Source organism: Metasolibacillus meyeri, assembly GCF_003049505.1.
GTDB lineage: Bacteria > Bacillota > Bacilli > Bacillales_A > Planococcaceae > Metasolibacillus > Metasolibacillus meyeri.
This window is the reverse complement of sequence record NZ_PYWN01000077.1, coordinates 1-42,184: the sequence shown is the minus strand read 5'-3', so window position 1 is coordinate 42,184 and position 42,184 is coordinate 1. Positions and strand designations below refer to the sequence as shown.

Here is a 42,184-nt window from a genome sequence, read left to right as displayed (position 1 = left end):
AGATGTGTATAAGAGACAGATCTATAATAGCATGCTTGCTTAACTTAACCTGTCACTTCAGTATATAGTAAGTAATAGAAATATTAAAAGCAATTATATCTTACCTAGATTATATTTACTTTCTACAAACTGTCGATCAACTACATAATTACGATGGAATACTGATTCACTTTTTGCTAAAGTAGGCTCTACTAAAATATATTCCTTCTCTACTAAATATTCTACAAACACTTCTAACTCCGTAGAGTACAGGGATAGTTCTTCCTGTTCATGCAATTGTTGAATCGTCCATGATGGCTGTGTCAGCATGATTTCTAAAATATGTTGGGCTGCATCTTGTGTTCGTGAATTAATTAAAAATTCAATTGCTAAAAATAGCAACTCTAGACGCTTCTCTAAACTTTCATCACTCATCACTAGCTCTTCATATAGTTTATAAATAGCTGGCTCAATTTTTTTCACTTGTGACCAAACTGTTACCTCTGGATATAAACCATTGTCAATAATCGATAATCGACCTAAATGATGCAGTGACTCGACAACATGGCTATAGGAATCTAAATAATTCCCACTTTCAAAAAACTCTTTTCCCTCTAAATAGCGGCGGATTAGTTTACTAAATTGAATACCCGTTTTAATTTTACGGCCAAAAAACGGAAATTCTTGCAATTCTGAACGAAGCTTATATAAAAATTCATTACGGTCAAAAATGATTTTCCCGAAGAACAGCCAATCCACTAATCGCTTATGTGAGCCTACAAACAACCATTTTTTCAAACGCTTCTCCGTTAATATATGCATGACCATTTTCTTATCACCGTACATATAATGCTTTGTGAAGATTGAACATTCTTGATCCTTCACAATAATAAGAAGTACGGAATCAAATGCATTCGTAAGATTTAGTGCATCTTCTTTTCTATTTATTAAAATAATACCTAGCGTGTCTGGGTGACTTGCACGCTCCTGATAAATTGGACGTAAAATTTGCTCCATATATACTTCCCTCCAAACAATAATTTACACTCTATTATAGTGTTCTTTCGACAGCAATTGTAAGAAACCCTCTCAATTTTATATATTCTCACTCTAAAATAATTTCATTGTATGTTATAGTGATTAGGGAGGCAAATTACTATGAAAAAATATCAAAATAAAATAAATAAAATTCGCTCATTTGCATTAGCACTCATCTTTATTGGGTTTGTTGTAATGTATGGAGCTATTTTCTTTAGAGAAAATCCAATTTTAGTTATCATTTTTATGACGCTAGGATTAATATGTATGCTCGGTAGCGTTGTCGTTTACGGCTGGATTGGTTTATTATCAACCCGTGCAGTACAAGTTGTTTGTCCAGGCTGTGGTAAATATACGAAAGTATTAGGTCGTGTAGATATGTGTATGTACTGTAATGAGCCGTTAACTTTAGACCCTGCGCTAGAAGGTAAAGAATTTGATCAAACATACAATAAGAAGAAATAAAACTAAAAGCCAGTGAGAAAAATTCCCGCTGGCTTTTTAATGATAGATTAATTTGCTACAGGTATAAATTTTGAGACGATAATGCTGTTGATTGCATTAATATAAGCGAGTGCACTTGCTTTTAAAATATCTGTATCAGCAGCCTTCGCAATGAATTTTTCCCCTGCATGCTCTACTGTAATCTTTACTTTCCCTAACGCTTCTTGACCACGTGATACGCTATTAATATTGTACTCAATAAGCTTCACATCGATATTAGTAATGCTTGCAATGGCAGAGTAAAGCGCATCAATTGGACCTGAGCCAACCGCACTCGATTTAAACACTGCCTCACCTTTATGCACCTTTACACTTGCTGATGGGAAGCTTGCATTGCTGACGACTTGCAAATCATCAAAGCTGAAAAATTGCTCACTATAATGTGTTGCATTCGCATGATTTGCATTATGCTTTTCATAATAATCTTCAACAATGACATATAAATCATGGTCATATACTTCCTTTTTCGCATCTGCTAGCTTTAAAAACCCTTCGAAAATGCCTTCAAATTCATCTGCTGAAAGGTTCGTAAACCCTAGTTTTTCAAGCGCATTTTTCACTGCATGTCGACCAGAGCGAGCAGTTAACACTAATTCCATGTCCTCTAGCCCTACATCCTCTGGGTGAACAATTTCGTAAGCATCACGCGATTTTAATAAACCATCTTGGTGAATACCTGATGAATGAGCAAAAGCATTGTCCCCTGTAATTGCCTTATTCACTTGCACATCCAATCCCATAAAGCTCGATACAAGACGAGATGTATTCATAATTTCCTTCGTATTAATATTGGTGTGTACGTTATATATATCTCCACGTGTTTTAATTGCCATAACAACTTCTTCTAATGCTGCATTACCCGCTCGCTCACCAATGCCGTTGATTGTACACTCCACTTTATCGGCTCCATTTTTAATTGCTGCTAAAGTATTTGCTGTCGCCATACCTAAATCATTATGACAGTGTACAGATAGCAGTACAGAATCATCTGTATTTTTCATGCGATATGCAAGTTTACCAATCATTTCTCCCCATTGCTCAGGCTCCGCATAACCTACTGTATCGGGTACGTTAATCATCGTTGCCCCAGCCTTCATAACTGCTTCAATTGTGTTCCATAAATATTCAAAATCCGATCGCGAAGCGTCTTCTGTTGAATATTGTACTTGTGGTAACAAAGTTTTTGCATATTTGACGGCATCCACACCAATTTGTAAAATTTGATCTTTTGATTTGCTGAATTTTTTTTCTACATGTATATCTGATGTACCTAACACCATATGAATCATCGGATTTTCCGCATATTTTACTGCGTTATAGACTGAATCAATATCTGCTTTCACCGCGCGCGCTAATGCCGTAATCATAATATCACTTGTATTCCCTACCCTTTCAGCAACCGCTTTTACGGCATCAAAGTCACCTTGAGAAGATGCCGGAAAACCAGCTTCAATAATATCAACACCTAGTTTTTTAAGCTGCTGTGCAATCTCTACTTTTTCAAATAAATTTAACTTAGCTCCCGGCACTTGTTCCCCGTCACGTAATGTCGTATCAAACACCCAAATTTTTCTGCTCATTTTCCAACACTCCTTTTTTATTAAAAAAATAAAAAACCCGTCTCTAATAAATAGAGACGAGTTTATACTCGCGGTACCACTCTAATTGACTTCTCCATTACGGAAAAGCCCATCTTATCAGCAGCTAAAACTGCCTATCCTGCTAACGGAGGAATCCGATTGCCCTTACTACAAGTTCAGGGAATAGCTCATGGACGAGTTCAAAATGTGTGTCTGCTGATTTCCACCAACCATCAGCTCTCTTCAAGTACACGGGCATTTTTACTATTTCCACTCAATGCTTAAAATTTATTGTTAAGTAGCATAGTATATGACACAAATACATTTGTCAATATTTTTAGAAAATTTAATTTTTTATTGAATCAATAAAAAAAGTCCCAAAATTCATTGGGACAGTCTTTTCTATAAAGCTTTTTTTCCTTGGTCTTGCATACAGCTTGGACAAGTGCCATACACCTCTAAACGATGTGAATTGACTTTAAATCCTGTCACATGTGAAGCAAAATGCTCTACTTCGTTTAAGCCTGGGTAATGGAAATCCACAATTTTACCACAAGTTTCACAAATCATATGGTAGTGATCGCCTGTTGCAAAGTCGAATCGACTTGCTGCGTCCCCATAAGTAAGCTCCTTTACGAGACCTACTTCACGAAATACGCGCAAATTATTATAAACTGTTGCGACACTCATATTTGGAAACCTATCTTCAAGCGCTTTATATATATCATCTGCGGTCGGGTGATTCATTGACTGAATTAAATACTCTAAAATCGCATGACGTTGTGGAGTAATCCTTACACCAGTAGCCTTTAACGTGTCTAGCGCAGTGTTTAAATGCATTTTAGACATCGCCATGCACCTCTTTTCATACATAATTATTAATTTATAATTGTTATAAATAGTGTAACGAATTCAACCGTATTCTGTCAACAAGGACGTGTATGAAAAATTCTTTTCACACACGCCCTTGCACCAAAGATAGTCGCATGATTGTGCGACTACCGCAGAAGCATGCATCTATAGCTACTAGCTAATATAGAGATAATTTCAAATATTTGTACAATGTATATTGAAATTTCTCATTTAATATTTATCTATTCTCAATTAGCACTAATAGCCACGTAATAAATCTATTTTATTTTCTAAATTACGCTCACCAGCTACCCATTTTTTTAAATTCGGTTTAAAAATTTCAAGCGCGCGTTCAACATAACGAGATGAATGGCTAGAAAAATGTGGCGAAATCGTTACATTGTCTAGCTTCCATAGCTCACTTGCATTTGGTAATGGTTCTACCTCAAAGACATCTAAAACAGCATGTCCAATTAGCTTATTTTGAAGAGCGCGTACTAGCTCAGTCTCTTTTACTACATTACCTCGTCCAAAATTCATGAAAATCGCTGTATCTTTCATCGATTCGAAATGCTCATACGTTAGTAAATATTTTGTTTCATCTGTGCTTGGTAGCATTGAAATAACAATATCTGCTTTCGGCAAATGTTTGTGTAAATCCGCAATCATATGTGTCTCATCCATTGATTCTACCGACTGTCCGCTACGATTACAACCAATTGTATAAACACCAAATACTTGTAAAATACGGCCAATTTCTGCTCCAATTGCTCCTGGACCAATAACTAAGGCAGTGGAGCCATTTAATTCTGAAAGGCTCGTCTTTTTATTCCACTCACCCTTTTTTTGCTGTTCATAAATAAAAGGCAATCCTCGCTTCAATGCTAAAATATGTGCTAGCACCGATTCCGCCATTGGCTTTTTATGAATGCCACGTACATTTGAAACGAAAATTCCTCGCTCAGCAATCGCTTTTGCAGGTATTTTTTCTACCCCCGCTGACGCAACAAAAATCCATTGCAAATTATTAGCGAGTGCGATATTTTCTGCTGTTAAATCTTCACCGTATGTAAAGACAATATCTGCTTTCGCCAATTGTTCTTCACGTAGCTTCGCATCAAAAACAAAATTCACTTCTGGAAACTCAGCTATTAAAGGCTTTCGCAAATCCTCTCTCGGTTCGAACGTAAAATATATTTGCATTATTCTTTGCCTCCATCACGTAAAAATGTTAAAACGTCCTCAATATGATTTTTCACACGCACTTTGCGCCATTCCTTTACTACGATTCCTTTTTCATCAATTAAAAAGGTCGAACGCTCAATTCCCATAAATTCTCGACCATACATTTTTTTCAACACCCAGACATCATATGCTTCCGCTACAGTATGATCGCTATCTACTAACAATGAAAAAGGTAAGTTATGCTTCTCAATAAACTTCGTATGCCTATTTGCATCATCTGTACTGACCCCTAAAATAACTGCATTTAGCTCTGAAAAATCGGCATATGCATCTCGAAAATTACACGCTTCTGTTGTACAGCCTGGTGTCATATCTTTAGGATAAAAATAAAGTACAATATTTTTACCTAAAAAATCGCTTAGTTGCACAGGCTGACCATGTTCATTTTCCAGTGTGAAATTCGGTGCTTCTTTATGTAATAATGTCACTGTCACCACTCCTTCTTTTCTCTATCGTACCGAACTCTGCTTCTCCTTTCAAATTCTTTGGCACGAAAAGAAAATTCGGTCTACAATAGAGGTGAATCAAATTATTTGGAGGAACAAAAATGAAATATACAAAATCAGAAGCTTTGCATGAAGAAGCATTACAACATATCGTCGGTGGTGTAAATAGCCCATCACGCTCTTATAAAGCGGTCGGTGGCGGAGCACCTGTCGCAATGGCATACGGAAAAGGTGCTTATTTTTACGATATCGATGACAACCGCTACATCGATTATTTAGCAGCATATGGTCCAATCGTGACAGGGCATGCACACCCATATATCGCAAAGGCCATTGCACATGCAGCTGAAACAGGTGTGCTTTTCGGTACAGCAACGGAACATGAAGTTACATTTGCTAAAATGCTAAAAGAAGCCATACCAACATTGGATAAAGTGCGCTTTAACAACTCCGGTACAGAAGCAGTCATGACGACAGTGCGTATCGCTCGCGCCTATACTGGACGCACGAAGATGATTAAATTTGCAGGTTGCTATCATGGACATTTTGACCAAGTATTAGTTGCAGCTGGTTCTGGTCCAGCAACATTAGGCTCACCTGACTCTGCCGGTGTACCTGAGAGTGTAGCGACAGAGGTTATTACAGTACCATTCAATGATCCAGAGGCATTCAAACATGCCATGGAGCGCTGGGGCGAGCAAATTGCAGGTATTTTAATTGAGCCAATCGTTGGAAATTTCGGCATCGTTGAACCAAAACCTGGATTTTTAGAGCTTGTGCATGAAATGGCAAAACAATATGGCGCTTTAACAATTCATGATGAAATAATTACTGCATTCCGCTTCCATTACGGAGCGGCACATACCATGCTTGGTTTAACGCCTGATTTAGTGGCACTAGGCAAAGTCATTGGCGGTGGCCTACCGATCGGTGCATATGGTGGTAAAAAGGAGATTATGGAGACAGTTGCCCCATTAGGTCCAGCTTACCAAGCAGGTACGATGGCTGGGAACCCTGCCTCTATGCAAGCAGGTATCGCCTGTTTAGAAGTGTTAAAACAGCCAGGTATATATGAGGAAATGGATCGCCTCGGTGCTATTTTGGAACAAGGCATTTTAGAGGCAGCAAAGAAGCATAATATAACAATTACAGTAAATCGTCTAAAAGGTGCATTAACTATTTACTTTACAGATGAAAAGGTAGTAAATTATGAGCAAGCGGAAAAATCTGATGGTGAAATTTTTGGACGCTTCTTCAAGCTTATGCTGTCACAAGGTATCAATTTAGCTCCTTCTAAATACGAGGCATGGTTCTTAACAACTGAACATACAGAAGAGGATATTACGGAAACAATTGCGGCAGTTGATTACGCTTTTTCACAGCTTTAAAAAGACTGGCGGCTGATGCCCATATTTTCTAATGATGATATTACACTGCTTGTTATGAAAAGTTTGCAAACAAAAAGATAATTTAACTTAATTCAGTAATGTTTTATGTACCGAAAGCGTAGCGGCAGGTACAATGTTTTATGTACCGAAAGCAAAGCGGCAGGTACAATGTTTTCTGCGCAAAAGCGCAGCGACAGCCGCAATGTTTTCTGCGCTTTCGATACAAAATAAACCTGCTGATTTAAGTTAAGCCTCCGGCGGATATCAGGGATTTTGCCGAGGTGTAATTGATAGAGAAAGATTTTTCATCTTTTTGAGAAGAGGGGTTTGCCAATATGAAATTCGGTGCTCGCATTTTAAAAACTGGTGTCGCTATCGTTTTCGCGCTGTTTTTAGCTGAATTATTTAATTTGCCATCCCCCGTATTCGCTGGGATTGCAGCAATTTTTGCGATTCAGCCGTCGATTTATCGCTCTTATTTAACGATTTTAGAGCAAATACAGGGTAACTTGATTGGAGCTGTTGTCGCTGTTGTATTTGGGCTGCTCTTCGGCCATCATTTAGTTGCTATCGGTATCGCAGCAATACTTGTAATTGGGATTACGATGAAATTAAATCTCGAAAAATCATTGACGCTTGCCCTTGTTACAGTTGTAGCAATTATGGAGTTTCAAGGAGACGATTTTTTAACTTTTGCACTTATTCGGTTTACTACAGTGATGGTTGGGGTTTTTGCATCATTCGTTGTTAACTTTGTATTTTTACCTCCGCGCTATGAAATTAAGTTATTTACAAGCATCAATTCCATGCAGGATGATATTATTCGTTGGACTCGTCTCGCTGTTCGCCAAGCAAGCGAGCATACATCGACAAAAACCGCTTTAACGAAATTAAAATCGCGTCTAGCTCAAATCGATGTACTATACGACCTTTATAAAGAAGAGCGCAGATATTTAAAAAATCAAAAATATGTAAAGGCAAGAAAGCTCGTTGTTTATCGCCAAATGATTACAACATCTAAAAAAAGCTTGGAGCTATTACAACGCCTGCATAAACATGAAAATGAATTATCCAATTTACCTGAACCCATTTTAATATTAATTCAAGAGCGTGTTGATTTATTATTAACTTATCACGAACAACTGTTATTAAAATTTACTGGGAAATTACGTGCAGACCATTCAACATGGGTACGACATGAGGAACATTTACAGCGCACTGAAGTGATGGATTTATTTATTGAGCAAATTACAATCGCAAAGGAATCGGAGAGTGAAGAGGAGTTTTCAAGCTACCATCTCCTTTATATTTTATCGCGTATTTTAGATTACGAGGAAAACTTGGAGCATTTAGATAAATTGATCATATCTTATCGAAGCTACCATGGCGAAGAAGCAAATATGGATTTAGAGACAGAATTTTATTAGTAAGAAGGAGGACGGAAAAGGGATTATCTTTTCCGTCCTCCTATTTTCTTTTACGCACATTATTTATACTCTTCTTGAAGTTAGCTCTTCATTTTCGGATCAAGTGCATCTCGCAAGCCATCGCCCATTAAATTAAAGCCAACAACTGTCAGCATAATCGAAAGACCTGGGAAAATCATTGCCCATGGTGCATTCAATAAGAAAATACGGGCATCTGCAAGCATTTTTCCCCATTCAGGCTGTGGTGCTTCAGCGCCTAGACCTAAAAATCCTAATGCAGCCGCCTCGATAATCGCCGTCGCAATAGCTAATGTTCCTTGAACAATAACAGGTGTCATCGAATTCGGTAAAATATGCCGCCATAAAATACGCGAGTTTTTCATACCTATCGCTTTCGCTGCATGGATATACTCCTCTTCCTTGATTGATAATACACGTGAGCGAATGAGACGACCAAAGCTCGGTATATTAATAATGGCAATAGCAATTAAAGCGTTACGTAAAGATGGACCTAAAATCGATACAACCGCAATTGCCAATAAAATGCTTGGAAATGCTAGCATAATATCAAAAATACGCGAAATAATCGTGTCAATCCATTTTCCATAATAGCCTGCAATAATCCCCAAAAAACTACCTACTGTTGCCGAGATAATGACTGCCGAGAAACCTACCGTTAAAGAAATGCGCGCACCATGTAAAATACGCGAGAAAATATCTCTTCCTAAATCGTCTGTGCCAAACCAAAATTCCTTAGATGGTGGCAATAAGCGCTGTGATAAATTTTGATCATTAATGCCTTGTGGTGCAATCCATGGACCTATCACTGCTAGAAGGATGAAAAATATGACAATAGCTGTTCCAATTAGCGCGGATTTATTTTTGCGGAAGCTGCGCCAGGCCTCTTTCCAAGGACCAACAACTTGGTCTTGTTGTACCATGTTAATATTCGTTTTTGATGCAATTTCAGACATATTCTCCCCTCCTCCTAGTTGTATTTAATCCTTGAATCAATCACTGTATACAAAATATCAACGATTAAATTAATCATAATAAATAAGAAGGCCACGATTAAAATGCCTGACTGGATTACAGGATAATCACGATAGCCAATTGCTTCGTAAATATAGCGTCCAATACCTGGCCAACTAAAAATTGTTTCTGTCAAAATTGCTCCACCTAACAGCATCCCTGTTTGTAGACCGACAATTGTTAACACTGGGATTAACGCATTTTTTAATGCATGTTTATAAATAACTACAAACATCTTTTGCCCTTTTGCACGTGCAGTGCGTACAAAATCAGAGCGCATTACTTCTAACATAGAAGCTCTCGTCATCCTTGCAATAATCGCAGTAGGAATTGTTGCAAGCGCAAAACCAGGTAAAATTAAATGCTTGATCGTTACAATAAATTGATCAAAACGACCTTGTAACAAAGTGTCAAATAAGTATAAATGCGTAATTGCTGCCACTGGGTCACGTACTTCCTCACGCCCAGACGTTGGTAGCCACCCTAATTGAACACTAAAAATCCATTGTTCCATTAAACCTAACCAGAAAATTGGCATAGATACACCAATTAGCGCTATTACCATCGCAATATAATCGAACCATGAATTTTGAAACCACGCTGAAATAATCCCTGCATTCATTCCGACAATAACTGCAATAATCATTGCAAAAATGGCAAGTTCAAATGTCGCAGCTAAGTATGGCCACACCTCTGTAACAATCTCCTGTCTCGTTCGTAACGATTCGCCTAAATCGCCAGTTAAAATACCTTTTAAATAATCAAAGTATTGTATGTACCAAGGATTATTTAAGCCGAGCTTATCGCGCAATGCAGCGACCGCTTCAGCTGTTGCCTGTTGCCCCAAAATTACTTGTGCTGGATCACCAGGAATCGCTCGAATAATTAAAAATACAATGAATGTCATTCCAAGTAGAACGGGTATTAAGTGCAATAAACGTTTGCCAATATAGTGAAGCATGATTCTTCACCTCTCTATAAAATCTTGTTGTTAGAAAAAAGAAAGCTGTCTGAAAAGTTATTGTGAGACAGCTCCTCGCATGAATGTCGATAGACTACTCTAGAAACATATCGCTTCTAGCAGATTTTTAATATTGAAGATTGGGCTATCGGCAAAGATAGGATCTTTTTCGACAGCCCTTTCTTTATTTATTAAATTCTATTCAATTGACACATTTAATAATTTATCAGAGCCTGTTGGGTGCGCTTTAAAGCCTTTTACTTCTGCTTTTGCAGCAAGTAATGGCGTTGAGTGCGCTAATGGAACCCACGGTGCTTCCTCATGAATAATTTCTTGTGCTTGTTTGTATAAATCGATACGCACATTTTCATCCGTTTCAGACTGTGCTTGAATTAATAATTTGTGCATTTCTGCATTTTGGAAGTATGAATAGTTGTTACTGCCAATATTATCTTCATCTAATAATGTATAAATGAAGTTATCAGCATCTCCATTATCCCCTGTCCAACCTAGCATAAACGCATCTGCTTCACCGTTTTTCGCTTTATCTAAGTACGTTGCCCATTCATATGTGACGATTTTTGCAGGCATACCGATGTCTTCAAGATTTTTTTGAATAACTTCAGCTACTTTTGCACCATCTGGCATATATGGACGTGGCACAGGCATCGCCCATAGCTCGATTGGTGTACCATCATAGCCTGCTTCAGCTAATAAAGCTTTTGCCTTTTCTGGATCATATGGATAGCCTGTAATATCATCGTTATAGCCGCTAATTGAAGGTGGCATTGGGTTTTTCGCCACTTGTGCACGCCCTTCAAAGAACGCATCGACAATTCCCTGCTTATCAATTGCATAGTTGACTGCTTGACGTACTAATTTATTATCAAATGGTTTACGTGTGCTTGTTAAACCTAAATAGCCAATATTCATTGATGGACGTTCAATTAATTGTAGTTTTGCATCACCTTCAATTGTTTTTCCATCAGACGGATTAATACCGTCTGCTAAATCAATATTACCTGCCACTAAGTCATTCAAACGTGCTGAATTATCTGGAATTGAACGGAAAATAACTTTATCAAGCTTTGGTAGCCCCTCTTGCCAGTAATCAGCAAATTTTTCAATTGTAATCGAATCGTTACGCTTCCAATCTGCAAACTTAAACGGCCCTGTTCCTACTGGTTGATCGCCAAATTTATCACCTGCTGCTTCAAATGCAGTTGGAGATGCAATGCCGAACGGGCTCATTGCAAGGTTTTTAAGGAACGGTGCTTGCTGACGAGATAATGTGAAGACAACTGTATAATCCCCTTCAGCTTTTACATCTGTAATAATATCTTGACCTTCAGCTTTGAACATTGAGTTGAAGTAATAGAAATCGTCCTTTGTACCGCCTTTCCAGCGATTGACGTTTTTCACTACTGCTTCTGCATTAAAATCTGTGCCATCATGGAATTTAACACCTTCCTGTAACTGGAATGTGTACGTTAAACCATCATCACTAATGCTCCACTCTTTTGCTAAACCAGGATGAATTGCTGTATCCTGCTCACCAAAGTTTAACAATGTTTCAAAAAGGTTTTGCGTTACTTTAAATGATTCACCATCTGTTACAGTTCCTGGATCTAAAGATACCGAATCGCCCCCGCGACCAAATACTAAAATTTGAGGCTTTGAAGTTCCTTCTTTACCGCCATCTGTACTATCTTTATTTGTTGATGAACCGTTATCTTCATTTCCTTCATCAGCACCACATGCTACTAAAAAAATAGAAAGTGCTAATAACATAAAACCGAGTAGCCAAAACTTCTTTTTCAAATGAACCCCTCCTAAATGTTTTATATCTATATCATCGTTATCTATCATTATATAAATGACAGGCAACAGAATGACCCGCTTTAACTTCCCTGAATTGCGGAATTTGCTGCTTACAAACATCCATAGCCATCGGGCAGCGTGTATGGAATGTACAACCCGTCGGTGGATTTGCAGGGCTTGGGATATCCCCTGTTAAAATTACTTGCTCTCGCTCATAATTAGGATCAGGTATTGGCACAGCAGATAACAATGCCTGCGAATAAGGATGCAACGGTTCGGCGTATAAGTCTTCACTATTCGCCAATTCAACCATGCTGCCAAGATACATCACGCCAACACGATCACTAATATGACGAACAACACCTAAATCATGTGCAATAAAAATATATGTTAGTTTTAAATCTTCTTGCAGCTTTTGCATTAAATTTAAAACTTGTGCCTGAATTGATACATCAAGTGCTGATACTGGTTCATCCGCAATAATTAACTTCGGATTTGTCATCAAGGCTCTCGCAATGCCAATACGTTGACGTTGACCACCACTAAATTGGTGTGGGTAACGCTTCGCATGATATGCGCTCAAGCCAACCACTTCTAAGTACTCAATGACTTTACGTCTACGCTCCTCAGGTGTACCGATACCGTGTACGATTAAAGGCTCTTCTAAAATTTTTTCTATCGTATGACGTGGATTCAATGATGCATATGGATCTTGAAACACCATTTGAATATCTCGTCTGGCTTTGCGCATCTCTTCGCCTGATAATGCGGTTAATTCCACACCATCAAAAGTGACCTTGCCACCTGTCGGTTCATGCAAACGCATAATAACGCGACCTGTTGTTGATTTGCCACAGCCAGATTCTCCTACAATACCTAATGTTTCACCTTCATAAACTTCAAATGATATACCGTTGACTGCTTTGACATCTCCGACTTTGCGGGCTAACATACCTGCTCGAATTGGAAAATATTTCGTCAAATTCTCAACTTTCAGCAATACGTTCGTCATCGACCTGCCCCCCCATCTCCGCGTGAAGCACTGCTTCATGTTCTAAATCTAGTAAAAAGCAACGTGCTGTATGTACATCCGATTTGCTATAAAGTGCGGGGTTTTCGGCACTACAGCGTTCGAAGGCATATTCGCAACGTGGTGCAAAGCGACAGCCCTCTTGTATGGAGCCCGGCTTCGGTACATTACCTGGGATGGAGTATAATGCATCTTTTTTATAACGCATATCTGGTACCGACTGAATAAGTCCCTTTGTATACGGGTGCTGCGGGTTTTCAAAAATTTCTTGAACAGGTGCTTGCTCTACAATTTGCCCCGCATACATCACGACAACACGCTCACATGTTTCAGCTACAACGCCTAAATCATGTGTAATTAATAAAACTGCTGTTTGCAGCCTAGTATTCAAGTCTTTCATTAGCTTTAAAATTTGCGCTTGAATTGTTACATCTAAAGCAGTCGTAGGTTCGTCTGCTATCAATACTTTTGGATCACAAACAAGAGCCATCGCAATCATCACTCTTTGCCTCATCCCGCCAGAAAGCTGATGAGGATACTCTTTTATTAGCTCCTCCGCACGCGGTAAGCCTACTAACCTCAGCATTTCAATTGTACGTTCCTTGATTTGCTTCTTCGTCCATTTTTTATTATGAATTCGTATTGCCTCTGTCATTTGATTTCCAATTGTGAATAATGGATTTAAAGATGTCATTGGCTCTTGAAATATCATGGCAACATCTCTTCCTCTAATTTGTCGCATTTCTTTTTCGGTAAGGGTAGCCAAGTTTTTACCATCCAATAAAATTTCACCGTTTGTAATTTTACCTGGCGGACTTGGCACTAGTCCCATAATCGATAGCGAAGTAACACTTTTACCACAACCTGACTCTCCTACGATAGCTAGAATTTCACCCTCCTCTACAGAAAAGCTAATATGATCGACGGCGGCGATTCTTCCATCGTCTGTAAAGAAACTCGTTTCTAAATCTTTCACTTCAAGAATTTGTTTTCGGCTCATCTAGCTGCCCCCTTGTTCTCAAAAATAAAGAGAAAAATATGCAAAATAGTAACTGCAAAACCACTTTGAGAGTGATTTCATTATTTTGAATAGTTAGTTATTTTAATAATATATTCGATTTTTCATTCAAAGTACAGAAAATTCTGCAATTATTATTCTACAAAAAAATATGAAACCCCCTTTTGAGATTTCATATTTCATATTTACCGCCATGATAGCTTTGATTTTTTAGGAATATTCAACTCTGGATGTGCCTGTCGAATAAAAGAAGGTTTTATTAAAATAATAACAGCGCTCATTAACAACAAACTTGAAATAATAAATACCCATTGTGCAGGAAGCATATCATAAAGGTAGCCATAAACAACGCTTCCAAGCGGCATCAACGCCATTGACATTGTTTCTGTTATGGAAAAAATACGTCCTTTAAACTCATCGTCAACAGATTTTTGTAGCATTATTTGTAACGGTATATTTACCAAGAGCTCCAATAAGCCAATAGCAAACATTAGAGCTATATAGTAGATAACAATCATTATATAAGATACATCCAAAAATAAAGGGAGTGTAACACCCATCATCGTTATGCCCATGCAAAGCATACAACGCTTCGCCACTAACACAGGAAATTTCACTGCCCTTTTTGGTGCCGATAACCAAATGGACATCAACAACATCCCTACAGCATATGCCGCCTCTGTCAACCCGAAATGCTGTGTTTGCATTTGGAGAATTTCAATGAGCGTGTAAGAGTAACCTACGTTAAATGCGCCAAATAAAAAATTATTAACAAAGACAACCCAAAGCATTGGCATGATGATTGGCTGTGATTTCAAATAAGCAATGCCCATTCTCATACTTTGCCACATCGATTCTTTCAGATTTTCTTCCTTTTTTGTCGCAAATAAATGGAAATCCATCGTTGAATTTAACAAAACTGCACTCGTTGTAGCCATCATATAGAGAATGAGAAACATAGACATTGGCATATAGCCAAATAATATACCAGCAATTATAGGACTACCGATTGAAGATAAAGAAATAGCTATTTGATTAAAGGACATCGCTCTTTGGACATTTGCTTCATCAAAAAGTCTTGTAATGGATGCACTCAATGCGATGCTCACAAATTGAGAAGCAATAGATGTAATAACCGTCGTTATGTATATCGCTAAAGGAGATAATCCTATCGTCAAACTAACTGTAAGCAATCCCGCAATCGCTAGGGTGATTACCGTTTGTCCTGTCAGCACAATCATTTTCCTTGAATAATTATCAGCTACATACCCCGCAAATGGCGCAACTAAAGTACGAGGCATAGCACTGCAAATTAAACTTAACGCAAAACTTGTAGCAGATCCCGTCTGCTGTAAAATATATAAGCTTACTGCAAACGCATAAACAAGTGCTCCAAACGACGATGTTAATTTGCTTATTGGAAATGCCCATAAATGATATTTTACCTTTTTCAATTTCACCATATCTTTCAAAATACAACACCCCACCTCAAAATTGATTGATTAATCAATTTTCATTTTATTGTATTTTGATTGATTAATCAATCTATAAAATCAGTTTATTGAATTGGTAAATTATGTCTATCGAAAAAGAGTTTGGAACAACATGTCCCAAACTCTTTTTCAATATCCAAAACATCCTGCGAACTAATCTAAAAAAATTGCTCACAACTATTTCTTAGCTAATTTTCCCCATAGATACAACAGCTAAAATTCATTCAACCTCCAAGATGATTTAATGCCTCTTTAATAGCATCATCGATTTCTATATTTTTATTTATTACATGATCTTCATATACATAAAAAATCAACATATTGTCTTTTTCATATATACTAAAAGAGAGTAGATTCATTAGTGCGGTTTTCTCTTTAAATTTATTTAAAGCTTCAATTCGATCAGCATTTGAATCATAAATAAAAATATAGAAAAATTTGTTATTTAAAAGGTATGTTTTCGGTTTTTCTCCATAAAGTTTTGCGCCAAAAATGGTGTCACCCTTACTCACTTTACTTTTCTCTAGATGGAGTTCTTGTTCCACCAAAGCACTTAACACCTGATCCAAAGAAATAGTTTCTTCTTTTTGACAGCCAACTAGCACAATGAGTATAGCTAAATAAACTACAACTAATCTCCTCACTCAATACTTCCCTCTCTTATTTTCATCTTAGGGTCTTTTCCCAGCTGTATCTCCTTTATATATAATAAAACCATAACAGTACTCATCAAATGGACGAAGCCAATAAAACAAAAGAGTAAGGTCACAAATATATTTCTCTATAAGCGGCGACAGCGTACTTTTGATAAACTAAATGGAGAAAAAGTTTAAAATTGGTTGAGGACTAAGGGTATTTGATGTGCCTATCGTTTTCCTCTTCATCCTCAATTCTTAGTGCAAATTTTTTCAACTGTTATTAATAGCGTCCATGTCCCTGTTCAGAGAGATAGCCCCTTCTACTAAATCATATTTTCCTATATAAATCTTAGTACTATCGCTAATCCACCAAAATTGTATTAGCGTTTCATCGCATATTTAATTGACTTAAAAACCATTAACCCGTCACTATCATAAAGCTCGGATTCTCTTTTCATTTTAAAAGGAAATAAATTAACTACTGCCATACTATAAGAAACCAGAATAAAAGGGCGATACCAATCTGCATAGGCTATATCTCCCAATATCCACACCGCTGTTGCCGTCACAAGATTCGCGATAATACCACCTAATGCGAGAAGTATTGATTGATATGTAGTAAGAGGATTAGACGCATCGTACTTAAAATAACCCTTTAGCAAATTTCTCCTAACTCTAAATCTTCCATACTGAAATAAGGATTGTCCAGTACCTACACTCACTTCTGTTATCTTCACTTTGACAAGCGTACCAAATAAAGCATGCCCTAATTCATGGATTAAAATAGCTATTGGCAGATATAAAAGTCCCAATAGTAGTGTCCAAATAGATTCCGAAAAACTCATGAAAGCCGTATTATAATAGAAGTTGTAAATATCTATCATATACTGTTCGAAACCTCCTCCCAAAACTTATGTTCCTCCTCGATTAAATTGGATAGGAGCTGTTGGATTTGAGGAATATAGCTCTTTCCATTATCCCTCGACTCTAAATAGAAATATTTACTGATATCTTTATATAAAGAAGCTACATGTATTTTTTTATTTATTAAGCCTGTCATATCCATTTCAGATGTAATCATAGAGGCTTCTTTCAAAAATTTGATATATAGATTTCTAAAACCACTTCCTCCAGTTCCTATTTTTTCAATCGAACTATATACATGCGCACAAAGGAAACGATAGTTATTCAAATATGCCCACATTGATAGCTCCTCTCTAAGTTTCACTATGGCAGCAATCCCACTATGATGTGTAGCAGGCTGTAGCATTTTGAAAGCATTACTTTTCATTCCCTTTAAAATGAGCTCCTCCATACTTTGTGATATGTCTATATTCTCTACTACTCCCCATATATTACTTACATAAAAAGGCGTTTTCTTTATTTTCATGGCTTCACAAAAACTTTCATAGTCACAAGAAAAAACTTGATTACCTATCATATCCGAAATCTTTAAACTTCTATCTGTTGTGTCGTAACCGATAATTGTTAGCGTATGACTTGCAGCACTCGGTATGGATACATCAAAAAAGTCCAACTTTGATGGATCTGTTAATGCAAGGATGGGTATATTCTTATCAATATATTCTGTAATCTTTTGATAATCAAGAGGGCTGTCTTTATGCCATTTAAAATTCATCCCAATATTTTTGAAGAAATCATATTCCAACATAGGGGAGCGTGTAAAAACTAACCGAGAATATTGTTCATGGAATGGATTCAAATAAATAAAGTTTAAAGCATTGGAAATCCCTAAAATCATTGGTTCTGATAAATTATAACCGTTGAATTTCATGATTTCTGAAAGGGCCGTTGTTGCACAATGTTTACCCGTTTGAATGGGAAAATCTTTTATACTATTCATTTCATTTGTTCCTTTCTTAATCAAAATAAAGCACATTTGATGTGTCACAAATAGTTTGTAATGATGTATCGTGTGAAACAATAACAATCACCATTTCATGTTTAAGTTGATTTAATAATGTTATACAATCTTTTATTATATTTATATCCATGTTGGAGAACCCTTCGTCTATCAGTAGAACTTTAGGTTTGTCTAATAGTACGTTGATAAAACAAAATAATTGTTTCTGTCCTCCTGACAATTTCTCAAATGAGCGTTTATTTTCAAATTTGTCACTATGATTTTCAATAAACTCCCTTAATGGCGAAGCTAACTCTAACTTTACTTCTTCATATTTAGTAAAAAAAACAGAGAGTTCATTATTCACAACTTGAACTTCTTGATATAAACCCTTAATATTATCTCTTAAAGTTTCTAGAGGAAAGGTATTAATATCCCTTCCTCCTATTGTAATCACCAGATTTTCTATGGAAATATAACGATTTATTGCGTTAAAAAGAGTTGTTTTACCAGCCCCATTTTCACCAACAAGAAAATTCAATACACCCGAATTCATCACAAATGACCTAGATTCTGTCCTTTTACTACTCAAATAGGGTCTACTAAAACTTTCTATAACTATAGGGCTGTGTTTGAATTCTGTAGTACTACGGCTACCCTCATCCCTTTCATTAGGTAAATGGAATAAATTATAAACTCTCTGAATCGAAACTAGAGAGGTTTTATAACCCATCAATAAACTGATTAATTGTTGAATAGGTGAGAAAAAATTGAAAATATACAAAATAAAAGAAATGTAAACACCTAATGAAATTTCTCCACTTCCGATTAGTTGCCATCCCATAAATATCACAATTATAATGATTGAGATTTGTAAAAAAATATACAAAAATTTAATAATTGTGTTTATAATACCATGTTTGTAATACCAAAAAGAGATATCCTTCAAACCTCTATCGTAATGTGTAAAAAAGGTATCTTCTTTATTTAAATTATGTTTTAATATCTTTATATTCGATAAAATATTTTGAATATTCATAGATGTGTAATCTCTTGCATTCAAATACTGTTCACTCACCATTTTTAATTTATTTCCGAAAACTAGATAGATAAATATGTACAAGGGAATAGACGATAGGATTATTAAACTTAACTTTGTGTTCATAGAAAATAAAATGAATACAACCCAAATAAATGTAAAAGAATGAATAATTAAATTAAATAGAGTAGTAATTAAAATACTTTGACAATGAGGTATATCATTAATAATAGTTTGTACGATTTTACTTTGATTATTAGTTAAATCCTCTACCTGTTTATGTTTTAAATTTTGTATTAAATCTGTTCGCACATGATAATTAATACCATTCACAATATCAATCGAAAGTAATGGTTGAATAACATTCAAAAAAATAAATAATAATGATAACACTAGGATATATATGTAAATTTCACTTGCGAATTTTTTACTCATAAAACTATCTACTAGATTTCCAATAAATAACGGCACCAGAGACATAGCTAAGGATAATATTAGCGATATTACAAATAAAGAAACAATTTTTAATCTATATTGATTATAATATCTCAAAAGAAAAGAAAACATATCGCCACTCCTACGTAGAATAGGAATAAAAATCTATATATGATTTCTATTCCTACTTTGAATTTCTAAGTATTTTTATTTAGTTGAGCAAGTCGTGCAGCATGCAACACAACACGCAGCACACCCTCCTTTGTCTGGGGCAGGAGTTGAATCTGGGTTAGACATCACGCCGACTCCATTTTCTTCTGATGAAATAGGACTTACACCACGTTCTTCAACTTCGATTTTAAACATCATATTCACCTCCTTTCAATATCACAACTTAATGAAAGTATTCTTCGGTATTCAAACCTAACTGTTCTTCATCAGATAGGACTTCTTTACCAAACAAATGTACTAACATTACATCGTCTGTGTTATTAGGAATCATTGCAGAAATAAGGTCATCATAAAAACCACCTATTGCTCTGATGGCAACATCAAGATGACTACTTACTAAATATAAATTTTGAGAAATATATCCGATGTCAAGTAAAGCTAATCTATATCCTCGATCTTCATACTTACTACAAATTTTATTTATATCAGTGGTTAGTACAATTGCAAATGTACAGTTGCTAACATCCTTTTTGTTTATATCAACAATACCAGTTTGAAATTCTTTTCTAAAGTTCCCTTTCCTTAATAAAGCTAGATGTTTCTCAAATGGATTCCAGTAGTAAATACCAGCATCAATACCTGTAATATTAAATGCAAATAAATAGATACTAGCACTATAAATTCCACCCGCTGAAGGCACAGTAGTAATAAAATTAGTATTCTTATTTCGGCCTACATAGGTTAATTGAAGAAGCACTGAAACTACATCTAAAGAAATAGGAATTTGTATACCTAATTGCGTATATGACTTTCTAGACATTAATGCCTGATAAAGAGAATCCTTTCGTTCATTTAATAAAGGTATATCTACTATTTTATTTGTATATACTTGCTTCTTCTGAAAACTATGGTTATATAAAGGGAATGGTTGCTTTTTTATTTTTCCAGGGTAATACTTAGTATTCAAATGGAATTGCTTTGCTAGAGTGCTATCTTCATCTAATTGAATTTTCTTCATTTGTGTCTCCTTTCAAGGAAATGGATGGGGCATTGTATTATACTCATTATTTACTTTATAGCCCAATTTTTTAGGTACTTCTTTTATTCGAGAGCAATCTAACATTGGTAAACTACATTCTAAATAGGCAAGTTGTGGCGTGATACTTCTAACTACATGTAAGCTTGCATCCTTCAAATCCCTAGTAGTAAGATCAACTGTGAAATAGTCGATATTCAAAGTTATCAAATGAGCAAGTAGTTCCGTATAAGTTGTTATGCGGTTGTCTTTTGCAGTAAAATCTATTTCTTCCCCTTGTTCTAAAAAAATCAAAGAATCTTTAAAATCATTGTCAGAATATAAATCTGAATGTTCATCCATATCCTTAAACGAACCTAAATCCATAGGCATATTAAATGTTGAATCCGAATTAAAAGAACGGATAACATTCCCATTATATGTTGTTATCGCTTCTTTAAAAGCACTTTCTAATGCTATTTCATCTTTAAAATGGGCACCTGCCCCAACTGAAAAATAAGGTATCGATGAATTTTTAATAATACAAAAGTAAACAGGAATAGGTATATCCGTACTGATATCTAAAATAACAACATCTAAGCCTTGCTGATTCATATACTTTATTTTGCTCTTTACTAAGTCACTCTTTATAGAGTCTAATTTTATTTTAGGAAAGGAAATTTTATTTTGCCACATAATCACAATGGCATCGCGTTCGATACATTCCAACAGACCGTTGATTTTTGCATCTAACAAAGTCGGCCCTGTCGCTAATCCAGTTGAAATAATATCTCGTATAGGAAAAGAATTATGTTGATTAGGTAATAAGTAAACAAGATCTGTTGGCACCCATACAGAAATATTTTTCAATTCATCAAAACCTTCAATCCAATAAAACTCTGTATCTTTAGATAACTCTAATCCTTTTTTTTGATATTTAAGTAAATCCTCATCCCTTATTCTAGTAATAGTTAATGGATCCATTGCATTTAAATTTGAATTTGTTAAATCGGTGTACGAACCTTTATTGAGTAGCTTCTTGGGTATTACTGTAGATGCATATCGTTCAATAAATTCACCAATAGCACGAATTTCAGCTTTTTCGTAATCTTCAAAATCAAAGCCTAAACCTGGATATCTGCTATCAATAATGGTTTCTAACTTATCATTTATAACAGGATTACCCGTTACCACAACAGCACATAAAGGTACTGCCCCTACAGGTGTATTTAATTTATTTATTCTGCGTATAATCCCTGTTTTGTCATTGTATAATTCTGTTTTTACCTGTTTTAAATCCACAACGAATCTCACCTCTCTGTAACTTTCAAGACAAAAATTTATAAAATTCAGAATTTAACATCAATAATTTAATCACAATAAACGCAATTAGGAATCATTAATATTTTATTAAAGTGAATTTCATCTTTATAGAAATGATGAACTATTTCTTTATGTACCAGTTCAGAAGAGAAGTAGTTAGAACAGTATTTAATTAGTTGTTTTTTTATGCTTACAGTTCCCATAGTTATTACATCTTGTGGATATTCTTCTGTTTTTGCACTCAATTTACCTGATTTATAATATTTCAAATAAATACTAGGCTCACTTTTATTTGATAATACCCTATTTAAAAAACAACTATAACATACTGTTTCTTTTGGAATGTATATAGGTCCTAAGCTTAGAGAATCTTTAGTTACTACACTCCTAAGAAAGGTAACATTCCGATTGTGAGCTTTATCATTAAAGAAGAGAAATTTATCTATATCCTCATAGCCATAAACTACAATGTACAAGGTATCCTCGTTCAAAATTTCGTCCTCACCTATTATGACCGTATCAAAGTATTCTTTTATTTCATCATTCACAAAATTAACCAATGACGAATCACCTAAAATTCCAATTTTCCGTTTTTTCAAAAATTTTAATTCCTCTTCTATCTCACTAGGTGTTAGTGTCGGTTTCATCGAAGATAACATTTTAAAAGCTTCACTTTTATCAGCCTTATCAAACTTAACAATCTCTTTGTTTTTCAAAAAATTCATTATTTCTTGAAAATAGTCTTTTGGAAGCTCCAAATTGGTGTAAATCTCTTCTTGGGACAACCTACTATTACATAACTGAAGTACCGAAAAAATATCTTTAGTAGACTCACCCGAAATACTGTATTCATGTAATTCTGAGAATATATTCAATTTTTCAGTATTATATGTATATTGATAATTATTTAATTTTAATATTTTTGACATAAATATAATTCCCCCTAACGCCGTGCCTATAGTTATTGTTGTTTGCAATTAATTTGTGGAACTACTTATCCTTAATTGAGAAATTCAATACACATCATATCTAATATTCATTGTTTAAAGGGTTTTTATTCCCCTTTCTTTCGACACCTCTAACCACTTTTCAACAGTCAAAAACCTACTTATATTTTAATTATTTTCAAATCAAATGAGTATTGAGAAATTTTTGTAAATTTAGTATGATAACACTATAATTTTCATAAATATTTCTCAATATTGAAAGAGGAGGTTTTTATAATGCTGGGAAAGGAATTATATTACTATAGAAAAAAGCAAGGATTTACACAGCAAGAATTGGCTGATGGCATCTGCTCTATTCCTTATTTGAGTAAAATTGAAAATGATAAAATTTCTCCTAATCCTGAAACTGTTAAATTGCTTTTTCAACGCTTAGGGATGAACTTTAACCAAATTCCTCAACAAAATCACTATGAAAATTCAATAACAGATTGGTATAAAAATATTGAAGAAAATAATAGGGCATTGGCAGATAAAATAATGCTTGAACTTAAAAGAGATTTACATTTTATCCAGAGTCCTTCCATTGAATCCTACTTTTATTTAATTAAATGGAGATATGACCTTTCGTATACAAATATGGAGCAAATAGAAAGCAGTTACATAAAAGTAAAATCATATATTGATGTATTCACAGAAAACTTACATTATTTATACTTTAAATTTTCTTGTATTTACTATTATAAAAAGGGGGAATTTGATGTTGCTCTAACACAGGGGAAAAAAGCAAATCAATTACGAGAGAAACTTGAATTGGTCGATGTGGAACTTCAATATATTCTAGCTGTCACCTTTAGCCAACTTAACAGTACATCACTTGCTATTATTTATGCGCAAAAAGCCTTACACGTTTTTCAACAGCAAAATAATTTATTGCGCATAATGGATTGCCAAATGCTACTTGGTATAAGCCTTGCTAGAATTAAAGAGTTCGATGAAGCAAACTATTATTATCAAGCAGTACTAAAGCTTAGTCATCATATTAAACGAGAATTTCCAATACAAGCGACAATTTATCATAACTTAGGCTATCTATATTCTCAGAAAAAAAACTCTGAATTGGCTATTGAATACTATTTAAAAGCGTTTGAAAAAAAAGAAGGGAACTTAGACCAATCTCTATTAGGTACAATCTATCTACTCGCCAACGAATACTATTTAATCGGCAAGAAAAAAGACGCAAAGAAATGGGTTACAACAGGGCTAACAATCCCCCTAAATCTAAGCACTTCGCAAATAAATTTAACTACTTTAAATTATTTAATGGATGAAGAGTCTGATGATTTAGCCAGTTATTTAAAAGAAATCGCTCTTCCCTTTTTTCAAAATAAGAAGGATTGGAAAAATATCTCTAAATACTCAGTATTATTAGGAGATTATTATTCCAAAAAAGCGCACTATAAAGATGCAGCAAATTATTATAAAGCTGCATACATAGCAGGTGAAAATCTATATAATTAAGGAGAGTTTTATAAGAAATTTTTTTAAAGTATTTTTTTTAGTATTTATGATTACACTAATTATTCTCTTCACCAATGTTAAATCGCAAGAGTTGCTTGTCGAGGATCATCCGACAATCACCATTCAAAAAGCAAACACATTGAAAAATTTATCAGATATACCTTATTAATTTTAATCCACAAAATCCCCTCAAAAATCTTATTTTTTGAGGGGATTCTACTTATAGTTTCTGCACCTGGAACAAATTATAATAAGCCCCTTGCTGCCCCATCAACTGCTCATGATTGCCTTCCTCAACAAGCTGTCCATGCTCAATAACGAAAATTTTATCGGCATGTGTAATTGTTGATAGACGGTGCGCAATAATAATCGTTGTGCGATTATGTGCTAAACGCTCTAACGACTCTTGAATCAATGCTTCGCTTTCTAAATCAAGTGCTGATGTCGCCTCGTCCAATATAAGAATCGGTGGGTTTTTCAGAAATACTCGCGCGATGGCAATGCGCTGTTTTTGCCCTCCAGATAGCTTGACGCCACGTTCACCTACTTGCGTATCATAGCCGTTCGGTAAATTCATGATAAAATCATGTGCATTCGCTGCTTTAGCCGCAGCAATAATTTCTTCCTCTGTCGCATCAGGCTTGCCCATTAAAATATTATGTCTGACGGAATCGCTAAATAAAATATTGTCCTGCAACACGATACCGATTTGTGAACGTAGCGATTCAAGTGTTACATCTCGAACGTCATTATCATCAATCATCACAGCACCCGATGTCACATCATAAAATCTCGGAATTAAGCTGACAATTGTTGACTTACCGCCACCGCTCATACCGACAAACGCTGCGGTTTCACCGGCTTGGATGGTGAAATTGATATTTTTTAAAATGTTTTGCCCCTCATCTTCATAACGAAAAGCAACATTTTGAAACGTTACTTGTCCCGCCACATTCTTTAAAGATTGCGCTTCTTTTTTATCGACAATATCGTATTGCTCATCAAATAATTCGAAAACACGATCCATTGATGCGAGCGATTGTGTTAATGTAGTAGAAGCGCTGACAAGTCGACGAAGTGGTCCATATAAGCGCTCAATATAAGCGATAAATGCCACCATCACACCGAGCGATAAATTACCCTGTATGACCTGATAGCCTGCATAGCCAATCACTAATAATGGCGCAATATCTGTAATCGTATTGACGACCGCGAATGATTTTGCATTCCATCTCGAATGATCTAACGCTTTATCTAAAAACTCGCCATTTGTCTCATCAAATATTTTTTGCTCATGGCGCTCTAGCGTAAAGCTTTTAATAATGCTGATTCCTGCTACACGTTCATGTAAATAGCTCTGTACTCCCGCTAAGGCTTGTGAACGTTTGCGTGTTAAGGCGCGTAATTTCCCGAAAAAATACTTTACGCTAAACGCATAAAGTGGGAAGGAAATAAGCGCAACTAATGTTAGCTTGACATCCATCGTTAGCATAATGGCCACCGCTATTAAAATTGTTACTAAATCAAGCCATAAATTCATCAAACCAATCAGCACAAAGTTTTTCGTCTGCTCTACATCGTTAATAACACGTGAAATAACTTCCCCTGCTCGCGTATTGGCATAATACTTTAAGCTTAATTTTTGCAAATGCATATACAATTCCTTACGAATATCAAATAACACTTTATTACTAATATTTTGCGCAAAATATTGGCGGTAATATTCAATTGGTGGACGAATAATAAAGAACACAATTAATGTTCCACCTAGCCAATAGACAAGCTGTTTCGTCATCTCTGCCTTTGTCAACGTATCCGAACCAATGATATCATCAATGACAATCTGTATAAGCAACGGAATAAATAATGGTATCGCAAATTTTAAAACACCGATAATAATCGTTAAAATTAATTCCCAAGTATATGGCTTCACAAAACGCATATATCTTTTCATACTGTCCAAGTGTTTTTCCACTTCCTTTTATGAATGCTTCGATTTTCTAAATATTTATTATAGCAAATAGACAAAGAAAAGCCTGCCAAGATGTTTTGGCAAGCTTTTCTTTCATTATGACTCATTTTTCTCCTTGAATTTCGCGGTTTAGATGATAACGATTTGTCCATACTTCAATAAAATCTGGCGCAAACGGACCTCTGCGTTGCTGAATCCAGCTTATTAACTTTGCTACATTGCGCTTCAAAATTTTATCAATTACTTCAGGGTATGCCATCAATTTTTTATGTTCCTCATATTCATCCTCATCGAGCAATGTGTATGACATATCAGGAAACACCTTAACATCTAAATCATAATCGATGTATTTCAAGGAATTGTTGTCATAGACAAATGGTGAACTCATATTGCAATAATAATACACACCATCTTCGCGTAGCATACAAATAATATTAAACCAATGCTCTGCATGGAAATAACAAATCGACGGCTCTCTTGTTAGCCAAGTGCGCCCATCAGATTCTGTTACAAGCGTCTTTTCATTTGCGCCAATAACGACATTTTTAGTTCCCTTTAGCACCATCGTTTCTTGCCAGATACGGTGGATTCGACCATTGTGTTTATAGCTATGTATTTGTATCGTTTCTCCTTCTACTGGTAATGCCATATCAAAGCCCACCTTTTTTTGTTCACCGTTAATCAATTGCATCTCAGCTTTCATAAAGTGAATCTTCACTATTTGCTTCGCCAATCGAGCTTTTACAGGCTGCTATCTCCTATTTAAAAATTCCTTCACAGCGCTTCAAGTTTTGAAGTAAGCATCGTGTACCTCCCGCTTCGCTTTCGATACACAAAAGATTGTACTTGAAACTTCGCTTTTGGTACAAAAAATACCTGCCACTTTTATGCAGAAGTACAGCCTATTAATACGGGATAAAACTAAGAACTAATTATTTATCATTTAATGTAACATTCATATTTTATTATATCAATCGTTCGGACAAACTTGTAGTCAAAATTATTGAAATGGCTAGAAGGGTATCTCTTCATTTTCTCTATAACAGGCGTCTTAACAGAAAGAAGCTGTCTCAAAATAGTTTTGAGACAGCTCCTTTTAACATTATTTTGTTTCTTCGTTATTTTGGTTGCCAATGTTTTTCTTTGGCTGCTGCTTCCCAGCATATTGATTGCTTTTTTCCATTTCGCGGAAATCTGGCTCTGCCGCAAATTCCTCACGTTGCATTGGGTTTTGTTTTTTCCCTTGCTCATTGTTTTGACGATTATGTTTCATTTTCAAATCACCTCCGTGCTCATTATTGTGCGCACGAAAAAATGATTTATACATTTATTTGTGACCAAATTTTTAGCATAGGTACAGGCATTGGTAATTGGGCAATTTGTTCCTTTGTGAACCACTCCACTGGATCAGCTAATATGCCTGTCTCGGTTGCTACTGCATAATAGCTATCGATATGCCATGTTAAATGTGAAAAAACATGTTTGAATGTTAATAAAGATGTTGGTGTGCCTATTTCAACACCATATTTTTCTGCAATGTTTTCTTGACCGCGCTCGATCATCGGAAATTGCCACATATTTGCAAGGAGTCCTTCCTCTGGTCGTTTCTCTACTAAATAGCGTCCCTCTGCATTTTGCACCACGACTACATCAAGCTCAAGTTGTTTCATTTTCACCTTTTTCGTCTTAATTGGTAGCTCTGCGGCATCTCCTGCTTCAAATGCTATACAATAATCACGTACTGGGCATAATAAGCATTTAGGGGACGTTGGCGTACAAATTAATGCACCTAACTCCATCAAGCCTTGGTTAAATGAGGATGTATTATCAGGGTCAATTAAATAGTCAACCGCCTCCTCAAACACTTTGCGTGTTTTTGGTAAAGCGATATCTTCTTTAATATGTAGCACTCTGCTTAAAACGCGCATCACATTGCCATCAACCGCATGCTCAGGCTTACCATAGGCGATGCTAAGAATAGCGCCAGCTGTATATGGACCAACACCTTTTAATTTGGAAATATCTGCTCGATTATCAGGCACAACACTATGATACGTTTCTACGACTTCCCGTACACCAGCCTGTAAATTGCGTGCTCTTGAATAATAGCCTAAGCCTTCCCACATTTTTAATAATTCTTGCTCTGGTGCATAAGCAAGGGTTTCAGCAGTTGGAAAGCGCTCAATAAAACGATTGTAATAAGGGATAACAGTATCTACTCGCGTTTGCTGTAGCATTACCTCTGATACCCATATATGATAAGGCTCTGTTGTCCGTCGCCAAGGTAAATCTCTTTTTTCTCTATTAAACCATTCGACTAAAGCTTGTCGAAATTGTTGCGTATATTCGTAATTCACAGCTGCCTCCACTTATTTTAGATTTTATTTCATTGAAAAAGGGTATATGATAGAAGTAACAAGATATCCTTTAATTTGAATCAGCATTGATTCAAATTAAGCCTCCGGCGGATGTCAGAGATTTTGAAAGGAGACCTGCACAATGCAGATCAGTTAATCGTTCGCGCATGTCGTGACGCTTTTAGGTTAACTTCTACTAAGTGCAAGCACAATGCAAAATCTCGACGCAATTACGCCGAGACGTAATTGATAGGAGATGATGAATTTGGATTCTGGTACACATTTAGTTATGGGAATTGCACTTGGCGGCTTAGCATTGGCCGACCCAGTCGTTGCAAACCATTCCATTACATTTACTGCTGTCATGGCAGGAACGATTATCGGCTCACAAGCCCCCGATATTGATACTGTGTTAAAAATGCGTAATAACGCAATATATATACGTCATCATCGCGGAATTACTCACTCTATTCCCGCTACTTTATTATGGCCACTTCTTATAACGGCTATTTTATCGTTATTTTTCCAAGATGCCAACACTTTGCACTTATGGCTTTGGATACAGCTCGCTGTCTTTCTCCATGTTTTCGTCGATATTTTCAATGCTTACGGCACGCAAGCCTTACGCCCATTTTCTAAGCAGTGGGTGGCATTAGGTGTTATCAATACGTTTGACCCTTTTATTTTTACAATCCATTGCATCGGGCTATTGCTTTGGGCTTTCGGTGCTAATCCCGTACTAACGTTTAGCATCATGTATTGCATCATCGTTCTATATTATATACTGCGCTTTTTTGTCCAAAAAGCAGTTAAAAAAGCGGTGCATGCAACGATTCAAGATGAGGAATACGTTATTGTTGCACCGACAATGCGCTTTTTCAATTGGCGTGTAGCAGCCGCCTCTAAAACGCATTATTATGTAGGGAAAGCTTACGGACGAACAGTTAATATTTATGATAAATTTGAAATTCATCCGTTGCCAAAAACACCGCTTGTCGAGAAAGCTTTAAGCGATTCAAATTTAGAAGCTTTCGTTTCCTTCTCCCCGCTTTATCGTTGGGAAATTTCCGAGCTCGACAACGGCTTAACAGAGGTGCGCTTAATTGACCTACGCTATCGTAGCAACAACCGCTATCCATTCGTTGCAGTAGCGCATTTAAATGATGATTTAGATGTCGTTACATCGTATACTGGCTGGATTTTTACGGAAGATAAGCTACAGCGAAAACTGCAAATTGGGGCGAGTGATTAGTTCATAATATTTGGCTGTTTAGGATAGGACATATTCTAAACAGCTATTTTTATTAGTTCGCAGACAAACCCCGATTTTTGAACTTTATTGGGCGAATTTAGTTGTCTTGCGGGCGAATCTCACTGTTTAATGAGCGAAAATCGGCAGCGGTTGAGCGAATCACTACTTTTGGACTAGAAAATGTACAAGCACTCACTTCCCCGTCTTTGCTATAATTCATCTAACATTCTTATTTTCGTGTTATATTTTGATAATTTAATGAGATCGGGGGAACATAAAAAGTTATGCATGATACTGTAAAACAAGAGATTAAAGAGGCATATAAAGACCATGACTTGGATAGACCGTTTATTGTAGCAATCGATGGATTAAGCGGTGTAGGCAAAACTACATTTGTACAACAGTTAAAAAACGAAGCTGATATGGTCATTATTCATATCGATAATCATATTGTCGAAAGAAAATTGCGTTATCATACAAAGCACGCTGAATGGTATGAATACTATCATTTACAATGGGATATAACCTATCTAACAGAAAATTTATTTGAAAAGCTCCATAACAATGCAAAGCAATTATGTTTAGCATTTTACAGCCATGAAGAGGATCGTTCAATTAATAAAACCATCCATATCCCATCTCGTTGCATCGTCATCATCGAAGGTGTATTTCTTTTGCGAGAAGAATGGAAAGCCTTTTACGATTATATAATTTTTTTAGATTGCCCAAAAGAAATACGGTATGAACGTGCAGTGCAGCGTGACAAATATTTAGGTAGTTTAGAACAGCGAATTAGCAAATACAAAAACAGATATTGGCCAGCAGAGGAATATTATTTACAAAAGCAAGCCCCTTTAAAATTTGCTCATAGCATTAAATCAGAAAAGCCTATTGATGATAGACTTTAAAATCCTCGTATCCAAGCTTTTAAATATGCAATAGCTGTTGGAAAGTATAGCTACAGCCGAACCTATTTTTCCAACAGCCTTCTGAACATTTTACTTCATGTATTCCACACAATTTTTCCCATCTGCTTTTGCTTTGTATAATGCCTTATCCGATTTAGATAATAAAGTATGAAGTGTATCTCCAGGTACATAGCTTGCCACACCGAAACTGCTTGTTCTATGCTGAACTACTGGGAATGAGTGACTAGTCAATTGTAATCTTAAGACTTCCGCTAATTGAAGTGCCTCATTCAACACTGTGTGAGGACAAATAATTAAAAACTCCTCTCCGCCCCATCTACCAACAACATCCTGCTCGCGAATCGCATTTTTTAATACTTGGGCAAATTCTATTAACACTTGGTCCCCTACTTGATGCCCATATGTATCATTCACTTCTTTAAAATTATCAATATCTAATAAAATAATCGAAAACGGCGTTTCATTTTGCTTTGCCAAAACAAAATATTCTTCTAATACTACATCTAACCTAACACGATTCGATATTTGTGTAAGGCGGTCGGTATTTGCCAATTGTTCAAGTTCTTGCTTTGCTTGTTCTAATTGCTGTGTGCGCTGTCTCACTTTATGCTCTAATGTTTCATTGAGTACAATCTGTATTTCTTGATGCTCTTTTTTCATTAAATTAATTTTATCGCCTAATGCTAACGATAAAAATAAAGCTTCAAAAATTGCACCGATTGCAGGCACATGCTCAAAAAAGTATGGATGGAAAGGAATAATCGTTAAAAAACTTAATGCTTGTATAATAATAGCACCTAACAGTAGCGTCCATCCAATCATATAAAAGCGTGCCATTTTTTGCCCTTTTAACAAAACACGCAAGCCGACAATCCATAAAAATAGCAATATCGTCAGCGCATAAATAAGCGTAAAATCATTCACTATACTTGCATTGGGTACAATAAATATAGCAATAAATGATACAAGTGCAACAACTAAAAATACTTTTGCAACTTTATAACTGCGCGGCAAATATTTTTTCAATTCCAAAAATTCTATGGAAAACAGCAACATTGAAACATACAACAAATGGGCACTTATCGTTAATGTTTTAGCCAATAGCCACTTCGGTAGGATTGCACCAAATATTTCTATATCTAATGAATTCATTGTTGCTTGATAAAAAATAAAGCTTGCCATATAAAGCACATAGTATAGATACGCTCTTTCCTTAAAGGAAAAGTATAAAAATATATTATAAATAAGCAAAGCTAACAAAGCTCCGTAAAAGATGCCTGTAAAAAATTTATAGTCCATCACACTTTGCGTAAAAACATCTGTTGTATAAAGAAATGAAACCATGCTTAGGGGTAATAGTTGTGTACCTTCTAGCTTAAAATATATTTCTGTAACATTTGAGTCATTAATTTGAAATAAATTGGAGCGGTATGATATATTTTGTTGCTCAACATGGGATAATCCTCTTTGTTGCACTGTATATGAGCCATCCGGCTGTATTAAAAACATCTCAATACTATCTAATTTATCAGTCACTTCAATCCAATAATCATATTCTCCTACTAGCAAATCCTTTACAGAAAGCCTTAACCAAATCGTATCTGTTGTATGCCAAAATAATAAATAATCATCTTTACTCGGTTCAAAGGTTTCATTGTGTGCTCCATTTATAATTTCTTCTATTGTAATAGCATTGGATGTATCCCTGAAAATATCATAATATTTTCCTAGCACCACCCTATCTGGATGCTCTGCCGCATAAGTAGATAAGGTCGAGAGTTGCATATATACAATAACAAAAAAAATTCCCAGAAGCAGTAATTTATTTTTTCTTGCCGCTCTATATGACAACATTAATCCCTCCTATCTATCTGTTGTAAATTTCTCATAAGTATATTCTATATTTACACAATCAACAAATTAATTTTCACAACATTGTTACTGTAAACTCAACACAGTTTCTTCCGTATTTTTTAGCTTGATATAACGCTTTATCCGCCCTTGATATTAGTGAGTTAAGATTATCTTCTAGCGCATAACTTGCCACGCCAAAGCTCGCTGTTTTTTGTTGAATAAATGGAAATGGATAAATAGCTAATTGATTCCTTAGTTTTTCAGCTATTATCACCGCTTCACTTAACGTTGTTTGAGGACATAACACTAAAAACTCTTCCCCTCCCCATCTACCAACAGCATCTTGCTCTCTAATCGCACTTGTTAACACTTGTGCTACTTTTCGAAGTGTTATATCACCGACCTGATGACCAAACTCATCATTCACAACTTTGAAATCATCAATATCCAATAAAATAATGGAAAAGGGCATGCTTTGCTGCTCTGCAAGAGGAAAATATTCTTCAAGTATTTGTTCTAAATGTACGCGATTCGATATTTGTGTAAGTCGATCTGTATTCGCTAATTTATCAAGCTCGGCCATCACTTTTTCTAATTGTTGTGTTCGCTGTTGAACTTTATACTCTAGCTTTTCATTCAACTTATATTGCAAAATTTGATGGTCCTTTTTCATCAAGTTTATTCTATCCCCCAATGCTAGGGACAAAAACAGCGATGTAACGACAACACCTATAGTTAGAATATCGCATCCTAAAACGTATGGGTAAAATATTTGAACAATCATAGAACTAAGCAATAAGCTACAGCCAACCATATAAAAGCGCGCTACTTTTTGTCCTTTTAGCACAGCGCGCAATCCGCTGAGCCATAAAACCATCACAATTACTATTAGATAAATAGGAATAAAATCACTAAGTGGCACTACATTAGACAATAAAAATACAAATAATATAACACCTAATAATCCTTTTGTTAGTCGATAAAAGTGCGGTATGTATTTTGGCAATTCAAGAAACTGCCTAGTAAATAACAGCATAAATACAATTAAAAGATGTATAAATATTGCGGATAATGTCTGCAGCTTTACTATTTGAAAAAGTATAAAACTTACTATAAATAACACATAATATAAATACATTCTTTCCTTTATGGAAAAATAAAGGAATAAATGATAAGCAGCTATAGCAAACAAAAAACCATAAAAAATCCCTGTAACATAACTATAGTGAATTAAATTATCTGTTGAATAAATGCTACTTAGCAAGTCACGTTCTTTCATAGTTGGTTCTGTTATTTGCAATAAGTTAAATCGATTTGTAACACTTTTTTGTAAAGCATTCATCGTACCCTTTTTCGTTTCAATCTGTAGCCCATCCAGCCATAGCATATTTGTCGTAAGTAAATTATCTGTTTTACTATTTTTAAAAAAGGTGTCATATGTATTCTCAATCTGATTTGGATACACTGCTGCATAAGTAGATGGTGTAGGCAACAGTATATATATGAAGAGTATCAAAAAATATAGTAACCCTTTGCTTATTCTGGCGCTATATACCAACAAAACTCCCCTCCATTTACTTAAAATGAATAAATATATTTATCGCTATAAAAATAACCTAGTACTTTAATCTGTTTAGGGTAAATTCACCATTTTTATAGGTAAACAATTTTATAATATATCCAAATTATTCATTCCGTATATCATATTTAGACTATAGTCTACAAAATAAATTCTACTATATTTTTGCATCGATAGGTATTTAAATTTCTTTTCAGCCTCATTTTGTAGACTATAGTATGTAGACTACAGTGTTGCATACTATTGTAATTAATTAAAAAAGGGGATTTTTTCTCTTGATTGAAATTGAAACTATTACAATTGGTACTGTTTTAAAAAGGTTACGTCTATCTATGAAATTCTCACAGGAGGAATTAGCGGCAAGAAGCAGCCTTGATCGAACATATATTAGCATGTTAGAAAGAAATATAAAGCAGCCAACTATTACTACCGTTTTTTTGCTGGCAAATGCATTAAATATGAAACCCTCGGAGTTTGTTCAGCAATTAGAAGAAGAGTTTGACGGTCATACAATTAAGCGTACTACGATTTAGTATTTCACAGTATCTCAAAATTTACGCTCATTTCCTTATTTCCAAACTGTTAGTTAACAATATTATCTTACACAGCAAAATGTCTCCTCTCCCTCGAAATTTAATAGCATCTATTACACCTTAGATAACTCTTGCCCAGATTTTTTCGAGCGTGCTAGTGAAAGGGCTATCATCCACCTTAATTCACCTCTCCATCTGTTGAGAGTAGAGCCTTCTACTAAAGCAAAATGAAACTTCAATCCGTGGAAAATATCCATGGATTGAAGTTTCATGTAATTACGCTATTGTACAAGATCATCACTATTATTTAATAAATGCACATATTTTGGATTTTTGCCTGCAAATTCATGTAGCTTATCGCCGTAGCTCTCAATTAATTGCTTGATAAGATTTGCGGTATAATCTGCTCCGCGAAATGCGTAGCCTGCTTTTGCAGAAGTTGCCTCAAAATCACTCCAAAGCAATTCAATCCATGTACGTGCACGCCCTTTTGACAATGCTGGATTTTTTTGTAGCAATTGCTCTGTTAATTTCTCCATATGTTGCTCCATCTTATTTCCCCACCTTCATCGGTAATAACATGGCGACAGGTATTGCTTCCTCATAGCGCTCACTGCCTAAACGATGGCCCCAAGCAAAACGTCCCTTTAATCGATCTACTTTGAAAAATTCCCCTGGTGCACCGTCAATACGATACATTTCACCAAGTACGATTTTATCTAAATCAACTAAATAAGAGGCCGCCATAATTGCTTTTCGATCGTACACAGCAAACTCGTTCATAATGCCTAGCTGCTCCGCTTTACGCGCCTTTTCTCTTAATGTCGCGATTTCTGTTCGCAACTCCTGCTCTGTCATCGCTGCATAATTTTTTTCCATTACTCTTCCGACTCCTTGCTATTTATATAAAGATTGATGATTTCAACTGGAAAGCCTTTTTGATAAAGGGCTTGCTTCACTTTCATATGTAGATTTCTACCTGTATGCTTCGCGCTATATTTACGCCAAAGTTTATCGCCTTGTGCTTCGATTAAATGCTGCCACTCATCATCATGCCGTTCAATCGTCATTTGGTCAAGTACCTCTTGTACAATTGTAAACGAATATCCTTTACGCACAAGCACATCTTGAATTTTTTGCTTAATTTGTGTAGGCGTTCGCCCTTTCCCACCACGTACTTCCTTCTCTGCTAGTTGTAGGGCAATCTCCACTTGCTCCTCATGCGTAAATGTTTCTAACACCTGTTCCTGCAAATTTTTATCAATGCCTTTTTTTATTAAGTCTTGCTTAATGGCACGCGGCCCTTTACTCGCTGTTCTTTTTTTCGTTTCAAGCAATGCCTTTGAATACGTTTCATCATTTAAAAAACCTAAACGCTCAAGCTTACGAACTGCCTCTAACACGACTGCCTCGCCATGCCCTGCGTCGAGTAACTTTTTTCTAACCTCATATTCACTGCGCATTTGGAAGCTTAAAAAATGTAACGCCTTGTTAAATGCCTTAGCAATTTCATCCTCATACGTAATTTCATCTATATCAAACTGCTCAAGCGCTTTGCCCTTCGTCAAGCCAAATTGAATCAGCGTTCCTTCGTCTACAGCAAAGGCATATTCTTCATTCAAATAAATATTATAACGCTCTGGATTGTTTTTTTGGCGCCCTATTTTTGTAATAACCAACATGCCTTTCTTCCTTTCTCATACGAATTAACCTAAGTATACAGGTTTTCCAGCAGTCTTTCACGAATACTATACTAACGGCAAAAGGAGGAGATCACCATGAAAATTGCAATCGCAGGTGGCACAGGCTTAGTCGGACGCGCACTCACAGCCTTGTTGCATGAACAAGGTCATGAAGTTATTACTTTAACACGCGAAAAGCCCAAAAATGCACGCCATGTTCAATGGCTAAATGGTACATTACCACTTGAACAACTAGAGGGCATTGAAGCATTTGTTAATTTAGCTGGTGTTTCATTGAATGATGGGCGCTGGACAGCTGAACAAAAAGAAGCGATTTATCATAGTCGTATGACGGCTACAGAGGAAATGCTGCGTATTGTGACGCAGCTTAGTACACCACCGCAAGTAATTGTCAATGCGAGTGCTGTCGGTATTTATCCAATTTCTACAACTGCTACATATAGTGAAACATCCACACAGCGAGCACAAGATTTTTTAGGAAAAACCGTAGCAGATTGGGAACAAAAAGCTTCGCGTGCAAAAGAATTAGGCATTCGCACATGCTTAGCTCGCTTCGGTGTCATTTTAGATACAGAGGCTGGTGCACTTCCATTAATCGCATTGCCCTATAAATTGTTTGTTGGTGGAACAATTGGCTCTGGTAAACAGTGGTTATCATGGATTCATGTACGCGATGTGGCACGCGCGATTTTACATGCAATTGAAACACCTTCACTTGAAGGAGCAATTAATTTTGCCGCACCACAGGCAGAGCGTATGAAAAGCTTCGGTAAAACAGTAGGTCGCGTATTAAATAGACCACATTGGCTATCTGTCCCAAGTTTCGCGCTACAATTAGCACTTGGTGAAAAAAGCGTACTCGTCTTAGAAGGACAGCATGTTGTGCCCGATAAATTGATGGCAACAGGTTTTACTTTCCAGTTCCCTACACTCGATGAAGCACTTCATGATTTGTATAAGTCGTGATATTTTGTGCAACCTATTTCTTAAAAGAGGAGGCTTGCACAACTATGTGGAAACATCATTTTTTAGGTATACTGCTGATTTGTACAGCACTTGGTACAGTTATGTTAACATCCAATTCAACCGCAGAGGCTGCTGAGTATCATTGGGGCTTTAAACGCTCAACAAATAACGAACCCGCACAAGCAGGCGCAGAACTTGATACATTGCTCGATAAATACGGGGCAATTTATAAAGGAAAGTCAGATGAAAAGGTTGCTTATTTAAGCTTTGATAACGGCTACGAAAATGGCTTTACTGAAAGTATTTTGGACACATTAGCTGCCGAAAATGCACCTGCAACCTTTTTCTTAACAGGGCATTATTTAACAAGTGCTACGGATTTAGTGAAACGCATGATAGCAGATGGTCATACAATTGGCAATCATTCTTATGACCATCCGAATATGGCACGGCTTACTGAGAGCAAAATGGTTGATGAATGGCAAAGGTTCGATAGTAAACTAAAGGAGCTCACAGGAATCGAACGTACTTATTATGCCCGTCCACCCGAAGGAATATTTAATGAGCAGCTATTAAAAGTTGGCAATGACAACGGCTACCGCCATATTTTCTGGTCTGTTGCCTTCAAAGATTGGCTCAAAGATGAGCGTCGCGGCTACAAGTACGCATACGATGCTTTAATGGAGCAGCTACATCCTGGTGCGGTTATTTTAATGCATACTGTAGCACAGGATAACGCAGAAGCATTACCGAAATTTATTCAAGATGCGAAAAAGCAAGGGTACACATTTAAATCATTAGACGATCTCGTTCTCGAATATGAAGGTGTCACACTACCTTAATCTTTTTTTTCATCCCACCATGCGCTATAATGGTGGGATGAACTTATTTTAGGGCAACTGCCATAACAAAATGCTTTTGTTGGGTATCACAAATTTTTTCAAGTAAATGAAGAAAAGTTTGGACTAAAGTTCACAAAGGCAGAATAGATAAGGACGTGAAAAAATGAATCAAACAACAATGGCACTTGGACAAAAATTCCCTTTAACAATTAAACGACTTGGCATTAATGGTGAAGGTGTTGGCTTTTTTAAGCGCAATGTCGTTTTCGTAAAAGGTGCTTTACCTGGAGAGGAAGTAACCGTAAAAATAACGAAGCTACAACGCAATTTTGCCGAGGCAGAGCTTTTATCAATTCGCAAACAAAGTGAAGATAGACAAGAAGCTCCCTGCCCTGTTTATGACGAATGTGGAGGTTGTCAACTTCAACATATGACATATGAGGCGCAATTAAAAAACAAGCGTGATATTGTGATTCAAGCACTCGAAAAATATGTACCAGAAATTGCAGCAAATACCGATATCCGCCCAACTCTTGGCATGGACAACCCTTGGCATTATCGCAATAAAAGTCAATTCCAAGTACGCAAGGAAGGCAAACGTGTATATGCAGGGCTATTTACTGAAGGCTCAAACAAGCTCTTGAATATTAACGATTGCCTTGTACAGCACCCTGTTACATCAAAAATTACAGTTGGCACGCGTAAAATTTTGCAAAAGCTTAATATCCCGATTTATGACGGTAAAACATTAAATGGCTTAGTACGTACAATCGTGGTACGCACAGGTATCCGTACAGGTGAAACGCAGCTATGCTTAGTGACAACACGCAATGAATTGCCTCATAAAGCAGAGCTTATCGAACGTATTAAAAAAATTGATCCTTCAATCGTATCCATTACGCAAAATATTAACCGTGAAAAAACATCGCTTATTTTCGGTGACGAAACGATTGTTTTAGATGGCAAAGAAACAATTCATGAGGAGCTTGGTGAACTTGCATTTGATTTATCTTCACGCGCATTTTTCCAGCTAAACCCTGAGCAAACTGTACATTTATATGATGAGATAAAAAAAGCAGCGGCATTAACAGGCAAAGAAACAGTTGTTGACGCTTACTGTGGTGTTGGAACAATTGGTCTATGGTTAGCGCGTGATGCAAAGGAAGTGCGCGGCATGGACGTTATACCCGAAAGTATTGTCGATGCGAAACGCAACGCTCGCAATCATGGCTTCCAGCATGCTCGTTACTATACAGGCAAAGCCGAGGATTTACTTGCTCGCTGGCGTCGAGAAGATTTCACACCAGACGTGATTACAGTAGATCCACCACGCACAGGCTTAGATAGAAAATTTATCGAATCTGTTTTAAAAATTAAGCCAAAGCGCCTTGTATATACATCTTGTAATCCATCTACATTGGCAAAGGATTTGCAACAGTTAACGAAGTTTTATCATGTGGAATATTTGCAACCTGTTGATATGTTTCCACAGACGGCACATGTTGAAGTGGTCACACAACTTATTTTGAAAAAGAGCCATTAATGAATTGCTAACTCCCCTTGTATATGCTCTTTTTTAAAGTACCCAATTCACATTGAGTTTCTTGTGACTCTTTCTGAATTGGGTATTTTTATTATTGAGTTTTTAAGAGGTATCTTCTTTTTGAAATTCTGGATGCAATTACACTTCGACATAATTGATAAATACATTTGATTTAGTTGTAGATATTTGCAGTGATTGACAAATTCTATATGCATGCTATACTTTGTTTAAACGTTCAAATAAGGAGGGCGATGAAGATTAAAAATGTAAATGGAGATACAAAAAGTAAAATTGTTGAAGCTGCCTACCAAGTGTTGGCTGAGCAAGGCTTTGAAAAAGCTTCGACTAAAGAAATTGCCAAGCAAGCAGGCATATCACAAGGGCTCATTAATTATTATTTTTCGAGCAAAGAGGATTTAATGTTTGAGATTTTTCATTTAGAAAGTGCTCGTTACATTGAAGAAATGAATAAAATTTCAGAGATACCATTGAATAAAAACTTTATACGTCATGCATTAGCCGTGCCACAAAATATGGTGCATCAATACCCTGATTGGCATCGTTTACGCTTTGAGCTATTTGCAATAGGTTTAAGGAGCGAAGCTGGTCGCAAAGAAATTCAACAGAGTCTGGAAGCGGGTAAACAGCAAGTATTGAAAACCTTGAACATGATGCCGTTAAGAGAAAATATAAATAAAAAGGCATTAGCATCCATTATTAACGTAACAATTGATGGCTTAGCTCTTGAGCAAATGGCTGATCCTGATTTTGATTTGGATGCCGCATACGTTACTTTAGCCGAGCTACTAGAAACATACTTAGCAAAACCGTAATTTTTTTTCGCATTAAATTGTTTAAACGTTCAAACAATAAGGAGGTACATTTGATGAATAATCTTATTTTCTGGTTGCCTTATGTTGTCTTACTTATCCACACGATTGAAGAAGTTCCTAGTTTTTCAAAATGGGCTACGCGACACTTTGCGCCAATGTCAACCTATAAACATGTCATCATTCAAATTGGCATGATTCTACTACTTCTAGTCATCTCTTATAAAGCATCAACTAGCGGGTATCATGGCATTTGGGTCATACTCGCAGCAGCATTTCAATTGCACATTGGTATAAACGCGATTTTCCATGTGGTAACAACAATTATGTATAAAGAGTATTCTCCAGGCTTACTAACAGCTGCTACTCTGTCATTCCCATCTACAATTTTCTTTTTCAATCAAATACATTTAGAAAATAGGTTAACGATGATAGAACTCACCGTTTCTCTAATTATAGGAACAATTATTGGAATAAGTGCAATTGCTACATTATTTCTAAAACCTAACAACAAATAGAGAGGAAGATGGAATTGTTCATTATAACTACAGTAGTTCAAGCTATTTTAATCGTTATTTTCTTGTTTTCAGGTGTTGGCAAAGTATACGGCTCGCTCATGCACATTCAAAATTTTACAAGGCTACAACTGCCACAATGGTTTCGTGTGGTAACTGGAATTACGCAACTTATTGGTGCAATGGGGTTAATAGTGGGATATTTCTATTCTCAATGGGCAACAATAGCTGGTATATGGCTCGCTATCATCATGCTTGGAGCTATATTTGCTCATATCCGTATCAAGGATAGCTTTAAGCAAACGCTGGCAGCAATTGTTCTATTCTGTCTTATAATCGTGTTTTTGCTTTATTTGTTACCAACTAGCCTTCTACTTTAAAAGGAAGTTGTTTATTGTTTGTGCAATAAAAAAATAAGATTGCTCAATTAACACAATCATTACTTGATTTAATTGAGCTTTCTTCGATTTTTGGTATTATACCTTTACTTTATAGCTAATTCAACTAATTTCAGAGAACAAAATTTCATTTTACCCTGTCTCTTA

Annotated in this window: 41 protein-coding genes and 1 other annotated feature; of the genes, 13 read left to right on the top strand and 28 right to left on the bottom strand. The window is 36.0% G+C overall.

Annotation, left to right across the window (positions count from 1 at the left end; all coding sequences use genetic code 11):
• Positions 1-93 precede the first annotated feature (93 nt).
• Complete coding sequence (locus C9J34_RS12230) at positions 94-996, bottom strand: nucleotidyltransferase-like protein (RefSeq protein ID WP_107840156.1); 903 nt, start codon at positions 994-996, stop codon at positions 94-96.
• Positions 997-1,137: 141 nt separating this feature from the next.
• On the opposite strand from C9J34_RS12230, the gene C9J34_RS12225 reads away from it, so the two are divergent.
• The gene (locus C9J34_RS12225; protein ID WP_107840155.1) at positions 1,138-1,482 is read left to right on the top strand and encodes a YgzB family protein; all 345 of its coding nucleotides are present in this window, start codon (positions 1,138-1,140) and stop codon (positions 1,480-1,482) included.
• Positions 1,483-1,529: 47 nt separating this feature from the next.
• Here the strand turns inward: C9J34_RS12225 and C9J34_RS12220 are convergent, their stop codons facing one another.
• From C9J34_RS12220 to bcp, 4 genes are all read right to left on the bottom strand, one after another.
• Entirely contained in the window at positions 1,530-3,101 is a 1,572-nt protein-coding gene (locus tag C9J34_RS12220) for a 2-isopropylmalate synthase (RefSeq protein WP_107840154.1), read from the bottom strand.
• Between the two features lie 49 nt (positions 3,102-3,150).
• Positions 3,151-3,388: a binding site (T-box leader), on the bottom strand.
• A gap of 115 nt (positions 3,389-3,503) precedes the next feature.
• A complete protein-coding gene (perR, locus tag C9J34_RS12215) occupies positions 3,504-3,950 on the bottom strand; it encodes a peroxide-responsive transcriptional repressor PerR (RefSeq protein WP_238600640.1) in 447 nt (148 codons plus the stop codon).
• A gap of 261 nt (positions 3,951-4,211) precedes the next feature.
• The gene (locus tag C9J34_RS12210; protein WP_107840152.1) at positions 4,212-5,156 is read right to left on the bottom strand and encodes a D-2-hydroxyacid dehydrogenase; all 945 of its coding nucleotides are present in this window, start codon (positions 5,154-5,156) and stop codon (positions 4,212-4,214) included.
• Positions 5,156-5,626 (bottom strand): thioredoxin-dependent thiol peroxidase, encoded by a 471-nt coding sequence (bcp, locus tag C9J34_RS12205; RefSeq protein WP_107840151.1) that lies wholly within the window; start codon positions 5,624-5,626, stop codon positions 5,156-5,158. Before bcp ends, C9J34_RS12210 begins: the two co-directional genes overlap by 1 nt.
• Before the next feature lie 119 nt (positions 5,627-5,745).
• Between bcp and C9J34_RS12200 the strand changes: the two genes are divergently transcribed.
• Positions 5,746-7,032 (top strand): glutamate-1-semialdehyde 2,1-aminomutase, encoded by a 1,287-nt coding sequence (locus tag C9J34_RS12200; RefSeq protein ID WP_107840150.1) that lies wholly within the window; start codon positions 5,746-5,748, stop codon positions 7,030-7,032.
• A gap of 335 nt (positions 7,033-7,367) precedes the next feature.
• Positions 7,368-8,459 carry an FUSC family protein gene (locus tag C9J34_RS12195; RefSeq protein WP_107840149.1) on the top strand — a complete coding sequence of 364 codons (1,092 nt, stop codon included), beginning with the start codon at positions 7,368-7,370 and terminating at the stop codon, positions 8,457-8,459.
• Positions 8,460-8,539: 80 nt separating this feature from the next.
• Here C9J34_RS12195 and C9J34_RS12190 read toward each other — a convergent pair whose 3' ends face one another.
• The 14 genes from C9J34_RS12190 to C9J34_RS12130 all read right to left on the bottom strand — a co-directional run bounded on the left by C9J34_RS12190 (position 8,540) and on the right by C9J34_RS12130 (position 23,228).
• Positions 8,540-9,433: an ABC transporter permease gene (locus C9J34_RS12190; RefSeq protein ID WP_107840148.1), complete on the bottom strand. Its 894-nt coding sequence runs from the start codon at positions 9,431-9,433 to the stop codon at positions 8,540-8,542.
• Between the two features lie 14 nt (positions 9,434-9,447).
• Complete coding sequence (locus C9J34_RS12185) at positions 9,448-10,452, bottom strand: ABC transporter permease (RefSeq protein ID WP_107840147.1); 1,005 nt, start codon at positions 10,450-10,452, stop codon at positions 9,448-9,450.
• Between the two features lie 198 nt (positions 10,453-10,650).
• Positions 10,651-12,243 (bottom strand): ABC transporter substrate-binding protein, encoded by a 1,593-nt coding sequence (locus C9J34_RS12180; RefSeq protein ID WP_326124287.1) that lies wholly within the window; start codon positions 12,241-12,243, stop codon positions 10,651-10,653.
• A gap of 67 nt (positions 12,244-12,310) precedes the next feature.
• Positions 12,311-13,285, bottom strand: a complete 975-nt coding sequence (locus C9J34_RS12175) for an ABC transporter ATP-binding protein (RefSeq protein ID WP_107840146.1) — start codon at positions 13,283-13,285, stop codon at positions 12,311-12,313.
• On the bottom strand, positions 13,260-14,303 hold the full coding sequence (locus C9J34_RS12170; protein ID WP_107840145.1) for an ABC transporter ATP-binding protein: 1,044 nt from the start codon (positions 14,301-14,303) through the stop codon (positions 13,260-13,262). The genes C9J34_RS12175 and C9J34_RS12170 overlap by 26 nt, the downstream gene beginning before the upstream one ends.
• A gap of 203 nt (positions 14,304-14,506) precedes the next feature.
• A complete protein-coding gene (locus tag C9J34_RS12165) occupies positions 14,507-15,784 on the bottom strand; it encodes an MFS transporter (RefSeq protein ID WP_338016213.1) in 1,278 nt (425 codons plus the stop codon).
• Between the two features lie 254 nt (positions 15,785-16,038).
• Positions 16,039-16,458 (bottom strand): hypothetical protein, encoded by a 420-nt coding sequence (locus C9J34_RS12160; RefSeq protein WP_107840143.1) that lies wholly within the window; start codon positions 16,456-16,458, stop codon positions 16,039-16,041.
• 374 nt (positions 16,459-16,832) lie between these two features.
• Positions 16,833-17,360 carry a site-2 protease family protein gene (locus tag C9J34_RS12155; RefSeq protein WP_193768990.1) on the bottom strand — a complete coding sequence of 176 codons (528 nt, stop codon included), beginning with the start codon at positions 17,358-17,360 and terminating at the stop codon, positions 16,833-16,835.
• Positions 17,333-18,316 (bottom strand): BtrH N-terminal domain-containing protein, encoded by a 984-nt coding sequence (locus C9J34_RS12150; RefSeq protein ID WP_193768989.1) that lies wholly within the window; start codon positions 18,314-18,316, stop codon positions 17,333-17,335. The genes C9J34_RS12155 and C9J34_RS12150 overlap by 28 nt, the downstream gene beginning before the upstream one ends.
• Before the next feature lie 16 nt (positions 18,317-18,332).
• Positions 18,333-19,922: an ABC transporter ATP-binding protein gene (locus tag C9J34_RS12145; RefSeq protein WP_107840140.1), complete on the bottom strand. Its 1,590-nt coding sequence runs from the start codon at positions 19,920-19,922 to the stop codon at positions 18,333-18,335.
• Positions 19,923-19,997: 75 nt separating this feature from the next.
• Complete coding sequence (locus tag C9J34_RS21975) at positions 19,998-20,156, bottom strand: hypothetical protein (protein ID WP_193768988.1); 159 nt, start codon at positions 20,154-20,156, stop codon at positions 19,998-20,000.
• 28 nt (positions 20,157-20,184) lie between these two features.
• Entirely contained in the window at positions 20,185-20,979 is a 795-nt protein-coding gene (locus C9J34_RS12140) for a SagB family peptide dehydrogenase (protein ID WP_107840139.1), read from the bottom strand.
• A gap of 12 nt (positions 20,980-20,991) precedes the next feature.
• The gene (locus C9J34_RS12135) at positions 20,992-22,278 is read right to left on the bottom strand and encodes a YcaO-like family protein (RefSeq protein ID WP_193768987.1); all 1,287 of its coding nucleotides are present in this window, start codon (positions 22,276-22,278) and stop codon (positions 20,992-20,994) included.
• Positions 22,279-22,346: 68 nt separating this feature from the next.
• Positions 22,347-23,228, bottom strand: a complete 882-nt coding sequence (locus C9J34_RS12130) for a hypothetical protein (protein ID WP_107840137.1) — start codon at positions 23,226-23,228, stop codon at positions 22,347-22,349.
• A gap of 294 nt (positions 23,229-23,522) precedes the next feature.
• Here C9J34_RS12130 and C9J34_RS12125 point away from each other — a divergent pair, with 294 nt between their 5' ends.
• Positions 23,523-24,764 carry a helix-turn-helix domain-containing protein gene (locus C9J34_RS12125; protein WP_107840136.1) on the top strand — a complete coding sequence of 414 codons (1,242 nt, stop codon included), beginning with the start codon at positions 23,523-23,525 and terminating at the stop codon, positions 24,762-24,764.
• Between the two features lie 220 nt (positions 24,765-24,984).
• Here C9J34_RS12125 and C9J34_RS12120 read toward each other — a convergent pair whose 3' ends face one another.
• The 4 genes from C9J34_RS12120 to mutY form a co-directional block, all read right to left on the bottom strand.
• Positions 24,985-26,727, bottom strand: a complete 1,743-nt coding sequence (locus C9J34_RS12120) for an ABC transporter ATP-binding protein (RefSeq protein ID WP_107840135.1) — start codon at positions 26,725-26,727, stop codon at positions 24,985-24,987.
• A gap of 112 nt (positions 26,728-26,839) precedes the next feature.
• The gene (gene ntdP, locus C9J34_RS12115) at positions 26,840-27,385 is read right to left on the bottom strand and encodes a nucleoside tri-diphosphate phosphatase (RefSeq protein WP_107840159.1); all 546 of its coding nucleotides are present in this window, start codon (positions 27,383-27,385) and stop codon (positions 26,840-26,842) included.
• A 453-nt stretch (positions 27,386-27,838) separates the two neighbouring features.
• Positions 27,839-28,009, bottom strand: a complete 171-nt coding sequence (locus C9J34_RS21970) for a hypothetical protein (protein WP_193768986.1) — start codon at positions 28,007-28,009, stop codon at positions 27,839-27,841.
• A gap of 46 nt (positions 28,010-28,055) precedes the next feature.
• Entirely contained in the window at positions 28,056-29,093 is a 1,038-nt protein-coding gene (mutY, locus tag C9J34_RS12105; protein ID WP_107840133.1) for an A/G-specific adenine glycosylase, read from the bottom strand.
• A 265-nt stretch (positions 29,094-29,358) separates the two neighbouring features.
• On the opposite strand from mutY, the gene C9J34_RS12100 reads away from it, so the two are divergent.
• On the top strand, positions 29,359-30,345 hold the full coding sequence (locus C9J34_RS12100) for a metal-dependent hydrolase (RefSeq protein ID WP_107840132.1): 987 nt from the start codon (positions 29,359-29,361) through the stop codon (positions 30,343-30,345).
• A 284-nt stretch (positions 30,346-30,629) separates the two neighbouring features.
• Complete coding sequence (locus C9J34_RS12095) at positions 30,630-31,253, top strand: kinase (RefSeq protein WP_107840131.1); 624 nt, start codon at positions 30,630-30,632, stop codon at positions 31,251-31,253.
• A 90-nt stretch (positions 31,254-31,343) separates the two neighbouring features.
• Here C9J34_RS12095 and C9J34_RS12090 read toward each other — a convergent pair whose 3' ends face one another.
• Positions 31,344-33,128, bottom strand: a complete 1,785-nt coding sequence (locus C9J34_RS12090) for a sensor domain-containing diguanylate cyclase (RefSeq protein ID WP_238600639.1) — start codon at positions 33,126-33,128, stop codon at positions 31,344-31,346.
• Between the two features lie 73 nt (positions 33,129-33,201).
• Entirely contained in the window at positions 33,202-34,689 is a 1,488-nt protein-coding gene (locus C9J34_RS12085) for a sensor domain-containing diguanylate cyclase (protein WP_153062631.1), read from the bottom strand.
• A 293-nt stretch (positions 34,690-34,982) separates the two neighbouring features.
• Here C9J34_RS12085 and C9J34_RS12080 point away from each other — a divergent pair, with 293 nt between their 5' ends.
• Positions 34,983-35,240 (top strand): helix-turn-helix domain-containing protein, encoded by a 258-nt coding sequence (locus C9J34_RS12080; protein WP_326124132.1) that lies wholly within the window; start codon positions 34,983-34,985, stop codon positions 35,238-35,240.
• A 281-nt stretch (positions 35,241-35,521) separates the two neighbouring features.
• On the opposite strand, the gene C9J34_RS12075 is transcribed toward C9J34_RS12080, so the two are convergent.
• Genes C9J34_RS12075 through recX form a run of 3 tightly spaced genes read right to left on the bottom strand, consistent with a single transcriptional unit; the run spans position 35,522 to position 36,922 of the window.
• The gene (locus C9J34_RS12075) at positions 35,522-35,791 is read right to left on the bottom strand and encodes a YfhJ family protein (protein ID WP_107840129.1); all 270 of its coding nucleotides are present in this window, start codon (positions 35,789-35,791) and stop codon (positions 35,522-35,524) included.
• A 1-nt stretch (position 35,792) separates the two neighbouring features.
• Positions 35,793-36,119: a YfhH family protein gene (locus C9J34_RS12070; protein ID WP_107840128.1), complete on the bottom strand. Its 327-nt coding sequence runs from the start codon at positions 36,117-36,119 to the stop codon at positions 35,793-35,795.
• Positions 36,119-36,922, bottom strand: coding sequence for a recombination regulator RecX (recX, locus tag C9J34_RS12065; RefSeq protein ID WP_107840127.1), 804 nt, complete (start codon positions 36,920-36,922; stop codon positions 36,119-36,121). Before recX ends, C9J34_RS12070 begins: the two co-directional genes overlap by 1 nt.
• 96 nt (positions 36,923-37,018) lie before the next feature.
• On the opposite strand from recX, the gene C9J34_RS12060 reads away from it, so the two are divergent.
• The 6 genes from C9J34_RS12060 to C9J34_RS12035 all read left to right on the top strand — a co-directional run bounded on the left by C9J34_RS12060 (position 37,019) and on the right by C9J34_RS12035 (position 42,019).
• Entirely contained in the window at positions 37,019-37,909 is an 891-nt protein-coding gene (locus tag C9J34_RS12060) for a TIGR01777 family oxidoreductase (protein WP_107840126.1), read from the top strand.
• A gap of 101 nt (positions 37,910-38,010) precedes the next feature.
• Complete coding sequence (locus C9J34_RS12055; protein ID WP_420799126.1) at positions 38,011-38,751, top strand: polysaccharide deacetylase family protein; 741 nt, start codon at positions 38,011-38,013, stop codon at positions 38,749-38,751.
• Positions 38,752-38,914: 163 nt separating this feature from the next.
• Complete coding sequence (gene rlmD / locus C9J34_RS12050; RefSeq protein WP_107840124.1) at positions 38,915-40,294, top strand: 23S rRNA (uracil(1939)-C(5))-methyltransferase RlmD; 1,380 nt, start codon at positions 38,915-38,917, stop codon at positions 40,292-40,294.
• Positions 40,295-40,545: 251 nt separating this feature from the next.
• Complete coding sequence (locus C9J34_RS12045; RefSeq protein WP_193768985.1) at positions 40,546-41,127, top strand: TetR/AcrR family transcriptional regulator; 582 nt, start codon at positions 40,546-40,548, stop codon at positions 41,125-41,127.
• A gap of 53 nt (positions 41,128-41,180) precedes the next feature.
• Positions 41,181-41,642 (top strand): HXXEE domain-containing protein, encoded by a 462-nt coding sequence (locus C9J34_RS12040; protein WP_107840122.1) that lies wholly within the window; start codon positions 41,181-41,183, stop codon positions 41,640-41,642.
• Positions 41,643-41,656: 14 nt separating this feature from the next.
• Positions 41,657-42,019: a DoxX family protein gene (locus C9J34_RS12035; protein ID WP_107840121.1), complete on the top strand. Its 363-nt coding sequence runs from the start codon at positions 41,657-41,659 to the stop codon at positions 42,017-42,019.
• Positions 42,020-42,184 lie beyond the last annotated feature (165 nt).

Excerpts from the sequence above, each read along its gene's own strand:
- C9J34_RS12230 (WP_107840156.1), bottom strand. The coding sequence starts at position 996 with ATGGAGCAAATTTTACGTCCAATTTATCAGGAGCGTGCAAGTCACCCA.
- C9J34_RS12225 (WP_107840155.1), top strand. The coding sequence starts at position 1,138 with ATGAAAAAATATCAAAATAAAATAAATAAAATTCGCTCATTTGCATTA.
- C9J34_RS12220 (WP_107840154.1), bottom strand. The coding sequence starts at position 3,101 with ATGAGCAGAAAAATTTGGGTGTTTGATACGACATTACGTGACGGGGAA.
- perR (WP_238600640.1), bottom strand. The coding sequence starts at position 3,950 with ATGTCTAAAATGCATTTAAACACTGCGCTAGACACGTTAAAGGCTACT.
- C9J34_RS12210 (WP_107840152.1), bottom strand. The coding sequence starts at position 5,156 with ATGCAAATATATTTTACGTTCGAACCGAGAGAGGATTTGCGAAAGCCT.
- C9J34_RS12200 (WP_107840150.1), top strand. The coding sequence starts at position 5,746 with ATGAAATATACAAAATCAGAAGCTTTGCATGAAGAAGCATTACAACAT.
- C9J34_RS12195 (WP_107840149.1), top strand. The coding sequence starts at position 7,368 with ATGAAATTCGGTGCTCGCATTTTAAAAACTGGTGTCGCTATCGTTTTC.
- C9J34_RS12190 (WP_107840148.1), bottom strand. The coding sequence starts at position 9,433 with ATGTCTGAAATTGCATCAAAAACGAATATTAACATGGTACAACAAGAC.
- C9J34_RS12185 (WP_107840147.1), bottom strand. The coding sequence starts at position 10,452 with ATGCTTCACTATATTGGCAAACGTTTATTGCACTTAATACCCGTTCTA.
- C9J34_RS12180 (WP_326124287.1), bottom strand. The coding sequence starts at position 12,243 with ATGTTATTAGCACTTTCTATTTTTTTAGTAGCATGTGGTGCTGATGAA.
- C9J34_RS12175 (WP_107840146.1), bottom strand. The coding sequence starts at position 13,285 with ATGACGAACGTATTGCTGAAAGTTGAGAATTTGACGAAATATTTTCCA.
- C9J34_RS12170 (WP_107840145.1), bottom strand. The coding sequence starts at position 14,303 with ATGAGCCGAAAACAAATTCTTGAAGTGAAAGATTTAGAAACGAGTTTC.
- C9J34_RS12165 (WP_338016213.1), bottom strand. The coding sequence starts at position 15,784 with ATGGTGAAATTGAAAAAGGTAAAATATCATTTATGGGCATTTCCAATA.
- C9J34_RS12150 (WP_193768989.1), bottom strand. The coding sequence starts at position 18,316 with ATGAATAGTATAAAAGATTTTCCCATTCAAACGGGTAAACATTGTGCA.
- C9J34_RS12145 (WP_107840140.1), bottom strand. The coding sequence starts at position 19,922 with ATGTTTTCTTTTCTTTTGAGATATTATAATCAATATAGATTAAAAATT.
- C9J34_RS21975 (WP_193768988.1), bottom strand. The coding sequence starts at position 20,156 with ATGTTTAAAATCGAAGTTGAAGAACGTGGTGTAAGTCCTATTTCATCA.
- C9J34_RS12140 (WP_107840139.1), bottom strand. The coding sequence starts at position 20,979 with ATGAAGAAAATTCAATTAGATGAAGATAGCACTCTAGCAAAGCAATTC.
- C9J34_RS12130 (WP_107840137.1), bottom strand. The coding sequence starts at position 23,228 with ATGTCAAAAATATTAAAATTAAATAATTATCAATATACATATAATACT.
- C9J34_RS12125 (WP_107840136.1), top strand. The coding sequence starts at position 23,523 with ATGCTGGGAAAGGAATTATATTACTATAGAAAAAAGCAAGGATTTACA.
- ntdP (WP_107840159.1), bottom strand. The coding sequence starts at position 27,385 with ATGGCATTACCAGTAGAAGGAGAAACGATACAAATACATAGCTATAAA.
- C9J34_RS21970 (WP_193768986.1), bottom strand. The coding sequence starts at position 28,009 with ATGAAACATAATCGTCAAAACAATGAGCAAGGGAAAAAACAAAACCCA.
- C9J34_RS12095 (WP_107840131.1), top strand. The coding sequence starts at position 30,630 with ATGCATGATACTGTAAAACAAGAGATTAAAGAGGCATATAAAGACCAT.
- C9J34_RS12090 (WP_238600639.1), bottom strand. The coding sequence starts at position 33,128 with ATGTTGTCATATAGAGCGGCAAGAAAAAATAAATTACTGCTTCTGGGA.
- C9J34_RS12075 (WP_107840129.1), bottom strand. The coding sequence starts at position 35,791 with ATGGAGCAACATATGGAGAAATTAACAGAGCAATTGCTACAAAAAAAT.
- C9J34_RS12070 (WP_107840128.1), bottom strand. The coding sequence starts at position 36,119 with ATGGAAAAAAATTATGCAGCGATGACAGAGCAGGAGTTGCGAACAGAA.
- recX (WP_107840127.1), bottom strand. The coding sequence starts at position 36,922 with ATGTTGGTTATTACAAAAATAGGGCGCCAAAAAAACAATCCAGAGCGT.
- C9J34_RS12060 (WP_107840126.1), top strand. The coding sequence starts at position 37,019 with ATGAAAATTGCAATCGCAGGTGGCACAGGCTTAGTCGGACGCGCACTC.
- C9J34_RS12055 (WP_420799126.1), top strand. The coding sequence starts at position 38,011 with ATGTTAACATCCAATTCAACCGCAGAGGCTGCTGAGTATCATTGGGGC.
- rlmD (WP_107840124.1), top strand. The coding sequence starts at position 38,915 with ATGAATCAAACAACAATGGCACTTGGACAAAAATTCCCTTTAACAATT.
- C9J34_RS12045 (WP_193768985.1), top strand. The coding sequence starts at position 40,546 with ATGAAGATTAAAAATGTAAATGGAGATACAAAAAGTAAAATTGTTGAA.
- C9J34_RS12040 (WP_107840122.1), top strand. The coding sequence starts at position 41,181 with ATGAATAATCTTATTTTCTGGTTGCCTTATGTTGTCTTACTTATCCAC.